The organism is Phenylobacterium zucineum HLK1, assembly GCF_000017265.1.
Lineage (GTDB): Bacteria > Pseudomonadota > Alphaproteobacteria > Caulobacterales > Caulobacteraceae > Phenylobacterium > Phenylobacterium zucineum.
The window spans coordinates 3,115,947-3,171,371 of the sequence record NC_011144.1; the positions used below are offsets into that span (position 1 = coordinate 3,115,947).

Consider the following 55,425-nt stretch of genomic DNA (forward strand, 5'->3'; position numbering starts at 1 on the left):
CGTAATAGACGCCGCCCGTCAGCATCGCGCCGCTCACGACCGGCGCATAGGCCTGCGCGAGGTAGGCGGAAGGAATACGGCCCTTCTGGCCGTTACGCGACAACATCTTCGACTCGCGTTGCTCGGCGCCCGTCGCCGGAACGCCGCCCCTGACCGACGACTTTTCCACAGGTGCCCTTAAGGATTTGCGACCGCGTCCGCTTGACCCCGCGGCGCCTTGCGGGGCCGCCGCCAGATGCTAGACGCTGGGCCGGAACAGTTGAGGGAGCGAAGAATGAACCCCGTGGAGATCAAGGACCTGCCCGGACTGGTCGGCCAGGAAGTGGGCGTGTCGGATTGGCTCGAGATCAGCCAGGAGCGCGTCAACCAGTTCGCCGAGGCCACCGGCGACCACCAGTGGATCCACGTGGACGTCGAGCGCGCCACGAAGGAGATCGGGGGCCCGATCGCCCACGGCTACCTGACGCTGTCGCTGATCCCCTTCCTCAGCCAGGGCCTGCTGCCGATCAAGGGCGTGACCCGCGGCATCAACTACGGCTCGGACAAGGTGCGCTTCACCAACATGGTCCGCGTCGGCTCGCGCGTGCGCCTGCGCCAGAAGCTGATCGGCGCCGAGCCCAAGTCCGGCGGCATGCAGCTGAAGAACGAGTGCACCATCGAGATCGAGGGCCAGGAGCGCCCAGCCTGCGTGGCCGAGACGATCAGCGTGGTCTACGGCTGACGGCCGAGATCCGAGAAGAACGGCGAAGGGCGCGGCGCGGCCGCGCCCTTTTTCGTGTCTAGCGCCTGGCCTGTTCCTCGGCCGAGGCGGCCTGGGCGCCGGCCACCGGCGCGGCGGCGACCACGACGGTGGAGGGCGCCAGCGGGTTCTGCAGCAGGCCGATGGTCTCGCGGACGTACTTGGCGTGGGTGACGATGCCGATCTCCAGCCGCTCGCTGTTCAGCTCGACCTGCTGGGTCAGGAGGCCGGCGATGAAGCCGGACGGCGCCTGGGCCGCGTCGGCCACCTGGGTCAGGCCGCCGGTCTGCACCGCGCGGCTCACGAACACCGGCCCGCCCGAGTTGCCGGGGAAGACGGCGAAGTCGAGCAGGAAGGTCGGGAAGATGTCGGCCGGCGCGATCGGATACGAGGCCACCTTGCCCGAGCGCAGGATCGGGAAGCCCGCCTGGTTGGCCGAGAGTCCGCGCGGGAAGCCCAGCGCCATCATCTCGTCGCCCGCCGTCACGCGGTAGTCCGCAAAGGTCTCGTCGGCGGCCAGGTAGTTCACCGGGATCGCCGCCCTGGCGAACTCGGGCGGCGCCTCGATCTCGAGCGCGGCGACGTCGCGGGTCGGATGGTGCGTCCACAGGCCCGCGCCCTTGCCGTCGCGGATCTTCAGCGGCTGGGGCGAATAGCGCCAGCTGCCGTCGGCGTTGGCGATCCGGTACCCGATGCGCGCATTGGCGGCCGGCATCTTCTCCAGCACGTGGTTGGCGGTGATCAGCACCGTGCGCGGCTTGCCGTCGGCGGTCGGCGCCGAGATGAGGAACCCGGTGCCGACGGTGCGCGTGCCGTCCCCCAACGGCTGTTCCAGCTGAACGGTCGCGTGGATCAGCTCCACCGCGAGATCCATGACCATGGCGGCCCCGACGTTGAAATACTTAAGCCCCGCCGCGTCTTCGCGCGGTCTCGATGTATTCGAAGTGAATCAGAGTCAGCGGTTCACAACAAGCGAACAACCGCGTGATGGCCCGCGCCAGAACGACGCGACTTGGCCTTGAGCCCGCCGCGGGTCCGACGCATTTACCCCGGCATGACCCTTCCCAAGCCGCCCGTCGCGCCGAAGCGCCCCGTCACGATCGAACAGCTCGGCCGCACGCGGACCGACGACTACGCCTGGATGAAGGACGAGAACTGGCAGCAGGTGCTGCGCGACCCCGCCGCGCTGCGGGCCGACATCCGCGAGCACCTGACGGCCGAGAACGCCTACACGAAGACCGTGCTGGCCGGGACCGAGGACCTGCAGGCGACGCTGTTCGCCGAGATGAAGGCGCGCATCAAGGAGGACGACAGCTCGGTCCCCGCGCCCGACGGGCCGTTCGAATACTACATCCGCTACGAGACGGGGGCGGAGCACCCCATCCATGCGCGCCGGCCGCGGGGCGGCGGCGAGGAACAGGTGCTGATCGACGAGACGGCTCTGGCGAAGGACAAAGCCTACTTCCACGTCGGCCACGCCGGCCACACGCCCGACCACGCCCTCTTCGCCTGGGCCGCCGACGAGCAGGGCAGCGAGTACTACAGGGTCCGGGTGAAGGACCTTGCGTCGGGTGAGGAGGTCGGCCCGCCCATCGAGAGCGCCTACGGCGACTTCGCCTTCTCCCCGTGCTCCGGGTGGCTGTTCTGGATCTGGCGCGACGAGAACGCCCGGCCGGCCAAGGTCTTCCGTCGGCCCGCCCGTCCCGGCGCGGACTGGAGCGGCGAGGACGTGCTGGTCTACGAGGAGCACGACGACGGCATGTTCCTGGGCGTCGGGACCGCGTCCGACGACAGCCACGTCCTGATCCACGTCGGTAACCAGGAGACCACCGAGCTGTGGCTGATCCCGGCCGCCGATCCCACGGCGAGGCCCGTCGTGGCCGAGCCGCGGCAGGTGGGCGTCAAGTACGGTCTCGACCACTGGGGCGACCGCTGGGTGATCCGCACGAACGCCGACGGGGCGGTGGACTTCAAGCTGTGCGTCTCGGACGCCGCGGTCCCGGCCAAGGCGACGTGGCGCGAGTTCGTCCCGCACCAGCCCGGCCGCTACATCACCGGCTTCGCGGCGTACGCCGGGCATCTGGTCCGCGCCGAGCGGGTGAACGCCCTCGATCGCCTCGTGGTCATGGACCGCGCCCCGATCGGCGAGACGGGCGGCGAGCACGTGGTGGCCTTCGACGAGGAGGCCTACGCCCTGAACCTCGAGACGGGCTTCGAGTACGACACCACGCTCACCCGTTTCGTCTACCAGTCGCCGACGACGCCGCGGCAGTGGTTCGACTACGACATGGCCAGCCGCGAGCGCACCCTGCGCAAGACCCAGGAGGTGCCGTCCGGCCACGACCCGAGCCGCTACGTGGCCCGCCGCCTGCACGCGCGGGCGTCGGACGGGGCCGAGGTGCCAATCACCCTGCTGATGCTGAAGGATGCGCCAAAGGACGGCTCGGCGCCGGTGCTGCTCTACGGCTACGGCAGCTACGGCCACGCCATGGAGCCCGCGTTCTCGATCCGCAACCTGTCCCTCGTGGACCGCGGCTGGATCTGGGCCACGGCGCACATCCGCGGCGGCTCGGACAAGGGCTGGGGCTGGTTCCTCGACGGTCGCAAGGAGAAGAAGACCAACACCTTCACCGACTTCATCGCCTGCGCCGAGCACCTGATCGCCGAGGGCTATGCGTCCAAGGGCCGGATCGCGGCCTACGGCGGCTCGGCCGGGGGCATGCTGATGGGCGCGGTGGCCAACCTGCGGCCCGACCTGTGGGGCGCGATCATCGCCGCCGTGCCGTTCGTGGACGTGCTGAACACCATGAGCGACACCTCCCTGCCGCTGACGCCGCCCGAGTGGCCCGAGTGGGGCAACCCCATCGAGGATCCGGAGGCCTACGACCGGATCGCCGGCTACAGCCCCTACGACCAGGTGGGGCCCCGCGCCTATCCGCCGGTCCTGGCCACCGGCGGCCTGTCGGACCCGCGCGTGACCTATTGGGAGCCCGCCAAATGGGTCGCCAGGCTGCGCGATTTCACGACAGGCGAGGCCCCCATCCTGCTCAGGATCAACATGGAGGCCGGCCACGGCGGCGCCTCCGGCCGTTTCGACTTCCTGAAGGAGATCGCCCTGGACTACGCTTTCGCGATCTGGGCCATCGAGGGGAGCTGGAAGGCCGATGCTGATCCGTCCCGCGCAGGCGGGTGACGCGGACGCCCTGGCGGCCATCTACGGCCATCACGTCCTCACCGGCTTCGGAACGTTCGAGGAGGTCCCGCCGACGCCCGCAGAGATGGAGCGCCGCCGCGCCGCCGTCGCCGATCGCGGCCTGCCGTACGTCGTGGCCGAACTGGGCCGCAAGGTGCTGGGCTTCGCCTATGCCGCGCCCTTCCGCCCACGGGCGGCCTACCGTTACACGGTCGAGGACAGCGTCTACGTCGCTCCCGACGCCATCGGCCGCGGCGTCGGCCGCGCCCTGCTGGTGCGCGTGCTGGACGAGTGCGCCGCCCTGGGCGTGCGCCAGGTGGTGGCGGTAATCGGAGATTCCGGCAACGCGGCCTCCATCGGCCTGCACACGGCGCTCGGCTTCGAACCTTCCGGCGTCGGCCGGAGCCTGGGGTTCAAGCACGGCCGCTGGGTCGACATCGTGTGGATGCAGAAGGCCCTGAACGGCGGTGACGCCACCGCTCCGGAGGGCCCCGGCGTCGCTCTCGACTAGGCGGACCCAGCCCCCATATCGGGCCCCATATGACGAATCTCAAAGGAACGACGGGACGGGCTCGTAGGTTGGCTCCGCGAGGTCCGCACCCATAGATCTTTTCGATGACCGGGGCTTTAGAAAATCAATTTTCCTAATGACCTCGGACCCTCTAGGACAGCAGCCGACGTCAACCGGGAGAACCCAATGTCTCTGATCAACACCGAGGTGAAGCCCTTCACCGCTCAAGCCTACAAGGACGGCAAGTTCCTGACCGTCAGCGACAGCGACCTGAAGGGCAAGTGGTCGGTCGTCTTCTTCTATCCTGCCGACTTCACCTTCGTCTGCCCGACCGAGCTCGAGGACCTGGCCGACAACTACGCCGAGTTCCAGAAGCTGGGCGTCGAGATCTATTCGGTGTCGACGGATACGCACTTCTCGCACAAGGCCTGGGCCGACACCTCGCCGGCCATCGGCAAGATCAAGTACGTGATGGTGGGCGACCCCTCGGGCGTCATCACCAACAACTTCGGCGTGATGCGTGAAGGCCAGGGCCTGGCCGACCGCGGCACCTTCCTGGTCGACCCCGACGGCGTCATCCAGTTCATGGAGATCACCGCCGAAGGCATCGGCCGCAACGCCGCCGAACTGCTGCGCAAGGTGAAGGCCGCCAAGTACGTGCGCGAGCACCCCGGCGAAGTCTGCCCGGCCAAGTGGGAAGAAGGCGAGAAGACCCTCGCTCCGTCCCTGGACCTGGTCGGCAAGATCTAAGCCCGACTTCGACGACCCGCCGGCGCCGCGCCTCCTTAGCGCGCGGCGCCGGCGCCATCGCCCTTCCTCCCCCCCCCCGAGACCCCGGAGTCCCATGCTGGACGACAATCTGAAGGCCCAGCTGCGGGCCTATCTGGAGAACATCCGCCAGCCGGTGGAGCTGGTGGCCTCGCTGGACGACGGCGCCAAGTCCAAGGAGCTGCTCGAGCTCCTGGAAGAGATCGCCGCCGCCTCGGACAAGGTGCGCGTGGTCACCGGCGGCGACGACGCCCGCAAGCCCTCGTTCGCCATCGTGCGGGCCGGGACCGACGTTTCCGTGCGCTTCGCGGGCCTCCCGCTCGGCCACGAGTTCACCTCGCTGGTGCTGACCCTGCTGTGGGTCGGCGGCCATCCGCCCAAGGTGGAGCCCGAGGTGATCGAACAGGTGAAGGCGCTCGACGGCGACTTCTCGTTCGAGACCTATTTCTCGCTCTCGTGCCAGAACTGCCCCGACGTGGTGCAGGCGCTGAACCTGATGAGCGTGCTGAACCCGAAGATCCGCCACGTCTCCATCGACGGGGCCCTGTTCCAGGACGAAGTCGAGAAGCGCCAGGTCATGGCGGTTCCCACCGTGCTGCTGAACGGCGAGCCGTTCGCGCAAGGGCGCATGGAGCTCGGCCAGATCCTCGCCAAGATCGACACCGGCGCCCAGGCCCGCGCGGCCGAGAAGATCAAGGGCAAGGACGCCTTCGACGTGCTGGTGGTGGGCGGCGGCCCGGCCGGCGCGGCCGCGGCCATCTACGCCGCCCGCAAGGGCATCCGCACGGGCCTCGCCGCCGAACGCTTCGGCGGTCAGGTGCTCGACACCCTGGCGATCGAGAACTTCATCTCGGTGCCGCACACCGAAGGGCCCAAGCTGGCGGCCGGCCTCGAGCAGCACGTCAAGGACTACGACGTCGACGTGATGAACCTGCAGAAGGCGACCAAGCTGGTCCCGGCCCGCGAGCCGGGCGGCCTGATCACCGTCGAGCTGGAGAACGGCGCCTCGCTGAAGTCGCGGACCGTCATCCTCGCCACCGGCGCCCGCTGGCGGCAGATGAACGTCCCCGGCGAGGACGCCTACCGCAACAAGGGCGTGGCCTACTGCCCGCACTGCGACGGCCCGCTGTTCAAGGGCAAGCGCGTGGCGGTGATCGGCGGCGGCAACTCCGGCGTCGAGGCGGCCATCGACCTGGCCGGCATCGTGGCCCACGTCACCCTGATCGAGTTCGACAGCCAGCTGCGCGCCGACGCCGTGCTGCAGCGCAAGCTGGCCAGCCTGCCGAACGTGCGCATCGTCACCTCGGCCCTGACCACCGAGGTCAAGGGCGACGGCCAGAAGGTGACCGGCCTCGTCTACAAGGACCGCAACTCGGACGAGGTGCACAACGTCGACCTGGAGGGGATCTTCGTCCAGATCGGCCTGGTGCCGAACACCGAGTGGCTGAAGGACTCGGTGGCGCTCTCGCCGCGCGGCGAGATCGAGACCGACTACCGCGGCCAGACCTCGATCCCGGGCGTGTTCGCGGCCGGCGATGCGACCACCACGCCCTACAAGCAGATCGTCATCGCCATGGGCGAGGGCTCGAAGGCGGCGCTGTCGGCCTTCGACTACCTGATCCGCCAGCCGGTCCCGGCGCAGTCGCAGGCCGCGGCCTGATCCGCCGTCTGCAGGCCGACGCCCTTCGCTAGGTCTCGGCCTCGCCCAGCCTCACCGGACGCACCCCGGTCCGCAGCGCCGCCCAGGCGCTGTGGACCAGGACCGCGAGACCGCCGGCCGCCATCGCCGCGTTCAGCGGCAGGGCCGCGGGCGAGGCGCTGCGCAGGACCGCGAAGTGGACCAGCGGCAGCAGGATCAGCGACAGGCCGAACGCGGTGCGCGCGCCGGCCGACCAGGCGGACTGCGGGGCGTCCGACAGCCTCGCTCCCGCCGCAGCGCCCGCGGCGATAAGCACGAGCAAGGCCCAGAACACGGCCACCGGGCTCCACCCGAACGCCAGGTGCGCCGCCGCCGCCGCCGGCAGGGCGGCCGGCATGCCCCAGACGAACACGGTCCAGACGCGGTGCAGCGCCGGGTGCGGCTTGCCCTTCTCGGCCGACTTCACCAGCCAGATGTCGAGGCCGGTGGCGCAGATGACGCACAGTCCGACGCCCAGCACGAAGTAGGCGAGCTTGACGGGAAGCCCGCCGAACGAGCCGAAGTGCAGCGGGTAGAGACTGGCGTAGGCCTGCTCCCCTACCGATCCCGAATCGAGGCCCTTGCGCGAGTGCAGCCGCCCTTCGGGATCGAAGCGGAAGATTTCCCCATAGGCCGTGCTCTGCGGCATGGCCGCGGTGATCTCCAGATGCTCGTCGGGCTGGCCGGCCTTGTGCAGCACGACCCAGTACGGCCGCGCCTCGGGCGCCTTGGCCTCCATCTCGGCCAGGGCGCGCACGACCGCGCCGTCGGCGACCGGGCGCCCGCCGGTGATCGCCTGGGTCTCTGCGCCGCCGCCGAAGATGGGCTCGAAGACCTTCTCGAAGTCGCCGCCCTCGAAGGTCAGGGCCAGCGCGAAGCCCACCACCTGGGCCAGGCCGATCGCGGCGCCGGTCAGGGCGATGACCAGGTGGAACGGCGCGGCCCAGACGCCCAGCCGGTTATGGACGTCGGTCAGCGCCAGGCGCCGGCCGCCGCGGGCCCGCACCAGGAAGGCGTCCTTCAGGATCCGCGGATGGGCCAGCAGCCCGCCCACGATCAGGGCCACCAGCCCCGCGCCCAGCAGCCCCACCAGCAGCAGGCCCAGCCCGCCGGGAAGGTGCAGCTGGTAGTGCAGCTCGACGAGGAAGTGAGTGATGGGATGGCCGGCGTCGCCCACCGCCCGCCCGGCGGCGTCGTAGGCCACCGTCGTCTCGCCCCAGGCGGCGGACAGGCGCGGGACCTCCGGCGTCGGCAGGATGACGAAGAGGTCCTCGAACAGCGGGTCGCGGCCGGTGTCCGCCAGCATGCGGGCGCGGCCGTCCTCGACGACCCTGGCGATGGTCTCCGGCTCAGGCTGCGTCATCTCGGGCAGCGCGGGTCTCTCCCAGCGCTCGAGCTCCTGGTAGAAGACGGCCGCCGTCCCCGAGACGCAGACCAGGTACATCAGCGCCGCAAGCCACAGGCCCAGCACCTTGTGGCCGGCGAGCTGATCCTTGACGAAAGCCGGGCTGATCTTCGGCCAGATGGGGCGTGCGTCGGACATGGGTCAGGCTCCGGTCAGGCGGACGGCGAACGCCACCCCCGCGCAGGCCAGCGCGGCGGCGGCGACGATGGCGGAGACCCGCCAGGGGCGGCGGGCGGCGAGGATCGCCACCAGCGCCGCGGCCAAGGCCAGGGGCGCGGCGAAAGCGGCCCCCAGCAGCTTGTCGGCCGGGCCGCCCGGGCCCGCCGCGCGCCAGGCCAGCGCCGCGGCAAGACCCAGCGCAGGGGCGGCGAGCAGCGAGCCGGCGGCGCGGGCCGCGGTGCGCGCGGCGAAGCCGGCCGGGCGGCCGGGCGGCTCGCGCGTTTCGATCCTTGGCGGCCGCGGCGCCCAGCCGGGGGCGAAGACCGGCGCCAGGACGATCGGCAGGACGAGGCCCATCACGACCAGCGCCGCGACCGACAGGCCCCAGACCGGCCGGCCCGCAGCCGCGAACAGCGCCAGGCCTGCGCCGACCAGCGCCCATCCGCCCGCGACGGCGTAACGGCCGGGGCCGCTGGCGACCGGCCCCTCCCGCCAGGCCCTGCGAAGCAGCAGGAGGCCCGCCAGCGCCGCACCTGTCCCGAGGAGAGGGATCGCCCATCCGCCCATGCCGCCACACACCCGATCTGCGAACGCTTGTGAGAATTATTAGCAACTGGCTACATCACACCGGTCCGCGATGCAAACGCCGGCGAGCCCTCGCGGAGACGAACGCGATCTCAGTGGCGGACGGCGCCGCCGCGGCGGATGCAGGTGTGGGAGGAAGTGGCTGGGGAACTAGGACTCGAACCTAGAATAACGGTACCAAAAACCGCTGTGTTACCATTACACCATTCCCCAGCAGGAACGGCGCTGAGGGCCCTGCCCTCGCGGAGGCGGTGAGATAGCGCAGCGGACTTCCGGATGCAACGCCTCTCACTGAGGCTTTTCCGCTTCTTGCGGCGACGAAAACGCTCCTCTATAAGGCGCCCTCCTCGAGATCGGAGTGTGGCTCAGTCTGGTAGAGCACCGCGTTCGGGACGCGGGGGTCGCAGGTTCAAATCCTGCCACTCCGACCATCTCCTCTCCCTGGACCAGACAGGGAAAATTCCTCGTGCAGACCGGGGCGACGCCCCCAACGAGCGTTCCGGCCGGTCGGCTCAATGCGTCAGGCGACGACGCCGGCCTCCAGAACGGTCAGCTTGCAGGCGCCCGCGTCCACCTGCGCGCGGACGCCGAGCGGCAACGTGAGCTGTTCGTCCGTGTGACCGATGGCCAAGCCGCTGAACACCGGGACGCCGAGATCGCCCAGTACATGATCGAACACTTCGTTCAGTCCATACGGAGTGACCTCCGAAGCCCCGTCTGAACGAGCGCAAGCGCCGGCCACGACGCCCGTGATTCCCTTGAACTTGCCCGCGTGCTTCAGCGTCAGGAGCATCCGGGCGATGGAATAGGGGGACTCGTCGACATCCTCGAAGAAGAAGATGGCGCCGCGGGTGTCGATCTCCCAGGGCGTGCCCATGCCGGCGAGAATCATCGCGAGATTGCCGCCGACCAGCGACCCCTCCGCGACCCCGGACGAGATGGTCCGCAGCGGATAGGTCGGCCGCAGTGGATTGGCCTCGCCCGGGTTCCGCAGCTCGCCCAGCGGCGCGGCGCTGCAAACGGCGCGGTGAAGGGCTTCGAGCGAGTAGGCCGGGAAGCGGCCAAGCGCGGGCATCCGGCCATGGAAGGTCACCAGTCCGGTCCGCCGTTGAATGGCCAGCTGGAGCAGAGTGAGGTCGCTGAAGCCCAGGAAGACCTTCGGGTGGCGGTCGATGAGATCGTAGTCGACGTGCGCCACGATCTCGCTGACGCCGTATCCGCCGCGCGCGCAGAATACGCCCTTGATAGACGGATCGGCGAATGCGCCGTGGAGCTCGTCCAGCCGGTGGCGCATCGAGCCCCGCAGGTCGCGGGGCCGGGCCAGGAAGTCATGCGCAACGACCGGGATGAGCCCCAGCCCCTTGATGACGGCCTCGGCTCGCTGCACGGCGGCTGGGTCGTGGACAGCGGTGCTGGGATTCACCAGAGCCACGCGATCGCCCGATCGCAGGACCGTCGGCTTCACGAGACGCCCGCGTGGCCGCGCCAGGCTGGGCGTCGCTTGGCTGGGCGTCGCCAGGCCCGCGGCGGCGGCGGCCATCAGAAACGCGCGTCTGTCCATGGCGAATCCCCCTGTCCCGGCCGCAGAGACAATTGGACTGCGGCGGTCGGAGCAAGAGCAATGGCCGGCGCGCGACGCCGCCGCTCCGGTCGGACGGTCGTCAGCGACGGCGGTGCGCGCACCCCCGCTAGGCGAGCGCTCAAATGTGTGCGACAGCCCGGCTGGCGATCCAGATTTCGCCGGAATTCGGTAGCGGCATGAAGCAGTTCCTGATCACGGCGGCGGGCGTGTTCGCCGGTCTGATGATCTTCCTCGTCGGCGTGCCCCTGATCCTCGTCTCGCTGGCGCTGGGGGCGACCACCACGCCCGTGCCCTCGCGCGCGGTGCTGGAGCTCGACCTCCGGAACAACCTGACGGACCAAGCGCCGCAGAGCCCCCTCGCCGGCTTCGGCCGCGGCTCGGTGGCGGTGATGACCATCGTCGAGACCCTGCGGCGCGCCGAGACCGACAGCCATGTGAAGGGCCTGCTGGTGCGCCTTCCCGAAGGCGGGATGGAGCCGGGCATGGCCGACGAGATCCGTCAGGCGCTGAAGCGCTTCCGGGCTAGCGGCAAGCCGGTGATCGCCCACAGCCAGGGCCTCTACCCCGGCGGCGTGGTGACCTCGACCTACATGGTGGGCGCCGCTTCGGGCGAGCTGTGGATGCAGCCGGGCGCCTCGCTGCAGGTGACCGGCCTGGCCACCGAGGACCTGTTCCTGAAGCGCTTCTTCGACAAGTACGGGGTCACGCCCCAGTACGAGCAGCGGCAGGAGTACAAGAACGCGGTCAACACCTTCCTCTACAGCGACTACACGCCCGAGCACCGCGAGGCGACGCTGTCGTGGATGACCTCGGTCTACGGCGCGGGCCTGGCCGCCGCGGCCGCCGATCGCAAGACCGACGCGGCCGCGCTGCAAAGGACTCTCGAGGCCGGCCCTTACGTCGCCGAGGACGCCCTGCGGCTGAAGCTCATCGACCGCGTGGGCCAGGTGCGGGAGGCCGAACAGGCCCTGCTCGCGAAGGCGGGCGACAACGCCGAGATGGTGGAGTTCCGCGACTATGCGGGCGGCCGCACCGAGCGCCGCGCGCGCGGTTCGGACTCCATCGCGCTGATCGAGGCCGAGGGCCCGATCCTGACCGGCCGCGACGAGGGCGCGAGCCCGTTCGTCAGCAACGCCGCCATCTACTCCGACGACCTGGCCGACGCCATCCAGCGGGCTACGCGCGCCAAGAGCGTCAAGGCCATCGTGCTGCGGGTGAATTCCCCGGGTGGCTCGGACACCGCCTCCGAACAGATCCTCGACGCGGTGCGGGCGGCCAAGGCCAAGGGCAAGCCGGTGGTGGTTTCGATGAGCTCCTACGCCGCCTCGGGCGGCTACTGGATCGCCTCGGAAGCCTCGGCGATCGTCGCCCAGCCCACGACCCTGACCGGCTCGATCGGCGTGTTCGGCGGCAAGTTCGCCCTGGGCGACGCCCTGGCCCGCTTCGGCGTCGACGTGCGACAGACCGACGTCGGCGGCCCCTACACGGGCGCCTTCAACCTGGCCGAGCCTTTCACGGCGCCCCAGCGCGCGGCCTTCTCGCGCTGGATGGACCGGATCTACGCCAACTTCCTCGAGCGGGTCGCCCGCGGCCGCAACCTGCCGCCCGAACGGGTCGCCGAGATCGCCCGGGGCCGGGTCTGGACCGGCGCCCAGGCGCGCGAGCTGGGGCTGGTGGACGAGCTGGGCGGCTTCTACCAGGCGGTCGAGCGGGCGAAGGCTCTGGCCGGCCTGGAGGGCGAGGTGCAGATCCGCCGCATGACCCCAATGGAGAGCCCGCTGGAGGCCCTGGAGCGCGCCATGGGCGTCTCGGCCGCCTCGGTGCGGACCCTGGCCGCGGCCGCCTGGGTGTTCGGCGATCCCCGCGCCGAGGGGCTCCTCGACCGGGCGGTCGAGGCCCGCCTGCGGTCCGAGGGCGCGACGGTGCTCGCGCCGACCCCGATCCGCTAGGACCGCGGCGATGGCGGGGGCCGGCGACCATCGGCAAGCCTACGACCTGCTCGCGCGGGGCGACGTCGAGGGGGCGCTGAGGCTCACCGCCGCCCTCCTCGCCCAACCTGTTCCAACCGCCGGGGCCTACGCCGCCCGCGCGGCCGTGCTCAAGGCCGCGGGACGGCCGCAGGAGGCGCTGAAGGTCAACCGCGAGGCGGTGGCGCGATACCCGCAGAGCGGCGCCACCTGGCACAACCTGGCCGCCACCCTGGGCGACCTCGGCCACGCCGACGAGGCGGCCCGGGCCGCCCGCCAGGCGATCGGGCTGGGCATCGCCGCGCCGGAGACGCGCCTGGTCCTGGCCCGGGCGCTGCAGGCCGAGCAGCAGTTCGACGAGGCCGAGCAGGCCTTCGCCGAGGCCCTGCGCCTGCGGCCCGACTACGTGGACGCCAACAACGAGCTCGCCCAGCTCATGTGGATGCGGACCGGCGACCGCGACACCGCCCTGAAGCCCCTGGAACGGGCCGTTGCGTCCGCGCCCGGCCACCCCGGACTCGCCTACGCCCTGGCCATGGCGCAGGAGTTCACCGGCCAGAAAGAGGCGGCGCGGGCCACGGCCGAGCAGGCCCTGGCCCGCTCGCCGCAGGACCGCCGGCTGCTGAGCCTCGCCGTCGAGCTCTCCTGCAAGCTGGGCGACGCCGCCGCCGCGGTGCGCTGGGCGGCCCAGGCGCAGGGCGAGGGTCCGGTCGCCAAGGCCCTGCAGGCCCAGGCCCAGCTCGCCGCTGGCGACGGGTTCGCGGCCGCCGCGGCGGCCGAGGCGGCGGTGCGCCAGCAGCCGACCGACCAGTACTCCATCGCCCTCCTGGCGACCGCATGGCGCATGACGGGCGATCCCCGCTATCGCGAGGTCTACGCCTACGACCGGCTCGTCGCCGCCTACGATATCGTCGATCCGGACACCGCGGATGGCGCGGCCTTCCTGGAGGCGCTGCGGGGGTCTCTGCGCAAGCTGCACCGCTACACCACCCATCCGTTCGGCCAGTCCGTGCGCCAGGGCAGCCAGGCGACCCTGCGCCTCGACGGCACGCATGAGCCGCCCATCGAGCGCCTGCTGGGGCTGCTGCGTGAGGCGGTGGACCGGCGTGCGCGCGAGGTGGGAAGCGGCCCCGGCATGTTCGAGCGTCGCAACACCGGCTCGGCGGAGTTCTCGGGCGCCTGGTCGATCCGGCTGATGGGCGCGCAGGGCCACCACGCCGACCATATCCACCCCATGGGCTGGATCTCGTCGGCCTTCTACGTCTCGGTCCCCGACGACGTGCGGGACGAGACGGCCAGACCCGGCTGGATCAAGTTCGGCGAGCCCGGGGTCGCCACGGCCCAGCCCATGGCGGCGGAGCGGTTCGTGCAGCCGAGGCCTGGGCGCCTCGTGCTGTTCCCGTCCTACATGTGGCACGGCACCGTGCCCTACGCGTCGGCCGCCGAGCGGATGACCGTCGCCTTCGACGCCCTGCCCCGGCCAGCCTGAGCCTTCGCGGCGCAGCGGCGGACGCCGCCGCCGCTCTTGACGATCACCCAAAGAAAAAGGGCGGCGACCGAAGTCGCCGCCCTCGTCCTTAGGCTTTTGCCCGGACCTTAGAAGTCCGCGCGGATACCCACGAACAGGTACCGGCCCAGAGCGTCGTAGGTCTGGGGATAGGTGTTCCCGTTACAGGGGCCGGAGGGGCAGTTCGACTGGCTGACCAGCGGCGGCTCGTTGTCGAACACGTTGTTCACGCCGAAGCGGAGCGTCATGTTCTCGCGGACCGCCCAGGTGCCGGCGATGTCGAAGTAGTTCTTGTCCGTCAGCTTGTCGTCGCGCCAGGTCTCGGTAGCCGCCTCGTCGAAGACGAAGCGGTCGGACTTGACGCTGGAGACGTAGCGCCAGGTCGTGGACAGCTCGAAGTCCCACGGCGTGCGCCAGGTGGCGCGCAGCTTGTGGCGCCATTCCGGCATCGGCGCCGAAGCCGGCGTGCCCGAGCTGGTGCAGGTGCCGCCGTAGTAGCCGGCGCAGTCGTAGGGCTCGTCGCCCGGCAGCGTGGTCACCGCGTACTTGTCGAGGTAGCTGCCCTGGAAGTTGAACGACAGGCCGCCGAACTGGTCGAGGCCGCTCGTCATGCCGAAGTCGCCGAAGTCGAAGCGGTAGTTGGCTTCGACGTCCACGCCTTCGACTTCCAGCTTACCGGTGTTGAAGGTGGTGTCGACGATGTAGCCGTTCTGCGACAGCCACAGCGAGCCGGTGCCCGGCGCGCGCTGGATCAGGCCGCAGTAGAAGGAGTCGCCGGTCTCGAGGCAGCGCTCGAGGGTGACGTCCTGGCCGATCTGACCGATCCGGTCCTTCAGCGAGATGTTGAACCAGTCGACCGACAGCGAGAAGCCCGGCATGAACGTCGGGGTCAGCACCACGCCCACCGAGTAGGTGTCCGAGGTTTCCGGATCGAGGTCCGGGTTACCGCCGGTCTGGCCGTTGTACTGCTCGGCCGAGTTGGCGGCGATGTTGCCGTACTGGGCCGCGGTGACGCCGGTGCGGGCGCACTGCTCGAACGTGGCGTCCGGGGTCGTGCCTTCGCAGGGGTCGATCGAGCCGTTCAGCACCACGTTCGCCGTCGAGAAGAGCTCGACGATGTTCGGGGCGCGGACGGCGCGGTTGTAGCTGGCGCGGAAGCGCAGGTCCGAGTTCGGCGACCAGTCACCCGCGATCTTGTAGGTGTCGGTCGAGAAGCCCAGCGAGTAGTCCGACCAGCGGTAGCCGAGTTCCATCGACAGGTTCTGGAAGAACGGCTGGTCCTGGACGAGCGGGATCCGGGCTTCGCCGAACAGCTCGTACAGGTCGTAGGCGCCTTCCGACGGCAGGGTCGCGCCGCCCTGGCCGGCGAGGTCGCCGGTCTGGTAGGCGATGTCCGTGTTCAGCTTCAGGCGCTCGCGGCGGTACTCGGTGCCGACCGCGATGCCGACGCCGTCAGCGGCCCACGGGGCCTTGACGCCGTACTGGCCGAGGTCGCCCGTGATCGAGCCCGACACCACGGTCTGCTCGTAGGTGCCGTTCTGGAAGCCGGGGGTCTGCAGGTAGTCGATGGACGCCTGCGAGGGACCGGCGATCGAGAAGATGTCGTACGGACGGCAGGCCGCGTCGACGTTGTTGCCGGCCAGCGACGGGACGGCAGAGCGGCAGGCCGGGAGGCCGGTCGCCGGGTCGACCACCACGTCCATCGCCTTGGCGGCGCGGGACAGCGAGAAGTCGTTGAAGTAGATGTTCTGGTACTCGACGACGCCGTACTGGGCGAACACGTCGTACATGAACCCGCTGCCGATCTCGCCGCGCATGCCGAGCACGCCGCGGTAGTCGGTGTGGCGCAGGTCGGAGACCCGGCCGCCGCCTTCGGCGTTACGACGCAGCACCGCCACCGAGGCCTGCTGGCCGGGGGTGATCGGGTCGGCGTCGGTGTTCACGCCGATGGTGTTCGGGAAGTTGGCGTCGTCGGGCAGCTGGTCGATGGTGGGGGCGCAGAACGCCTCGGCCATCGCCGCCGTCAGGAACGGGTTGCCTTCGCAGTTGATGTTCATGTTCTGGCCGAAGATGCCCGAGGGGGCGATCTGGGCGGCCGTGTGGTCGTCCATGAACATCAGCTGGGCGTAGAACTCAGCGTGCTCGTTGAACTCGTAGTTCGCGAACGCGCCCATGGTGTAGCGCGTGTCCGGACGCTGGTAGTAGTTGTACGGCGCGAAGTTGAACGCATCGCGCGAGCCGACGTAGTCGCGGAAGCCGCGGCCGCCGGGGGCCGCCGGATCGATCGTGACGTCGTTGTCGCCGCCGCCGCCGCCGCTGATGAAGCGGGCCGGCGAGGTCGTGCCCGAACCCGAGCAGGTGAAGCCCGACGGGTCGCTGGTCGAACGGGCCAGCGTACAGGCCGAGTAGTCACGGTTGTTCTGCGTGACGGCCTGGACGTTCCGGTAGCCGACGTAGGCGGTGATGTTGCCGCGGTCGTCGGGCGAGTTGATGCCGACCACCAGGTTCAGGTCGGTGACGCCGCCGTCCCAGACGTCCTTTTCCGGGATGGCGAAGGCCGCCGGGTTCAGGGCCGTCGAGCCGCGGCGGCGCAGCAGGTCCTGGATGCGGTCGTTCTCGTTGGTGTGCTGGTACCCCGAGTACTGCGCGTCGAGACGCACGCCCTCGAAGTTCTTCTGCATGATGAAGTTCACCACGCCGGCCACGGCGTCGGCGCCGTACACGGCCGAGGCGCCGCCGGTGACGACTTCCACGCGCTCGACGAGGGCGGCGGGAATGAAGTTCAGGTCAGGAGCGGTGTTGGTGGCGCCGGCGGCCGGGGTGCCCGGCTGGAGGCGGCGGCCGTCGATCAGCACCAGGGTGCGGTTGGCGCCGAGGGCGCGCAGGTCGACGGTGGCCGTGCCGGTGGCGCCGTTCGCGTAGGACGAGCCCTGCGCGGCGAACACCTGGGGCAGCTGGTTCACCAGGTCTTCGGTCCGGGTGATGCCGCGGGTCGCGATGTCGGCGGCGCCGACGACGGTGACCGGGCTGGCGCTGGTCAGGTTCGGCTGCGGAATACGCGAGCCGGTGACCACGACTTCCGAGACTTCCTGAGCCGAGGCTTGCGTGGCGGACAGCCCCAGGAGGGCGGCGCCGCAAATCATCGAAGACGCCAGAAGGCGCTCCCGCATGGACTTCATTTTCAAGGTCTGGATCCTCCAGCGGTCCGCCCCGGAAGGCAGCCGCTCCCCACAAAAGAGATCGGTCCCGAAAGCGGGTCCGCTTCCGGTTACGGCCGAGTTACGAGCGTCGGGGAGCAGTGGTCAACGATCAACAGCGTCCGGTAATGCAGCGGGCGCCAACCTGTCGCATTCTGGTCACAGATTGTGCGAGGCGCCCGCCAGCGCGCACAATTGTTGCCGGCCGAGGCCGTGAAAAGGCGCATTTGCGCCACATCCATCCTGGCGCTTGAATGCGGCCACCGCCCGAATCCCCTCCCGAATCCCCCTGCCTCGCGAGCCGTCCATGAGCCTCCTGCGCCCCGCCCTTGCCGCCGCCGTCCTCGCCGCCTGCGCCTCGAGCGCGGTCGCCCAGCCCAAGTCGGAGACGCGCGCAGCCCTGGTCCAGACGCTGTCCGACTGCCGCAAGGTCGCCGACGATTCGGCGCGGCTCGCCTGCTACGACGCCGCGGCCGCCGCCCTGGAGCAGGCCGAGGCCAAGGGCGACATCGTCGTGGTCGACCGCGATCAGGCGCGCTCGGTGCGCCGCCAGGCGTTCGGCTTCAGCCTGCCTTCCCTGTCGGTGTTCGAGCGCGGCGAGGAGAAGGAGGAGCTCGACACCATCGAGAGCCGCATCGCCCAGGTCGGTCGCGCCGGGACCGGCAAGTGGATCCTCAGGCTCGAGGAGGGCGGGACCTGGACCCAGGTCGACGCCCAGGAGCTGACGCTCTACCCCAAGACCGGCCAGAGCGTGAAGATCCGCAAGGCCACCCTCGGCAGCTTCCTCGCCAGCGTCGAGGGCCGCCGGGCCTTCCGCGTGCGCCGGACCGAGTAGCCGTCAGCCGGCGTAGAAGCGGTTGCGCGCGCTCATCAGCGCCGCGACCAAGTCGCGCTCGCCCGGCTCCAGGAACGGATTCCAGACGTCGAAGATCAGGATGACGCGGAGCTTGTCGGCGTCGTTCCAGGCCTCGTGTTCGATGGTGTCGTCGAACACCCAGGCCTCGCCCATCTTCCACTCCCGGATCTCATTGCCGACGCGGAAGCGGGCCGGCCCCGGCAGGATCAGCGGCAGGTGGGTCAGGAGCCGGGTGTTGGTCGAGCCGGTGTGCGGCGGAATCCGCGTGTGCGCGTCCAGGGCCGAGAACATCGCCGTCGGCGCGAACTGCGGCTGGTGGGCCATGGGCAGGCGCTCGAGCAGGGCCGCGGTCCTGGGGCAGCTCTCGCAGACCGCGTCCTGCCGCTCGCCGTCCTTCCAGAGGAACAGCGAGCTCCAGCGCGGCGAGTGGTTCAGCTCCTCGAACTGGTTCGCCGGCACGTCGGGCGGGAAGGCGATGTAGGGCGAAAAATCGCTCATCCGCCCCGCCAGCACGCCCTGCAGCTCCTCCAGGATCATCGGGGTCGCCGCCTCGAGCTCGGGCAGCCAGGGGAAGAGCTCGCGCGGATAGAACGGAACCGCGGGCAGGCGCGGATAGTGGAGCAGCAGGGGCTCGTGATTGTAGACCCGCTTGCGTCCCGCATAGATGCCGATGGCCTCGTCGAGGCGCGCCCGAGCCAGCTCGGACCCCGCTGATTCGACCGGACCCATGTTGGCCCGCAGGAAGGCCTCGAGCTCGGCCTGGACCCGTTCGACCACCTCGCGCGCCCGGGCCACGGGGGCGGCGAGCTGCGGCGCGAGCTTGTCGTCGGGCGGCGCGAGCTTCAGGGCGTTCTGATAGACCCGGGCCGCCAGCCGCTCGCCCGAGAGCTTTTCCACCAGCGCGCCCTTCGAGAGCAGGGCCAGGAAGTTGTAGGGATCGACCGCGAGGGCGGCGTCCAGCGCCTCGATGGCCGCCGGGTAGGCGCCGGACATCCGCAGGGCCAGCGCCCGCTGCATCTTGATGTTGGGATCGTGCGGGCTGGCCTGTTCGGCGAGGCCGATCGCCGCCAGGGCGCCGGCCGTGTCGCCGCGCCGCATCGCCGCCGCCGCGTCGGCCAGGTGCTGCTCGGGAGAAGTCTGCAAGGGAATCGCCATCGGCTGCTGCTGGAAGGGATGGCGTGGCGCGAACCGTCGCCCTTGGAATTGAAGCCGATCAAAGTCGGTCCGCCGACCGGCGGGGCGTTGCGAAACTTCCACCCGCCCCCGATGATGTCAACGAAGCCGCGAGCCCGCCCGCAACCCTCAACAGCGTAGAGCGCCATGACCGATTTCCGACGCGTCACCGACGACCTGTCCGTGAGCCCCCAGATCCGCGTCGAGGACGTGGAGGAGGCCGCCCGCCAGGGTTTCCGCACAATCATCAACAACCGCCCCGACGGAGAGACGCCGGACCAGCCGCCCAGCCGCGAGATCGAGGCCGCCGCCCAGGCAGCGGGACTGGCCTACTTCCACATCCCCGTCACGGGCGGACCGACGCCGCAGCAGGTGGAGACCACCGGCAAGGTCCTGGCCGACGCCGCCCGGCCGGTGCTGGCCTTCTGCCGGTCGGGCACGCGCTCGATCGTCACCTGGTCCCTCTGCCAGGCCGCCTCGGGCGCGCGGCCGCGGGACGAGCTGGTCGAACTGGGCCGGCAGGCCGGCTACGACCTGTCGGGCGTGCTGGGCGGATGATTCCCTACGTCCGGGAGATCGACGTCGAGTACGGGCGCTGCGACCAGGTCTCGCCGCTGATCCGCCGGGTGATCGCCAACAACCCGGGACCGTTCACCTACGTCGGCACAGGGACCTACATCGTCGGGCGCGGGGAGGTGGCGGTGATCGACCCGGGGCCCGACGATCCGGCGCACCTGGAGGCGATCCTGGCGGCGATCTCGGGCGAGCGGGTGGTCCAGATCCTGATCACCCACCACCATTCCGACCATTCCCCGCTGGCCCGGCCGCTGCAGGCGCGCACGGGCGCGCCCATCGTCGGCTGCGCCGTCGCCGCGCCGGACTCCGAGGACGACGGTCCGCGGATGGAGGCCGGCCACGACGCCGACTTCCGGCCCGACGTCAGCGTCTGCGGCGGCGGCGAGATCGCGGGGGCGGACTGGACGCTCGAGGCGATCCCCACCCCCGGCCACACCTCGAACCACATCTGCTATGCGCTGAAGGAGGAGAACTGCCTCTTCTCGGGCGACCACATCATGGGCTGGTCCACGACGGTGATCACCCCGCCGGACGGCGACATGACCGCCTATCTGCAGAGCCTCGACCGGATCCAGGCGCGCGGGTTCGCGACGCTGTGGCCCACCCACGGGCCGCCGATCCGTGAGGTCGGCCCGTTCATCGACGCCTACAGGGCCCACCGGCAGGAGCGCATCGACCAGATCCTGCAGGCGCTGGCCGCCGGCCCCGGCCGCATCGGCGAGTTGGTTCCCCGGCTCTACGCCGACGTGGATCCGAAGCTGTGGCCGGCCGCCTCGCGTTCGATGCTGGCGGCGATCATCCACCTGGAGCGCGAGGGGAAGGTGCGGAGCGAGGGGCCGGACGGCGTCTACCGCCTGGCCTGATCCCGCCCCGGCCTGGGCGTCAGGCGCTCACCGGCTGCTGCGCTGACGGCAGGACATAGTCCTTCATCTGCTCGCGGATGACCTTCTTGTCGATCTTGCCCGTGGCGCCCAGGGGGATCTCCTGGACGAACACCACGTCATCCGGCGTCCACCACTTGGCGATCTTGCCCTCGAGGAACTTCAGGAACTCCTCCTTGGTGGCCTGCTCGCCGTCCTTGAGCTTGACCAGCAGGACCGGGCGCTCGTCCCACTTCGGGTGCGCCGCGCCGATGACGGCGCAGATGGCCGCCTTGGGGTGGCCCATGGCGATGTTCTCGATCTCGATCGAGCTGATCCATTCGCCGCCCGACTTGATCACGTCCTTGGCGCGGTCGGTGATCTGCATGAAGCCGTGCTCGTCGATGGTCGAGACGTCGCCGGTGTCGAAGTAGCCGTCCTCGTCGAGGATCTGGCCGCCCTCGCCCTTGAAGTACTCGCCCACCACGAACGGCCCCTTCACCTTCAGGCGGCCGAAGGTGGTCCCGTCGTGCGGCAGCACCTTGCCGGCGTCGTCGGTCAGCTTCATCTCGATGCACAGCGGCGGCCGGCCCTGCTTGAGCTTGTAGCGGAGCTGCTCCTCCTCGCTCATGGCGGCGATCTTGGCGTTGGGCGTGCCTTGCGTGCCCAGCGGCGAGGTCTCGGTCATGCCCCAGGCGTGGGTCACGTCGACGCCGAACTCGTCGCGGAAACCGCGCACGATGGCCTCGGGCACCGCCGAGCCGCCGATCACCACGCGCTTGAGGGTGGTGAGCTTGCCCTTGGTGTCGCGCAGATGGGTCAGCAGCATCTGCCAGACCGTCGGCACCGCGGCCGAGAACGTCACGCCCTCGGTCTCCAGCAGCTCGTGGATCGAGGCGCCGTCCAGCTTCTGGCCCGGCATGACCAGCTTGCTGCCGACGGCCGGGCCCGAGAAGGCGATGCCCCAGGCGTTGGCGTGGAACATCGGCACCACCGGCAGCACCACGTCCTTGGCGCTGATGCCCAGCACGTCCGCGCCGAGGGTCACCAGGGTGTGCAGGAAGTTCGATCGGTGGGAGTAGAGCACCCCCTTCGGATTGCCCGTCGTGCCCGAGGTGTAGCAGAGGCCGGCGGCGGTGTTCTCGTCGAAGCCGCCCCATTCGCAGTCGGCCGAGTTCTGCTCGACCAGGTCCTCGAAGCAGAGCGCACCGGGGAAGTCGACGCCCTTCATGCCCTCGCGGTCGGTCATGACCACGAAGTGCTTCACCGTCGGCATCTTGTCGCGGTTCTGCAGGAGGATCGGCAGGAAGGTCAGGTCCGTGAAGAGGACCTTATCCTCGGCGTGATTGATGATGTAGCAGAGCTGGTCGGGGAACAGGCGCGGATTGAGGGTGTGGCAGACCGCCCCGATCCCCATGATGCCGTACCAGGCCTCCAGGTGGCGGGCGGTGTTCCAGGCCAGGGTCGCGACCCGGTCGCCCGGCTGTACGCCCAGCCCCTTCAGCGCGTTGGAGAGCCGCTTGGCGCGCGTGTGCGCCTCGGCGTAGGTCGTGCGCACGATCGGCCCCTCGACCGAGCGGCTCACGATCTCGCGGTCGCCGTGCCACGCCTTGGCGTGGTCGAGGATCTTGTCGACCGTCAGAGGCCAATTCTGCATCAGGCCCAGCATCTGCGCGCTTCTCCCAACTGAACGCTTGTTAGTTGGCTTTACGCTTAGAGAGCCGAGGCGGTTTAGGCAACGCGGCCCGTGAGGCGACGCGTCAGGAAGCCCCGGCTTTCCAGGCCCTTGCGGCGGCGTCGGGGGCGCCCGAGGCGTCGATGCGCCGCCAGCCGATATTGGGGTCGAGCCGCTCGAGCTGTCCGCGCAGGACCTCGACCGTGGCGTCGGAGGCGTCGCCCGTGCGGCCCGCCACCCGGGTCTCCAGCACCTGCGCGGGCGCGTCCAGCCAGATCCCCTCGAAGGGAACGCCGCACTCGACCGCGAGCCGCTCGGCCCTCGAGCGCAGCGCCGGGTCGATGAAGGTGGCGTCCAGCACCACCGCCCGGCCCGCCTTCAGCATGGCCCCGGCGTCGGCGATCATGGCGTCGTAGGTGCGGGCGTAGAACTCGGGCGTATAGGCTTCCGGCGGCATGGCCTGGGTCGGCGGGGCGCCCAGCAGCCGCTTGCGGATCTCATCGGTGCGCAGGATCACCGCGCCGGGCGAGGCGCCCAGCTGCGGCGCCGCGGCGCGGGCGAAGGTCGACTTGCCCGAGCCGGACAGCCCGCCCACCGCCATCAGGACCGGCGGCGGCGGCGAGAGGTGGGCGATCCCCGCCTCCACGTAGGCCCCCGCCTTGGCGTCGTCGCCGCTGTGCGCCTCGACGTGGGCGCGCACGGCGGCGCGGGTCGAGAGCATGAGCGGGAGCGCCGCCAGCCCGTCCCAGAGATCGGCCGGGAAGCTGCGCGCCGCCTCGTCCATGTAGGCCGACAGGACCCGCACGGCCGCGTCCCGCCGGCCGCGGAAGTCCAGGTCCATGAGCAGGAAGGCGACGTCGTAGAGGACGTCCAGGTCCGACAGGAGGTCGTTGAACTCGATGCAGTCGAACAGCACCGGACGGCCGTCCTCCAGCAGGATGTTCCCCAGGTGCAGGTCCCCATGGCAGCGCCGGGCGAAGCCGGTGGCCGCCCGATGGGCCAGCAGGCCCGCCTGCCGCTCCAGCTCGGCCTCGGTCAGCTCGATCAGCCGCTCGACCCGGGCGGGATCGAGGCCGGGGCAGGTCTCGCGCAGCAGCTGGGCGTTGGACCCGACGGTGAAGGCCAGGGCCGTCAGCCCGCCCTGCGGCCGCAGCGGCGCCCGGGCGTGGAAGCCGGCGATCGTCCGGCCGAGGGCCTCGGCCATCGGGCCGTCGACGACCTCGGGGCGCACCGAGAGCACCGCCGTCTCGTCGAACCGGCGCATCTCCAGGACGTGGTCCACCGTCTCGCCGGGCCCGTCGAGGGCGAAGCCGCCATCGGCGGCCCGCGTGATGCGGCGGACGGCGCGGTAGATGTGCGGCGCCGCCGGCCGGTTGAACTCCAGCTCGCGCTCCAGCGCCCACAGCCGGCGGTCGGCGGTGGAGAAGTCCACATAGCCGAGGTTCACGTGCCGCTTCAGCTTGAGCGCGACGTCGCCGGAGAGGAACACCCGGGCGCAGGCCGTCTCGATCGTCCGTTCGGAGCGGCCGGCGAGCCAGGCGGTCAGCTCGGCCTCGGGAACCTCGCTCAAGGAAACAGCCTGCGGGTCGTCCAGCCCTCCCCGGCGCGCTGGAACACCAGCCGCTCGTGCAGGCGGAACGGCCGGTCGCGCCAGAACTCGATCGCCTGCGGCTCGATCCGGAAGCCGGACCAGTGCGGCGGGCGCGGCACCTTGCCCAGGCCGAAGCGCAGGCCGACCTCGGCGATCCGCTTCTCGAGCGCCAGCCGGTCGGTCAGGGGCCGCGACTGGTCCGAGGCCCAGGCGCCCAGCTGGGCCGGCCGCGCGCGGGTGGCGAAATAGGCGTCGGCCTCTTCGTCGCTGACGCGTGTGACCTGCCCGCGAGCGCGCACCTGCCGGCGCAGCGACTTCCAGTGGAACAGCACCGCGGCCTGCGGATTGGCGGCGAGCTGCCGGCCCTTGGCGCTCTCCAGGTTGGTGTAGAAGACGAAGCCGCGCTCATCGACGTCCTTGAGAAGGACCATTCGCACGTCCGGCAGGCCGTCCGCGTCGGCGGTGGCCACCGCCATGGCGTTGGCGTCGTTCGGCTCCTTGGCGACCGCCTCGGCCAGCCATTCGCGGAACAGGGCGTAGGGATCGGCCTCGCTCAGCAGCGGCGGGGGCTCGGCGGCGGTCACCTGGCGGACATAATCGTCCTCCGACGGCGACGGCGGAATGAGGGTCTTGTCGGTCACGGAGGCCATATAGCGCGGCGGAGGCGGGGCCCGCGAGATTTAACCACGCCTTTAACCCTGATGCGCAACCGTGGAGGTCGATGGCACGCCCCCGGTCCGAGATGTCGCTGAAACTGGCGCGCGAGGTGCTGGGCGTCAGTTCGCTCTCGACCCCGGCCGAGGTCCGGCGCGCGTTCCGCGAGGCCGCCAAGCGCGCCCACCCGGACGGCGGCGGCGACGACGGGGCCTTCCGCCAGGTGGTCGAGGCCTACCGCCGCCTGCGCAATCCGGTGGACGACGGGCTGGCCCCGCCGCCCGTGAAGGCGTCCGCTCCGGCGCCCGACCCGCGCCTGACCATCGCGCCGATCACCGCCCTGCTGGGGGGCATCGCCGAGCACCGCCTGCCGGACGGCCGGCTGATCCGCATCACCCTGCCCGCCGGCCTCCGCTCGGGCGACAAGGTCCGCGCCGGCGAGGCGCGGCTGGAAGTCTATGTCCGCGCCGAGGGCGGGGTGCTGGTCCGCGGCCACGACCTGTGGATGACGGCGCACCTGCCGACCGCGACCCTGCGCAAGGGCGGGCGGATCACCCTCGACACCCCGCTCGGCAAGCGCATCGTCTGGATCACCCGCAAGGCGGCCGACCGCGGCCTCGTGCGCCTGGAGGGCCAGGGCCTGCCCGCCCGCGGCCGCCACCCCAAGGGCCACCTGTTCATCCGCCTGGCCCAGACCGCGGGCGCGGCCGACAGCGCCGCGCTGTCCCTGCTTCGCCGCTTCGCCGCCGCCTGGGCTGCGTAGAGTGGGCCGCGTGAGCGGGCCGTTTGTGGCGCTTCCGGGGTTCGGCTAAGGAAGCCCGGCCATGTCGCACAACACCTTCGGCCACCTATTCCGCGTCACCACCTGGGGCGAGAGCCACGGGCCGGCGCTGGGCTGCGTGGTCGACGGCTGCCCGCCGGGCGTCCCGCTGACCGAGGCCGACATCCAGCCCTGGCTCGACCGTCGCCGGCCCGGCCAGGGCAAGTTCGTCACCCAGCGCCAGGAGCCGGACGCGGTCCGCATCCTCTCCGGCGTGTTCCAGGACGAACGGACGACCGCGAAGTTCGGGGGCCAGGTGACCACCGGCACGCCCATCTCGCTGATCATCGAGAACACCGACCAGCGCAGCCGCGACTATTCCGAGATCGCCACCAGCTTCCGACCCGGGCACGCCGACTATCCCTACTTCGCCAAGTACGGGGTCCGCGACTACCGGGGCGGCGGCCGATCCTCGGCCCGCGAGACCGCCGCGCGCGTCGCCGCCGGAGCGATCGCCCGCAAGCTGCTGCCCGGCGTCACCATCCGGGGCGCCGTCGTCCAGATCGGGCCGCATGCGGTGGATCCCGGACGGATCGACTTCTCGGTCACCGGCGACAATCCGTTCTGGGCGCCCGACCCCGAGATCGTCCCGGTCTGGGAGAGGCACCTGGAGCAGGTCCGCAAGGCGGGATCCTCGACCGGCGCCGTGGTCGCCGTGGAGGCAACGGGCGTACCGGCCGGCTGGGGCGCGCCGCTCTACGGCAAGCTGGACGCCGAGCTGGCCGCCGCGCTCATGTCGATCAACGCGGCCAAGGGGGTCGAGATCGGCGCGGGCTTCGCCGCCGCCGCGCTGTCGGGCGAAGAGAACGCCGACGAGATGCGGATGGGGAACGAGGGCCCGCTCTTCCTCTCCAACAAAGCCGGCGGCGTGCTGGGCGGGATCTCCACCGGCCAGCCGGTGACCGCCCGCGTCGCGTTCAAGCCGACCTCCTCCATCCTCACCCCGCGCCGCAGCCTCGACGAGGCGGGCCGCGAGATCGAGCTGCGCACCAAGGGCCGCCACGACCCGTGCGTCGGCATCCGCGCCGTGCCGGTGGTCGAGGCGATGGTCGCCTGCGTCCTCGCCGACGCCTTGTTGCGTCATCGCGCGCAGACCGGCGGCGGCGCCCACGTCTTGGGCGAAAACCCAAAGTCGTGAACCCGACGTTGCAGACAGTTTCTACGCAACGATAGGTCACTGGACTCAACGGTTTAAAGGATAACCTGTTACAGCAACGCCATTGACCGGCGATTACGGCATTCCTATTCAGGCGCGCTCCGCCTTCACCGTTGAAGGCGGGTGGCTGAAGAGGGGCGCCGGTCCACCGTTGCGGTACGACCTGCTCAAGATCCTGCTCGTCGACGACAACCACCACATGCGGGTGCTGTTGGCCGAGATCCTGCGCGCGCTCGGCGTGAAGGACATCTACGAGGCGAACGACGGGGCCGAGGGCCTGCAGATGATGCGCAACCACGCCATCGACATCGTCATGACCGACCTGTCGATGCAGCCGCTGGACGGCATCGACTTCGTGCGGCTGCTGCGCAATTCGCCCGACAGCCCGAACCAGCTCTGCCCGGTCATCATGATCACCGGCCACTCCACCTTCGCCCGGGTGAACGAGGCGCGCGACGCCGGCGTGAACGAGTTCCTGGCCAAGCCGCTGACCGCCCGGGGCGTGGTCGAGCGCATCCACCAGGTGGTGGAGAACGCCCGCCCCTTCGTGCGCACGGCGGACTACTTCGGCCCCGACCGCCGCCGCCGGGCCGATCCCGAGTTCAGGGGCCCCTGGCGCCGCGCCACCGACCCGCAGCGATAGGTCGCGCCCGCCCGCCGCCTTTCCGCCCCGCCGATCGGGCATGATGGCGGAAACGTCGGGGATTCCAGATGATCGTCCAAGCCCTCGCGCGCGCCGGCGCGCTGACCGCCGCCGCGGCCCTGCTCAGCGGCTGCCTGGCGGTCGCCGCCACCAAGACGGCCGTAGGCGTCACCGGCGCCGTCGTCGGCACGGGCGTGAAGGCCACCGGAGCCGTGGTGGGGGCCGTCATCCCGGACGGCGAGAAGGACGACTAGGCCGACACCTGCATCGCGCAGCTCTCGCCGATCGTGGGGCGCGAGACCACGACTCGGGAGAGTCCCGGGAACCTCGGCCTCAGCCGCTCGGCGAAATAGAGGCACAGGTGCTCGAGCGTGGGGCGCTCCAGCCCCGGCTTCTCGTTGAGCAGGCCATGGTCAAGCTCGCCCGCGACGGCCTTCAGCGCCTCGTCCAGGTCGGCCAGGTCGGCGACCCAGCCCACCGGCTCCTGCGGCTGCCCGCGCACGGTGGCCTCCACCTTGAACGAATGGCCGTGCAGGTTCGTGTAGGGGCGGTGCGCCGGCCCCTCGGCGAGGTAATGGGCCGCGTCGAAGGTCGCGGCCTTGGTGATCTCGAAAACGGGTTGGCTCATGGATCAGGGGTCCGGCCGCCGGGCGGTGAGGCCTCAGGCGATGCCGAGGTACTTGTGGGTCTGCACGCTTAAACGCCAGCGCGGATGGGCAAGGCAATAGGCGATCGCCGCCCGGGTGTTCGCCGCGCGGTCCGGGCCGTCCATCGGCTGCAGCAGGAAGCGCTCGAAATCCAGATGCTCGAACCGCTCGGGCAGGGCCTTCTCCTGCGGAAACACCAGCTTCAGCTCCTGGCCACGCGTCTGGACGACTGGCGCATCGGCCTTGGGGCTGACGCAGATCCAGTCGATTCCCGGCGGGACCGGCAGGGTGCCGTTGGTTTCCAGGGCGATCGAAAAGCCGCGGGCGTGCAGCGCCTCGATCAGGGCTTCGTCCACCTGGAGAAGCGGCTCGCCGCCGGTCAGCACGACCAGCCGGTCGTTGGGCCCGCCCGCCCACTGCGCCTCGATCGCCGCGGCGAGCGCCGCAGCGTCCGCGAAACGTCCGCCTCCCGGCCCGTCCATTCCCACGAAGTCGGTGTCGCAGAAGGTGCAGACAGCTTTCTCGCGGTCCTCCTCGCGGCCGGACCACAGGTTGCAGCCGGCGAAGCGGCAGAACACCGCCGGCCGGCCCGCCTGGCCGCCCTCGCCCTGCAGGGTGAGGAAGATCTCCTTGACCGCGTAGCTCATGCGGCGAGTTCGGGGCGGCCTCCCGCCACCCATTCCTCCCAGCCGCGGGCCCGCAGCTCGCACGCCGGACAGTCGCCGCAGCCGTGGCCCCAGGCGTGCAGCTCGCCCCGCTCGCCCCGGTAGCAGGTGTGGCTCTCGCGCACGATCAGGTCCACGAGAGGCTCGCCCCCGAGGCGGCTGGCCAGGCCCCAGGTCTGCGCCTTGGTGAGCCGCATCAGGGGGGTCTCGATGCGGAAGTCCTGCGCCATGCCGAGGTTGAGCGCGCGCTCCATGGCGTCGATCGCGTCCCGGCGGCAGTCGGGGTATCCCGAGTAGTCCGTCTCGCACATGCCGCCGACCAGCACCGGAATCCCCCGCCGGTCGGCCAGGGCCGCCGCATAGGTCAGGAACGCGAGGTTGCGGCCGGGCACGTAGGTGGACGGCAGCCCCTTCTCGGTGATCTCGAACGCCCGCTCCTGCGTCATCGCCGTGCCGCCGATCGCGCCGAAGCCGCGCATCTCGATGAAATGGTCCTCGCCCAGTCGTCCGGCCCAGCGCGGGAACCCGGCCGCAAGCCGCGACCGCACGGCCTGCCGCGCCTGAAGCTCCACGGCGTGGCGCTGGCCATAGTCGAAGCCGACCGTCTCGACCCGGTCGTACCGGTCGAGCGCCCAGGCCAGGCAGACGGAGGAGTCCTGCCCGCCCGAGAAGAGTACGAGGGCCGCGTCGGTCATCGGCCCCATATGGGCCGGAAGCCGCCGAAGGGGAAGCGACGTTACGGAAGGCACGTTGTCTCCGGCGCCACAGTGCATCGCCAACGGCCCCCCTTCCCGGGCGTCACGCAACTGCGTTCGTTGACAGCGGCGTCATCGAGAGCGAGCCTCACCATAGTTGTCGGGGGGACACGCCGCTCTCCCCGCAGCGCGCCTTTCGCGGCGTAACGGCGAACACGGGCCGACAAGAGCCCGGCGCCACTGGGAGGAACATTGATGTTGAAGACTGCGACCCTTCGCGGCTGGCTGGCTGCTGGCGTGTCCATTGGGGCGCTCGCTGCGTTCGCGACCCCGGCCTCGGCCCAGGCCCCCGGCGGGAACGTCATCGAGGAACTGGTCGTCACCGCGCAGCGCCAAGCCGAGGCGCTGCAGGACGTTCCGATCGCGGTCTCCGCGTTCGACCAGAACGCGCTCGAGAAGTCCAAGATCGACGGCGGCCCGAACCTCGTGCTGGCCGTGCCGAACGTGAACTTCTCCAAGAGCAACTTCACCGGCTACAACTTCCAGATTCGCGGCATCGGCACGAAGCTGACGGCGGCGTCCGGCGACGCCGGCACGGGCATCCACCTCAACAACGCCCCGCTGATCGCCAACAACCTGTTCGAGACCGAGTTCTACGACATGGAGCGCGTCGAGGTGCTCCGCGGTCCGCAGGGCACGCTCTACGGGCGCAACGCCACCGGCGGCGTCGTCAACCTGATCACCGCCAAGCCGGTCGACACCTTCCAGGCCAACGCGCGCGCCGAGTACGGCAACTACAACTCCATCAAGCTGCGCGGCATGGTGAACATGCCGCTGGGCGACACCTTCGCCGTCCGCCTGGCCGGCAACTACCTGAAGCGCGACGGCTACGGCGAGAACCTCGCCACCGGCAACGACGCCGACGACCGCGACCTGTGGGCCGCCCGGGCGACGATCTCGTTCACGCCCAGCGACCGCTTCCGCAGCTGGCTGCTGCTCGACCACTTCGAGGAGCACGACAACCGCTCGCGGATCGGCAAGCAGTTCTGCACCAAGGATCCGGGCCCGGCGAGCATCGGCGGGATGGCCTACTCGGCCGACCCGAACCGCGCGCAGATCCAGCGCGGCTTCTTCAGCCAGGGCTGCCTCGAGAGCTCGCTCTACGACCCCAGCGCCCTCGGCACGGTCAACTCCCAGGGCACCCTGGGCGGCCTCTTCGGCTCGCTGGCCGGCTTCCAGACCGGCGATGCGTACGCCGGGAAGGTGCAGACGTCCGACGTGCGGGACATCGAGTCGCTGTTCGACCCGATCTACAAGTCCAAGACCGACATCTACGAGTTCAACGCCGAGTTCGACGTCACCGACAACGTGACCATGAACTGGATGTCGGCCTACACCTTCTACAAGCTGTACACGCGGCAGGACTACAACCGGTACCTGCCGTCGACGACCTTCAACGCCACGCCCAATCCCTGCAACTTCTTCACGGCGCCCTGCCGCACGCCCACCGGGCCGGACGTTCCTGCACCGCTGTACGCCGGCATCTACGGGCTGCTGTTCCCGGGCGGGGTGGTCGGCGATCCGCAGAACGGGCCGCAGAACCGCTTCACGACCAGCGACATCTCGTCGGCCTACACCGAGCAGTGGAGCCACGAGGTGCGGTTCCAGTCGAACTTCGACGGGCCGTTCAACTTCAACGTCGGCGGCCTGCTCACGAAGTACACGTCCACGGGCGACTACTTCGTGATGTTCAACACCGGCACCGGCTTCTACCAGATGCAGAACGCGCTGACCGCCGGCAATCCCGCCGCCGCGAACTGCACGTCTGGGGCCGGATGCGTGGCGATCGACCCCAGCGCCGACCCCACCCGCCTCGGCCACAACTACTACGACAACTACGGGCCCTATAAGCTCGTGTCGTACGCCGCCTTCGGCGAGCTGTACTGGCAGATGAGCGACACGTTCAAATGGACGCTCGGCCTCCGCTACACCGTCGACGACAAGGAGGTTCAGGCCCACGAGACGTCGCTCGGAGAACCGGGCGCCGGTCCGATCCCGATCGGCCTGCGCAAGGTGAAGTTCAAGGAGCCGACCGGACGCTTCGGCTTCGACTGGAAGCCGGAACTCGGCTTCACCGACGACACCCTGATCTATGCGTTCTACGCGCGGGGTTACAAGGCGGGCGGGATCAACCCCTCGTTCAGCCCGGGCGTGGGCATCGTGCCGGTCTCGCCGACCTTCGAGCCCGAGTTCATCGACTCGTTCGAGATCGGCACCAAGAACACGCTGCTCGACGGCACCCTGCAGGTGAACGCGACCGGCTTCATGTATGACTACAAGGGCTACCAGGTCTCCAAGATCGTGAACCGCACGTCGGTGAACGAGAACGTCGACGCCGAGGTGAAGGGCGTGGAGTTCGAGGCCATCTGGCAGCCGCTGCAGGGGCTGCGGTTCAACACCTCGATCGGCTGGCTCGACACCGAGCTGAAGAACGCCCGGTCGATCGACACCTTCGATCGCACCGCCGGCAATCCCAACCTGATCGTCGTGAAGTCGGACGTGGCGTCGAACTGCGTGGTGCCGCTCGCCAACGCCCAGACGGCCCTGGGCGCGTCCAACGCGCTGGGCAGCCCCTTCGTGCTGCTGGGGCTGTGCACGCCGGTGTCCAACGCCGGCGCCGGGACCAACATCCTGGGCTCGGGCGCGATCGCCGCCGGTACGAACGCCTTCGGCGGTCTCGTCTCGGAAGGCGTGGAGCAGGACCTGTCGGGCAACAAGCTGCCGAACTCGCCCGAATGGACCGTCTCGCTGGGCGCCCAGTACACCTGGGTCTTCGGCGACTGGGACGCCACCCTGCGGGGCGACTACTACCATCAGTCCAAGACGTTCGCCCGGATCTACAACTCCGATGCGGACCGGATCCGGTCTTGGGAGAACGTCAACGTCACCCTGTCGGTGAACAATCCCGACATGGGCCTGGAGCTGGGGGCGTTCATCAAGAACGCCACCGACGAGACGGCGATCACCGACTTCTACCTGACCGACGACTCCTCGGGCCTGTTCCGGAACGTCTTCTACACCGAGCCGCGCACCTACGGGGTGTGGATCTCGAAGAGCTTCTAAGCCAGACCTGAAGCCGGGCGACCGGCGGGGGCGGCGGAGCGATCCGCCGCCCTTTTTCTATGCTCGTGCAGAGGGTGTTTTGAGTCGCAGGTATGCCCGTCGGATTTTCGGCAAGACCGCCAATCCCGAGGGCAAGGGGCTTCGCTGACCCGCGTTCAGTTTTGTGCATCGAATTTGAAAGTGCGGTACTTCGGCAACATCGCCGAAAAAGCAGCGCTTGAAACGCCCAGGTTATCGCTGGTGAGTTGACGCTGGCCCGGCCTCCCCCCGAGGGTCCCCGCCCCGGGCGCCTCCCCGCGCCCGCCCACGAGAATCGCAAACGAAGAGGCCGGCGGCGCGACCGTCCGAGCCCGGGAGGACATTCATGTCGCAATCGATCGCCCCGCGGGGCGTGCTCGCCGCCGGCGTCTCCGCCCTGGCGCTCGCCGCGCTGGCCCAGCCCGCGCTCGCCCAGGACGCCGCGCCGCCCGCGGCCCAAGGCGCCCTGCTGGAAGAGCTGGTCATCACCGCCGAGAAGCGCGAGCAGTCGCTGCAGGACGTGCCGGTGGCCGTCTCGGCCTTCACCTCGGAGAAGCGCGACGTCGCCGGCATCACCGGCATCCAGGACTTCGTGAACTTCACGCCCGGCATGAACTACTCGGGCACCGACCGGGTCAGCCTGCGCGGCGCCGGCCGCAACACCTTCTACATCGGCAACGACCCGGGCGTGGCGTCCTACTCGGACGGCTTCTACTCGGCCTCCTCGTCCGAGCTGTTCAAGACCCCGCTGTTCATCGAGCGCACCGAGATCCTGCGCGGTCCGCAGGGCACCCTGTACGGCCGCAACGCCATCGGCGGCGCCATCAACCAGGTCTCCAAGCGCCCGTCGCAGGACTTCGGCGGCGAGATCCGCGCCGGCTACGGCAACTACGACCGCTACCGCATCGAGGGCGTGGTCTCCCTGCCCGTGGCCGACAACCTGCGCTTCAAGATCGGCGCGAGCCACGAGGACCAGAGCAAGGGCTTCATCAAGAACATCGGCCCGGCCAACGACGGCGCCACCATCAAGCGCAGCTACTACGAGGCGCAGATGGAGTACGAGCCGACCGACCGGCTCGAGATCTACGTCCGCTACAACCGCTCGGTCTGGGACGACACCACCGGCGTGGGCGACCGCCTCGCCAACCTGACGACGCCCTACGACACCACCCGCGTGTTCGGCCCGATCGGCCAGCTTCAGGTCAATCCGCAGTTCGGCTACGCGACCCCGAACCCGGGCGTCGCCGATCCGTACGTGATGAACACCAACACGGACGGCTACGGCCAGCTGCGCGGCAACCACGTCGCCACGACCACCATCACCTACGACCTGGGTTTCGCCGACCTGAAGTACATCGGCGGCTTCCAGAAGTATAATTACCAGACGGGCGGGGACTACGATAACACCAGCCGGACCGCGCCGATCACCGGCATCCTGGCGGTCCCGTACTTCCCGACCCAGACCACCGACTTCGACGAGCACAAGTGGTACTACTCGAACGAGGTGAACCTGACCTCGAACGGGGACGGGCCATTCCGCTGGATTCTCGGCGCCTACCAGTACCATGAGAAGTACCGTCAGCGGGTCCAGCTGGCCAACCCGAACCAGGCCCAGCTCGCCCAGCCGTTCACCCTCGCGGGGACGCTGGCCGCGCCGAACCCGAACCGCAACTTCGTCGACAGCCAGGCGGCGCTGAAGTCGAAGGCCTGGGCCGTGTTCGGCCAGGGCACCTACGAGATCAACGACCAGTTCGCCGTGACGGCGGGCCTGCGCTACACCAAGGACAAGAAGTCCGGGAACGAGTTCCAGCGGCTGGTCATCCAGTCGCCGACCATCCTGGGCGGCGCGGTCGCGGTGGACGTCTCCAGCGACATGGATCCGACCACCCCCGGCGTGCAGAACTACCGCACCCTGTCCGACAGCTGGGACGCGGTGACCGGCGTCCTGAACCTGGACTGGACGCCTGACGCTGACACCCTCGGCTACGCCAAGTACAGCCGCGGCTACAAGTCGGGCGGCTTCCTGCTGGGCACCCTGGCGCCCGATCCGGAAGCCGACCAGGAGCAGGTCGACGCCTTCGAAGTCGGCCTGAAGAAGACCTTCGCCGGCCGGCTGCAGGTGAACGCCGCAGCGTTCTACAACGACTACAAGGACCTGCAGCTGAACCTGTCGCAGCTCAACGCGGCGGGCACCTCGGCCTCCAACAACTTCGTCAACGTCGACGCCGAGGCCTACGGTCTGGAGCTGGAGGCGATCTGGCGGCCGATCGAGAACCTCGACCTGTCGGCGAGCTACGGCTACCTGCACACCGAGATCACGAGCGGCTGCTGCTTCTACGACCCGGCGGATCCGGGCGCCCTGGACCCGCGGGCGACGCCGGCGGGCGGCACGGCCAACTCCAACGGCGCGCCGCTGGTGTTCCAGACGCTGGAAGGCTCGCGCATCTACCAGTCGCCGAAGCACAAGTTCGCCGGCAACGCGAACTACACCTTCGATTTCGACGCGGGCAGCCTGATCGTGTCGGCCACCTACACCTGGACCGACAAGACCTACTACCAGCCGTTCAAGAGCGAGGCGAACCGGGTCAAGGCGTACGACGTCACCGACCTGCGCGTGCTGTGGAACGACATCGACGACCGTTACACCGTCATCGGCTTCGTGAAGAACGTCTTCGACAACACGGGCTTCACGTCGAACGGCTCGACGACGCCCACAGCGATCTACGACAGCCCGCCGAACCCGCAGGCCGGTCTCCTGACGCAGACGCGCACGGCGATCACCCGCGGCCTCATCCAGCCCCGCACCTACGGCGTGGAGCTGCAGTACCGCTTCTAGAGTTGGCGCGTTTCCTCCCATAAGCGCCTATTCGGGCGGCGGGCCTCGTCCCGCCGCCCTTTTTTTTGGCCCGGCGCTCCGGACGAGCCGGGGCCATGACGTGCGTTGGGGGCGGACGATCACCCCCAGGTTGCGCGGCTTAACCTCTGCGCAAGCGCTGGCCCACAGAATGGCGCCGCCATCCTAGTTCCCCCGAAGCGTACGGCGTCATGTCCCTGCCCGAATTCTTCTTCGAGCGCGTCACCGCGGACATCCGCCAGCAGATGGACGGGGTGCGCGCGCTGGCCGAACGGCTCTGCGACCGGCGCCTGCCGCCGGAGGACCTGGCCTGCGTGGAAGGCATCGCCGAGGCCGCCGCGGGCGTGCGCCGCCTGCTCGACAGCGCCCTCGACCTGAAGGCGATCCAGGCCCAGGGCCTGGCGCTCTCGCTCGCCCCGGTCCGCTTGCGCGAGCTGGCCGACGAGGTGCAGGCCCGCTGGCAGGCGCGGGCCGCCACCGGCGGGGTGACCCTGCTCGTGTCGTACGACGGCCCGCCGGAAGGCGCGGCCATGGCCGACCGGGCCCGCCTGCTGCAGGTGTTCGACGGCTTCATCGGCGAGGCGGTCGGCGCCCGCAGCCGCGGCGCCGTGGAGGTGACGCTGCGCGCCGCCCCCGACGCCGAGGGAATCGCCCTGGAGGCGGCGGTGCGCGGCGCCCGCGACGGCGCCTGGGAGAGCCAGGCCCTGGAGGCCCGTATCCGCGCCATCGAGGCGCGCCTGGGCCTGGAGGCGGCGATCGGCGCCCTCCTGTCGCGCAGCGTGCTCGAGGCCATGGGCGGCGAGTTGCGCCGCGAAACCACCGCCGGCGCCTCCGAGGCCCTCACGTTCTCGCTGCGGCTGGCCGCGGTCGCCGAGCCGCAGGCCGAGGCCCAGCCCACCGCGCCGCGCGCGGCCCACGTCCTCGTCGTGGACGACAACGCCACCAACCGGATGGTCGCCCAGTCGCTGGTCGAGATGTTCGACTGCACCTGCGAGGCGGCCGAGGATGGCGCCCAGGCCGTCGAGATGGCCCGCACCGGCCGCTTCGACCTGATCCTGATGGACATCAAGATGCCTCGCATGGACGGGGTGGAGGCCACGCGCGCCATCCGCCGCCTGCCCGCCCCCGCCGGCGCCGCGCCGATCATCGCCCTGACCGCCAACGCCGACCCCGAGGACGCCGCCGGCTACCTCGCCGCCGGGATGAACGGGGTGGTCGAGAAGCCGATGAAGCCCGAGCACCTGCTGGCCGCCCTCACCCGCGCGCTGGGCGACGCCGCCGCCTCGGCGGCCTGATTTCGCCCCCGGGCTACATCGATGGCCGCCGCCGCTTCGCCAGGATGAGTGGTAGAGGAACGGACCGGGGGCGGCATCCGCGCCGCCCGCGCCGAGGAGTCCCGCGCATGACCGCCAAACCCGATGGCTATGACCCCGGCCACGAGCCCGAGGATGGAGGCGGATTCGACGTCGACGATTGGGGGCGCCTCGCCGCGTTCACCGGGGCGGTGGCGAGCCTGGACGACGTGCAGGCCAGGCGCGCGGTGTTCGCCCTGGCCGATACCGAGGACGCCCGGCCGCTGGACATGGACCTGCCGCAGCCGGTGATCTGGTGGGATGAGGACGGCGAGCAGGCGGCCGTGGCCGTGCAGGCCGAGGTCCACACGGGCGACAACGGTGAGCCGATGGAGGTGCTGGGCCTGATCCTGCCGGACGGCGGATCGGCCGTGGCCCTGCTGGAGGACGTGGACCTGGTGGACGACACCGACCCCGCCTGGCGGGCGCTGGTCGAGGCCGCGGTGGACGGCGCCGACGACGGGGACGAGGACTAGCGCCGGTCAGGCCGGGCCGAGCGCCTCGCGCCGAGCGCCGGCGCGCCGGTCGTAGTCGGCCGCCAGGGCGTCGAGCGCGGCCGCGCCGTCGCCGCGAAAGGCGGGTCCGTGCATCAGGGCCAGGGTGCACGGCGCAAGTTCGGCCAGCCCCCGGATGGTGGCGCCCATGCCGGGGTTCAGGGCCGAGTAGCCGATGATGTCCTCCGAGGCGATGGCCGGGCCGACCACGTCGTCCTCCACCAGCGGCGGGCCGTCGCCGTGCTGGGTGAAGAGATCGCCGCAGAAGAGCGTGCCGGTGGATTCCTCGTAGATCACGCCGGCGTCCCAGCCGTGCGGCGTATGCGGCGTGTCCAGGTAGCGGACCCGCTTGCCGGCTCCGAGGTCGAGAACCTCGCCGTGCCTCAGCGCGCGCGGCGGGCGGTCGGCCATGTCGTTCAGCGAGACGTTGCAGCCGATCTCGCCGTGCGCCACCTGCGCCCGGGGCGCGAGCGCGAGCCATTCGTTCATGGCGCCGCATTCGTCGGCCTCGTAATGACCGAAGCTGATCCAGCGCAGGCGCTCGGGCGCGATCACCCGGGCGACCGCCTCGCGCACCAGCGGGAACATGCGGCGAAGGCCGGTGTGGAAGAGCAAGGGCTCGTCTCCCAGCACCAGGAACTGGTTGAACGTCAGGCCCTTGGGGGCGTCGATCTGGGGGACGAAGGTGGACAGGCGGTAGACGCCGTCGGCGATCTCGGCGACGCGGGTTTCCATGGGGGCGCTCCTGCTGGACCGGGCGAGATTTTCACACTACATAACCGTGTAATGAAAAACCGCGGCGAGGTCAATTTCGCTGCACAGTCCAGTACGGCGAAACAGGCGTGGCCCGGAACTACACCCTGAAACGGCGCGCGGAGCAGCAGGCGCAGACCCGGCGCCGGCTCGTCGAGGCCGCGGTGGACCTGCACGGCGAGCTTGGGCCGGCGCGGACCAGCCTGAGCATGGTGGCCGAACGGGCGGGCGTTCAGCGCAACACGCTCTACGCCCACTTCCCAGACGAGCGCAGCCTGCTGGTGGCCTGTTCGGCCCTGTCGCTGGAGCGCGACCCGCCCCCCGACGCCTCGGGCTGGAGCGACATCGCCGACGCCGGCGAGCGGCTGCGGCAGGGGCTGGGCGAGGTCTACGGCTGGTACGGCCGCACCGCCCAGTTGATCGGCTGCGTGCTGCGCGACGCCGAGCACCACGATCTGACGCGGGAGATCACCGAACTGCGCCTGGGGCCGGTGATCGCCGGTTGGCGCGAGGTGCTGGGGGCCGATCTGGCGGGACCCCGGAGGGCCGTGCTCGAGCTGGCGCTGAGCTTCCATGGCTGGCGCGCGCTCGCCCGCGAGGGCGGGTTGGACGACCCCGCCGCGGCCGCCGCGGCCATGGCGCGGGCGATCGAGGCGCAGCCCGCAGGCTAGGAAGGCGGCCGCCGCGGCCGGTTTCACCTGCAACTTTTTTGCGGCGGAACGCCCTATTGCGCCGCCATCCGCAATGACTTAGGTCGCCATCTCCGGTTCCGGGGGAGAAAATGGCCGAGGCCAAGCCCACCCAGGCCGCGCCGTCGCTGGAGGCGGTGCGCCAGCGCATCGACGCCATCGACGCCGAGCTGCTGCGGCTGCTCGACGAGCGGGCGGGGCTGGCCCATGCGGTGGCCGCCGCCAAGGCCGCAGCAGGGGACGCGGGCAAGTTCGGCCTGCGCCCGGGACGCGAGGCCCAGATCGTCCGCAAGCTGCTGGCCGCCCCTCGCAAGGCCGCGACGCCGGCGCTGGTCGTGCGGGTCTGGCGCGAGCTGATGGCCGAGAGCCTCGCGCTGCAGGGACCGTTCCGCCTCGCCGTCTGGGGCGGCAAGGACCCGGGCCGGGCGGCCGAGCTGGCCCGCCTGCGGTTCGGCGCCGCGCCGCCGCTGGGCCAGGTCGCCAAGCCCGAGGAGGCGCTGGCCGAGGCGAAGGTGACCGGCGGGGTCGCCGTCCTGGCCCTGACCCGCGACAGCGCCTGGTGGGGCCGGCTGCTGGCCGAGCCGCGCCTGAAGGTGTTCGCGGCCCTGCCGTGCCTGGCCGCGTGGGGGCCCATGGCCGCCCTGGCCGTGGCCGAGGTGGAGGTCGAGCCCACAGGCGACGACGTGACGTTCTGGGTGACCGACGCGGCGGGCTCCGCCGCGGCCGTCGAGGACGCCCTCTCGCGCGACGGCGTGGCGGCCAGCCTCATCGTGGAGAGCGGCGGGCTGAAGCTGTTCTCCCTGGCCGGCTACTACCAGCCGCAGGACGAGCGCCTGGCCCGGGCGCCGGGCCGGCTCACGGGCGTGATCGGGGCTGCGCCGGGGCCGCTGGACGTGTAAAGCGGCCGCCATGGCCGACTCCAACGAACTCCCGACCGCCCCGCAGACCGACCGTTCCCGCGCGACCCGCCCCCTCCCCAAGCCGGGGATCATGGACATCCACGCCTATGTGCCAGGCAAGGCCAAGGCCGAGGGCGTCGCCGACCCCGTCAAGCTGTCGGCCAACGAGAACATCCTGGGCTGCAGCGAGCAGGCGCGCGAGGCCTACGCGGGCGCAGCCGGCCAGCTGCACATGTATCCCGACAGCCGCACCAGCCTGCTGCGCGCCGCCGTCGCCGAGCGGTTCCGGCTGGAGCCCGAGCGGCTGATCTTCGGCCAGGGCTCGGACGAGGTGTTCCAGCTGCTGAACCAGGCCTTCCTGGAGCCCGGCGACAACATCGTGCAGGGCGAGTACGGCTTCGCCGCCTACGCCATCGGCGCCTATGCCTGCCAGGCGCAGGTGCGGCGCGCGAAGGAGCCCAACTACACGATCGACGTGGACGAGATCCTGAAGTGCGTGGACGAGCGCACGCGGATCGTCTTCATCGCCAATCCCGCCAATCCCACCGGCACCTGGGTCCCGTTCGCCGAGATCGAGCGCCTGCATCGGGCCCTGCCGGCCTCGGTCGTGCTGGTGCTGGACGGCGCCTACAGCGAGTTCTGCAACGACCCGGCGTTCGACGACGGCATGGACCTGGCGCGGACGGCGCAGAACGTCGTCGTCACCCGCACCTTCTCCAAGCTGCACGGCCTGGCCGCCCTGCGGGTGGGCTGGGGGTATGCGCCGGCCGAGATCGCGGCGGCGGTGGACCGCATCCGCCTGCCGTTCAACATCTCGATCCCCGGCCAGCTCGCCGCCGTCGCCGCCCTGGCGGACGAGGACTTCCAGCGCCGCTCGGTCGAGCACGTGGACCGCTGGCGCCCCTGGCTGGCCCAGCAGCTGGGCGGCCTGGGGCTCGAGGTCGTGCTGCCCTCGGCGGCCAACTTCCTGCTGGTGGGCTTCCCCAAGACCCCGGGCAGGACGGCGGTGGAGGCCGAGGCGTTCCTGGCCGGCAAGGGCCTGCTGGTCCGCGGCGTCGGCAACTACGGCCTGCCGCACCACGTGCGCATCACCATCGGCCTGGAAGAGCACAACCGCGCCGTCACCGAGGCGCTGGCCGAGTTCCTGAAGGCCTAGGCGCCCTCCGCCCGCACCTGCTCCAGGAGGCTCTTGGCCTCGTCGACGAAGGCGGCGACGACCTTGGGGGCGTAGGGGTTCTGGGTCTGGATGGCCTTGAAGAGCTCGAAGGTGTCGGCGCCAATCAGGCCGCAGAGCTCGAGCAGGTGCTGGTACGACTGGGTCGCCAGCCGCTCGTCCGGGATGCCGAGATTGACGAGGCTGCGGCCGATCAGGTGCGTCAGCGCCTGGACGTAGGCCATCTCCTCGTCGTGCTCCTCGGGCGTGGTGATCGTGACCGAAAGGCCCAGCTCGCGGCCGAGCGCGGCGACCCGCTCGTAGCGGTCGCCCCGGATCGGGCAGACCACGAACCGCAGGCCCGGCAGGCCGTCGCGCGCCACCGACTGGGGGCCGAACAGCGGGTGGGTGGCCACGAGGTCGGCGTGCGCCGGCAGCAGCTCGGCCATCCAGCGGGCGGGCAGCACCTTCACCGACCCCACGTCCACCACCAGCGCGCCGGGCTTCACGTGCGGGGCGATGGCGGCGAACACCTCGCGCATGGCGGCCACCGGCACGGCCACCACCACGACGTCGCAGGCCGCCGCCGCTTCCAGCGAGCCGAAGCCCACGCCCAGCGCCCGGGCCGCGTCCTCGGCCCCCGGCGCCGGATCCGACGCCAGGACCTGGAAGCGGTCCTTCAGGATCCCCGCCGCCAGGCGGCCGAACTGTCCCAATCCGATGAGGCCGAGGGTCTTCATGGGCGGCTCGATAGCCGGGACGGCGGCGCGCGGCAAACGCCCGACGCCTTGACGCCGGGCACGATATTCACCCCAATGGTTGAATGAACGGTCTGGACGAGACGCTGCAGGCGCTGGCCGACCCGACCCGACGGGCGATCCTGGCCCGGCTGGCGGCGGGCGAGGCGCGGGTCACCGAGCTGGCTGCGCCTTTCCCGATCAGCCTGAACTCGGTCTCCAAGCACATCCGCACGCTGGAGCGGGCCGGGCTGGTGCGGCGCCGGGTGCGGGGGCGCGAGCACCTCCTGGCCCTGGACCCGCGGCCGCTGGACGAGGCCGCCCGCTGGATCGAGGACCACCGCAAGCTCTGGGCCTGGCGCCTGGAGGAACTGGAGAAGGCGCTGAAGGATGGCTGAACTGACGGTGACGCACCGCTACCCGTTCCCTGCCGAGCGGGTGTTCGACGCCTGGCTGGACCCGAGGATCGCCCGCCGGTTCCTGTTCACCAGCCCAGAGAGCGAGATCGTCCGCTGCGACATCGACGCCCGGGTGGGCGGCCGCTTCGCCATCGCCGACCACCGCGACGGGGCCGAGGACATCCTGCACGTCGGCGAGTACCTGGAGATCGACCGGCCCCGGCGACTGGTCTTCACCTTCGGCGTGCCGCAATTCGACCCGACGATGACGAGGGTGACGGTCGAGATCGCCGCCGACGGCGATGGCTGCCTGCTGACCCTGACGCACGAGGATGTGCCGCCGCAGTGGGTGGAGCAGGACCGCGAGGGCTGGACGATGATCCTGGCCGGGCTGGAGCGGGCGCTGGCCTAGGAACCTGGCTCCGCCGACCACCATCCGGGGCGGCCGGCCGCACACGCGGCGACGTCGTCGATGATCTGCGGATAGCCGTCGCCGTCCTCGAAGCCGGCGTCCGCGATCACCTCGCCGTCGACATGGACCTGCAGCGAACGGGTGCTGCGCAGCAGGCCGACCTGCGCCTCGGTCAACCCGCCGTCCGCCATCAGGTAGTTCGGCGCCGGGTAGTCCGGCGTGAAGGGGAAGCGGCCTTCGTCCGTGGCGATCTCGCCGCGGCTTCCGCGCGCGAGCTCCTGACCGTCTGGGACGCCGACGCCGACATAATACCTGTCCGCGTGGATGAGCTGGAGCATCCGGCCGTCGTAGAGCTGGGCCTGGGCGAGGCACATCTCCTCGTCGACATACATCCACCAGACGCCCCCGGCGTGGAGGGTCGGCGTGGACGACTCCTCGGCGTGGGCCGTGGCGGCCGCGCCCATCAGCACGGCCGCAGCCAGGACCATACGCAGCATCCGTCGCCTCCCCAGGTTGTTCTCGCGCCAGCTTAACTTCCAAGCGGCGGCGGCGTAAAGAACGGATCGCGAACCTAGCCCGGTTCGCCGTCCGCAACGCTCAGGAAGCCCGCCACCTGCTCGATGGCCTCCACCAGCGTCACGCGCTGCAGCTCGACACCCTCCGGAAGGCCCGAGAACAGGCGCGTCGGGGCGGCCGCGTCCAGCATGACGAAGACGCCGCGATCGTCGGCCCGCCGGATCAGGCGACCGAAGGCCTGGGCGATGCGGCCCCGCGCGATGGCGTCGTCGTAGCCCTTGTTCCCGAACCGCGCTCGCCGGGCCTTGTGCAGGATGTCGGGCCGTGGCCACGGCACGCGGTCGAACACGAGGAGGCGCAGCGACCGGCCCGGCACGTCCACGCCGTCGCGGACCGCATCGGTGCCCAGCAGGCAGGCGTCCTGTTCGGCCCGGAAGATGTCCACCAGCGCCCCGACCTCCAGCGGATCGACGTGCTGGGCGTAGAGGGCCAGCCCCTTGTCGGCGAGCGGGCCGGCGATGCGCTCGTGCACCGCCTTCAGCCGGCGGATGGCGGTGAAGAGACCCAGGCCCCCGCCCCCGGCGGCCAGGAACAGCTCGCGCATGGCGGCGGCCACCTGGCGCGCATCGTCCCGGCCGACGTCGGTGACCACCAGGGCGCGGGCGTTCCGGGCGTAATCGAACGGCGAGGCCAGCTTCAGGGTCTTGGGCCGGTCGGGCAGGCGCGCCGCGCCCGTCCGCATCTCGGCCAGGGCGAAGGGGTCGTCCAGCGTGGGGTCGGCCAGGGTCGCGCTGGTCACCAGCACCCCGTGGGCCGGGGCGATCACCGCGTTGGTCAGCGGCTCGGTCGGGTCCACCCAGTGGCGGCGGCAGGCGGCGTCCACCACCCGCCCGTAGAGAAAGGTGGCGTCGAACCAGTCCACGAAGTCGGGGTCGTCCTCGGCGTCCTCGTCGATGGCCCGCAGCATCGAGCGCCAGGCCGGCAGGGTCATCCGCGCGCGGCGGTCCAGGCCGCGCAGCGCCCCCTCGATCCGCGCCCGCTCCGAGCCGCCCAGGGTGGCGCTCTCCTCGTCCAGCAGGTCCTCCAGCGCGCGGGCCAGCGCCAGCAGCGGCGCCTCGATCCGCGAAAGGGCGGCAGCGGCCTCTCGAGCGGTCTCGCGCACCAGGTCGAGGGCCGGGCGGGCGGCGCACTCCATGCCGATGTCGGACGAGGTCGCCCGCGCCCGCAGTTGCTCCAGCACCGCCACCAGGAAGCCCTCGATGGGGCCGATGGGGTTCACCTCGCCGTTGGGCGGCGCGATGCGGCCGGACCAGCCCTCGCCCGGCAGGGCGGCGGCGGCGTGGAGCGCGGCGGCGAGTGTCTCGCGCGCGTCGTCGCGATCGCCCAGGATGTCGGACAGGCGGTTCTCGAGCCCCCGCCCGCGCCGACCGCGCCCCTCGGGCCCGCGGATCCAGCGGCGCATCTCGGCGGCCTCGGCGCCCGACAGGGCGGCCGAGAACGCGGAATCGGCCGCGTCGAACAGGTGGTGGCCCTCGTCGAAGACGATGCGCTTCAGCAGGGTGGTCTCGGCGTCGGCCTTGGAGCCGCGCGCGGCCCGGGCGCCGTCGAACGCCGCCTGCGTCATGACGAGGGCGTGGTTGGCGATGACGATGTCGGCCCGGCGCGAGCCGCGGATCGCTTTCTCCACGAAGCAGGCGCGGTAGTGCTGGCAGCCGGCGTGGACGCACTCGCCGCGCCGGTCCACCAGGTTCTGCGGGCTGGCCTGGCCCGCCGGCGAGACCGCGAACAGGCCGTGCAGCCAGGCGGGGAAGTCGCCGCCCGTCATGTCGCCGTCGCGGGTCGCCCTCGCCCACCGCGCGGCCAGGGCCATGCCGGTCAGGTCGGCCCCGCCCAGCTGGGCGGCGTTCGCCTGCTCCTGGAAGTTCAGCAGGCACAGGTAGTTCTCGCGCCCCTTGCGGACGACCACCTTCTTCGCCCGCGCCTTCTCCTCCTCGAAGATGCTGCGGCTCTCGCGCTCGATCTGGCGCTGGAGGGCGCGGGTGTAGGTGGAGACCCAGACGGCCGGGCCGTTCGCCTCGGCCCACAGCGAGGCGGGGGCCAGGTAGGCCAGGGTCTTGCCGACCCCGGTGCCGGCCTCGGCCAGCATCATCCGCGGCTCGCCCTCGCGCTCGCGCGGCTGGAAGACGAAGGCGGCCTCGGCGGCGAGCTCGGCCTGGGCCGGCCGCGCCTCGTCGAGCCCGGAACGGCCCAGCAGGGTCTTCAGCCGCTCGGCGGCCGCCCCGCCCTCGACGGGCTTGGAGCCAGGCTCGCCGGGCGGCGCCTCGGCCTCCCATTCGGCAAGCCGCATCCAGACGTCGAGGCCGGACGAGCGGAACTGGTTGCCGGCCGGCGCCGAACGCAGCGCCCCGACCACCGCCGGACCCCAGGGCCAGCCGCCGCGCGCCAGGGTCTCGGCGATCGCCAGCGCCTCCTCGCGGGAGGGTTCGGGGGCCGCGGCCAGCTCGGCCAGCAGGGCCTGGCAGACCTCGCGCAGGGCCCGCGCCTGGGCCTCGGCGCCCTTCGGCTCGGGCATGCCCATCGCCAGCGCCAGACCCGCCGCCGACGGCGCGGCGAACCGGGCCGGCCGTACGAAGGCGAACAGCTCCAGGGCGTCGAAGATCCGCGGCGACCTGGGCGGCGCGTTCAGCGCCAGCCGCCGCGCCGTCATCGCCGCATGGGCGACCAGCACGGGGGCGGATTCGAAGAGGTCGCGCGCGTCGGGCGCCCGAAGGCCCTGCGTCCGCGCGGCGTCCGCCACCGCCGCCCGAGGTCCGGGCAGCACCACCAGGGCCGGGGCGAGATCGAGCGCGGCAGGGGGAAGAGTCACCCGCAGAAGTTACCGCGCGGCGGCGGTGAACGGAAGGGGAACTGTCCCCCACGCTCATAAACCACAGGCGGGCGCGGAGGGTCCGCCAACCCTCCACGCGCGTCCCGAGGGGCGCCGGTCGAGCGGACAACCGCCGCTATGTCGGGTACCGGCTGTTGCGAACAAGCTCTGCAATCGTAGGGTGCGGCAAAGACGCGCATGTGGGCGCGTCACAGTCGTCCGCGCTGCGGGCGTCGAGCAGCAACGGGAGAGCGCAGCATGACCGTCCTCGTCTCCGGTAACACCCCCATCAACGTGAACACGCCCGAGATCGGGGCGCTGGCCTGGGGGGACACGCTGACCGCCAACTCCAGCTTCATCTCGCTGCGGTTCGAGCAGTGGATCGACGAGTTCACCGGCAGCTTCCAGTACGACGTCTTCGGCGAGCTGGCGGGCGGCGTGATCACCGGCTGGAAACAGACCTACAATGGCCAGTTGGTCTTCGAGGTGACGGGGGCGGAAGTCTCGGTCGGCCAATTCCTGATCTGGGTCGCGAACGACGACAACGCGACCGCCGTGCAGACCATCTTCGCCGGCGCCGACAGCATGACCGGATCGCAGTTCCTGGACATCCTGTCCGGTTACGCCGGAGCGGACTCGCTGTTCGGCATGGGCGGCGACGACACGCTGGAGGGCGGCGCGGGCGAGGACTACGTGCGCGGCGGTGACGGGGCGGACAGCCTGGCCGGCGGGGCGGACTTCGACGATCTGCACGGCAATCTCGGCAACGACGTCGTGGACGGGGGCCTGGGGACCGACTGGGTGGTCGGCGGCCAGGGGAACGACCTGCTGCGCGGCGGCGACGATAGCTCCTACGACGTGGTCTACGGCAACCTCGGGAACGACACCTGCTACGGCGGGGACGGCGGGGACTGGGTGCGCGGCGGCCAGGGCGACGACAGCCTGTCGGCCGGCGGCGGCGCAGACTGGATCTGGGGCGACCGGGGCAACGACACCATCGAGGGCGGCGCCGGGGCCGACATCTTCTTCGTGTTCGGCGAGGCCGGGACCGACCGGGTGCTGGACTTCAACGCCGCCGAAGGCGACGTGGTGCGGGTCGAGGCCGGCTACACCTACAGCGCCGCCCAGGTCGGCGCGGATGTGGTTGTCAGCGTCGGTGGCGGGGCACAGGTGGTCCTGGCCGGGCGCACCCTGGCGGCGCTCGGCGACGGCTGGCTGGTCGGCGGCTGAGGCGCCGGCGCATTCCCGGCCCGCCTCCCCCAACTGGGGGATGCGGCGGGCCTGCGCCCCCCCGAGGATGACGGCCATCGTTTGGCTTTAAGTCTCGGGAGGCCGCATCATGGCCACGCTTGTCGCCGGTCCGTCGGGGATCGACTTCGATAACCTCCTCATCAGCGATCTCCTGCTCGGAGACACGATCGAGGCCACCTCCACCCGCTTCGTCCTGAAGGACGGGGCGTGGCTGGAGGAGTTCACAGGGACCTTCACCTACGCGAACGACGAGCTGAGCGGCGGGACCGTCACCGGCTGGCGCGAGACCGAGGCCGGCGAGCTGAAGTTCGACGTCCAGGGCTTCTCGGTCCCGGTGGCCACCTTCGTCGGCTGGGCCGAGACCAACGACAACGAGGGCGCGCGCAGCGGCATCCTCGCCGGCGCCGATCAGATCACCGGCTCGGCCTTCGCCGACCGGATGTGGGGCTACGCGGGCAACGACACCCTGGAAGGCGGCGGGGGCCAGGACTTCCTGCGCGGCAACGACGGCGACGACAGCCTTTCGGGCGGGGCCGAGTTCGACGACCTTCACGGCAACATCGGCAACGACACCGTGGACGGGGGCCTTGGCACCGACTGGGTGGTCGGCGGCCAGGGGAACGACCTGCTGCGCGGCGGCGAGGACGACTCGTACGACGTGGTCTACGGCAACCTCGGGAACGACACCTGCTACGGCGGCGACGGAGCCGACTGGGTGCGCGGCGGCCAGGGGGACGACAGCCTGTCGGCCGGCGGCGGCGCCGACTGGATCTGGGGCGACCGGGGCAACGACACCATCGAAGGCGGCGCCGGGGCCGACATCTTCTTCGTGTTCGGCGAGGCCGGGACCGACCGGGTGCTCGACTTCAACGCCGCCGAGGGCGACGTGGTGCGGGTCGAGGCCGGCTACACCTACAGCGCCGCCCAGGTCGGCGCGGATGTGGTGGTCAGCGTCGGCGGCGGGGCCCAGGTCGTACTGGTCGGACGCACGCTGGCGGCCCTCGGCGACGGCTGGCTGGTCGGCGGCTAAAGCCGCCTCAGCAGGCGGGCGAGGCGGCCCCGTAGCGGGCGTGGACGGCCTTGGCCGGCGCGCCCGGCTCGCCCAGGACGAGGATCGTCATCCGGTCGTAGTCGCAGTCGCCCAGCGGCTCGGGGTCCGGATCGCCCAGGGCGCGGGCGATGTCGGGGACGGTGTTGCTGTGCCCCACGACGAGGACCACGGCGTCCTCCGGCGCCTCGCGCGCGGCGGCGGCCACGCGGGCCGCATGGGCCGCCGCCCCGCCCGCCAGCGACACCGAGGTGGGGGTCAGGCCGGTCGCGAGCGCGGCGGGAAAGCCGGTCTGCACGGTGCGCTTCAGCGGGGTGGTGAGGACGCGGGAGAGCCGGGCGCCCGCCAGCGCCCCGGCCAGCGCCTCGGCCCGGGCCAGGCCGGCAGGCGACAGGTCGGGGTCCTTGGAGTCGTCGGCCTTCTCGGCGTGACGGACGAGGATCACGGTTTGGGCCGCGGCCACGGCCGGGCCGGCCATGAGGGCCACGGACAGGAGCGGAGCCAGGAAGAGGCGCGGGAGCATGCGGCGAGCTTGGCTGCGTCGCGGCCGCCTGTGAAGCCTAGGCCGCGGCCTGGGCCGCCGCCAGCTCGGCGGCGCGACGGCGGGCCCTGGCCTCGGCGCTGTTGACGAGCGCCCAGCGCAGGGTGCGGCCCAGCGCCCGGACGCCCAGGCGGGCGGCGGCCCGGCGCGGCGCGGAAAGGCGGAAGCCGTGCAGGCGGGCCGCCCAATCGGGCAGCAGGTCCTTGGCCGCGTCGAAGGCCAGCGTCATGGCCGGGCCGGCGGCGGGGGTCGGCGCCTGCTGGCTCAGCAGCGCGCGGGCGACCTCCTTCGTGCGGTGGTCGTAGCGCAGCTGCGGGCGCACGGCGCGGAAGTAGGCCTCCACCTCGGCGCGGCTCTCGGGCACGTCCGTCGCGCCGAGCCGCCGGGCGATCTCGGCCGTCTCGCGGTAGTAGCGGTCCTGTTCCGACGGCGGGAAGTCCGGGTCCTTGTAGCGCAGGTACGCGGCCAGGAACGACGAGACCTCGGCCACGTGAACCCAGGTGAGCAGGTCGGGATCGTCGGCCGAATAGGGGGTCCCGTCGGGCAGCGTCCCCTTCACGCGGCCGTGGATCGTCCGGACGTGGTCGATGTAGCCCTGCGCCTCGCGGCGGTCCCCGTAGGTGGTGCCGGCGATGAAGCGGGCGGTGCGCTTCAGCCGCCCCTGCATGTCCTGCCGGAAGTTGGAGTGGTCCCACACGCCGGCCAAGGCGCCCGGATGCAGCATCTGGACGAGCAAGGCGGTGATCCCGCCCACCATCATGCTGGCGAAGTCGCCGTGCACCTTCCAGCAGGCGCTGTCGGGGCCGAAGAAGCCGGTGTCGGCGCGGTTGCGCTCGACCGTGTCGTCGCCCGTGCCGCCGACGAGCTGGCGGACCTGCAGGACGATGGCGTGGCGCAGCGGAGGCATGCGGCCAAGATAGTCCGGGACGCGCCCACGGGAAGATGCGGACGCCTGCGGCGGTTTCGCCTTGCGCCCGCCGCAATGGCGGAGTCTGCTGGCGGCATGAACACCACCCTGCTCGCCGCTCTCGTCAGCGCCGTCGCCATGGCCGGGGCCGCCGGCGCAGCCGAGGCGCCCGACGGACCGATGGCGACAGCGGGGGCCAGCGGCTCGCCGCCCACGCCCGCAGCGGCGGACGCGGCTCCGGCCCGCGCCGACGCGCCCTCCGCGCCGCCGATGCGGCCAATGACCACCGCCCAGCAGATCGACGACTTCCTGGCGAGCTCGCCCGCGGCCCGCATCGAGGCCGACGAGCTGGCGGAGGCGGGATTCGCCCCCGGAATCCCTCCCGAGCGGCGCGTCCGCGGCGAGGTGTCGGTCGGCGTCGGCAGCCACGGCTACCGCAGCGTCCACGCCCGCGTCGCAGGTCCCGTTGGCAAGAACGCCTGGGTCAGCGTCCAGGCGGGCCAGACCGAAGGCCGCGGCCTCTATCCCGGCTGCTACGGCCCGGGGCGCATGGGACCGTGGGACGGCCCCGGCTGCGGGCCGGTCTTCGGCTACTGAAACATCACCGGCCGGGGCCTCAGGGCGTCGGCGCTTCGCAGACCTGGATGTCCTCGGGCTTCGGGCGGGCGGCCGGCGCCGGCGGCTCGAACACCGCGAGATAGCCCACCCCGCCCTGCAGCCGGCGGAAGTCCACCATCCGATAGCCCACGGCCTCGAACTCGCACTCCAGCAGCGCCGGACTGACGCCGTGGTTCTGGGTTGGCCGGTCCACGTCGATCACCCCCACCCGGCCGCCGGCCTTCAGGGCGGGGGCGAGGTTCCACAGCAGGGCGTAGGGGTTCTCGATCTCGTGGTACATGTGGACCAGGATCGCCCGGTCCACCGAGCCGGCCGGCAGCTTGGGATCGTCGGGCTCGCCGACGATGATCCGCACATTCTTCAGGCCCCGGCGCTCGGCCTCGCGGCGCAGGCCCGAGACGTAGTGCTCGACGATGTCCTCGGCGTAGACCACCCCCGTCGGCCCGACGGCCGGCGACAGGCGCAGGGTATGGTAGCCCGAGCCCGCGCCGATGTCGGCCACGGCCATGCCCGGCCGGATTTCGAGGCCCCGGATCAGCTGGCCGGACTCGTCGGCCGCGTCGCGGTCGGGCCCGGACGAGAAGGTGTCGGTCACCACGCTGGCCACCGGCCGGTCGGGCGTGGGGAAGCCGTTCGGGCCGCGCGCCGGCTGGGCGGCTGCCCCGCTGCGGGGGCCGTCCGAGCATCCGGCGGCGAGGACCAGGGTCAGGATAAGGGCGGGGACGATACGCATCGGAGCCAGTTCTAGCCTCAAGAACTTAGGATCGCGCGCGCCTTTTGCCACGCTCATCGACGGGGCTGCCGAAACGAACCGCGAACATGCTATAGGGCCCGCGATGGCCGACGCCGCCGACCCCGCCCTGCCCTCGGGCCTGCTGCCGCCAAGGTTCCAGGCCTGGTTCGAGGCGCGCGGCTGGCGCCCCCGACCCCACCAGCTCGAGATGGTGGAGAAGGGCCGGCAGGGCCGCCACGCGCTGCTGATCGCCCCCACCGGCGGCGGCAAGACCCTGGCCGGGTTCCTCCCCAGCCTGATCGAGCTCGCCGAGCGGCCGCCGGCGAACACCCCGCGCGGCCTGCACACCCTCTACATCTCGCCGCTGAAGGCCCTGGCGGTGGACGTGGAGCGGAACCTCAACGCCCCGATCCTGCAGATGGGTCTGCCGGTCGTCGCCGAGAGCCGGACGGGCGACACCGGGGTCGCGCGCCGCCAGCGCCAGCGCGTCAAGCCGCCCGACATCCTGCTGACCACGCCGGAGCAGCTGGCCCTGCTCTGCGCCTGGGAGGGCGCGCGACTGTTCTTCGAGGACCTGCGCTGCGTGATCCTCGACGAGATCCACACCCTGCATTCGTCCAAGCGCGGCGACCTCCTGGCCCTGGACCTCGCCCGCCTGCAGCAGCTCGCCCCGAACATGCGCCGCGTGGGGCTGAGCGCGACGGTGGACGATCCGGAGGTGATCAAGGCGTGGATGGGGGTGCATGCGGCGGACGTCGTCAGTCCTCCTCCCGTTGCTACAGAGAGGGGCGTCGACCTCGTGCTCGGTCCGGCGGGAGCCGAGCCGGTGGTGGACATCCTGCTGTCCGAGGGGCGGGTCCCGTGGGCCGGCCACACGGCCCAGCACGCCATGGCCGAGGTCTACGACGCCATCCGCAAGGCGCGCACGGCGCTGGTGTTCGTCAACACCCGCTTCCAGGCGGAGTTCGCGTTCCAGGAGCTGTGGCGGCTGAACGACGACGCCCTGCCGATCGCCCTGCACCACGGGAGCCTGGCGGCCGAGCAGCGGCGCAAGGTCGAGGCGGCGATGGCGCGCGGCGAACTGCGGGCCGTGGTCTGCACCTCCACCCTCGACCTCGGCATCGACTGGGGGGACGTCGACCTCGTCATCCAGCTCGCCAGCCCCAAGGGCGCCTCGCGGATGGTCCAGCGGATCGGCCGGGCCAACCACCGGCTGGACGAGCCCTCGCGGGCGCTGTTCGTGCCCGCGAACCGGTTCGAGATGCTGGAGTGCCAGGCCGCCCGCGAGGCGATCGCAGAGAACCGGCTGGACGGCGACCCGCCGCGGGTCGGCGCGCTGGACGTGCTGGCCCAGCACGTCATGGGCTGCGCCTGTTCCGAGCCGTTCGACATGCTGGCGCTCTACGACGAGGTGCGCACGGCCGGCCCCTACCGGGACCTGTCCTGGGAGGACTTCGAGCAGGTCGTGGATTTCGTCTCCACCGGCGGCTACGCCCTGAAGACCTACGACCGCTTCCGGCGGATCGTGCAGGGGCCGGACGGCCGCTGGCGGGTCCGCAACGCCCAGATCGCCCAGCGGCACCGGCTGAACGTCGGGGCGATCGTCTCGCCGGCCATGCTGTCGGTGCGCATCGCCGGGCGGGGCGGCCGTGGCGGGCGCAAGATCGGCGAGATCGAGGAAGGCATGCTCGAGATGCTGGACCCGGGCGACACCTTCGTGTTCGCCGGCCAGGTCTGGGCGCTGGAGGCGGTGACCAACCTCGACGTCCTGGTGCGCCCGGCGGGCGACAAGGACCCGAAGATGCCCTCGTGGGGCGGCTCGAAGTTCGCGCTGTCGACCTACCTCGCCAAGCGCGTGCGCCAGCTGATGTTCGACGAGAGCCACTGGGGCGTCCTGCCGCTCGACACCCGTGAGTGGCTGGAGGCCCAGCGCGACCGCTCGATGATCGTCGGCGAGGACGAGATGCTGCTCGAGACCTTCCCGCACGGGAAGCGGCATTTCCTCGTCTGCTACCCCTTCGACGGTCGCCTGGCGCACACCACCCTGGCCATGCTGCTGACGCGGCGCCTGGAGCGGGCCGGCGTCGGGCCCCTGGGCTTCGTCTGCAACGACTATGCGATGGCGGTCTGGGCGCTGAACCCGATGGACGGTCTCGACTTCGACGAGCTGTTCGCGCAGGACATGCTGGGCGACGACCTGGAGGCGTGGCTCGCCGAGAGCTTCATGATGAAGCGCGCCTTCAAGGGCTGTGCGATCATCGCGGGCCTGATCGAGCGGCGCTTCCCCGGCGAGCAGCAGAAGACCGGGCGGCAGATCACCTTCTCCACCGACCTGATCTACGACGTGCTCAGGCGCCACGAGCCGGATCACCTGCTGCTGCGCTGCGCCCGAGCGGATGCGGCGACCGGCCTCATCGACGTGGCGCGGCTGGCGCAGATGCTGGCGCGCATCCGCGGCCGCATCCGGCACGCGCCTCTCGACCACCTCTCGCCCTTCTCGGTCCCCATCCTGCTGGAGATCGGCAAGGAGCGCTCGCCGGGCGGAGCCTCGGACCTGATGCTGGCGGAAGCCGAAGCCGAACTGATATCGGAAGCCCTGTCGTGAACGCCCTTGCGCCCCTCTTCGCCTACGCCTTCGCCGCCAGCGGCTGCGGGGGCCTGCGGACCCATGTGGCGGGGACCGAAGTCGTGATGCGCGCCTCGGGCGCCCTGTGGATCGGAGCCGAGCGGTCGCTGGTGGCGGCCGACCTCCACCTGGAGAAGGGCTCGAGCTACGCCGTGCGTGGCCAGATGCTGCCGCCCTACGACACCCGCGAGACCCTGAGCCGGCTGGAGGCCGAGGTGGCGGCGACCGCGCCGGCGGCTCTCATCCTGCTCGGCGACACCTTCCATGACCGCCGCGCCGAGCAGCGGCTGGCCGCCGACGACGCCGAGCGGCTGCGGGCGCTGGCCAGGGGCCGGCGGCTGATCTGGGTGGTGGGCAACCACGACGCGGACGGGCCGCAGGCGCTGCCGGGCGAGACCGCCGACGAGCTCTCGCTCGCGGGCCTCGTCCTTCGCCACGAGCCGCAGGGCGGGCTGCAGCCCGGAGAGGTGGCCGGCCACCTGCACCCGGCGGCCAAGGTGCGGGCCCCGCGCGGGACCGTGCGGCGCCGCTGTTTCGTCACCGACGCCGAGCGGGCCATCCTGCCGGCCTTCGGCGCCTACGCCGGCGGGCTGAACGTGCGGGACGCCGCGTTCGCCGGGATGTTCGCCCGCCCGCCGCTGGCCGGCGCCCTCGCCTCGTCCCGCGTACGCGCCATCGGCTGGCGCCAGCTCGCCGACGATTAGCCGCCTCTCCGGCCGCAAGTTGCGCGGCGCCCGCCGTTCGGGCCAAGGTCTCGCCAGGTTGGAGGGACTTTCCATGCATCGACGCGAACTGCTGGCGGGCGCCGGCGCGCTTGGGCTTCTGGCGACGGCGGCGCCGACCGCAATGGCGCAGGGGCGCGCCGCCAAGACCTATCCGGTGCGGGAGTTCTTCGAGACCACCAACTACCGGATGGCGGCGCCGGCGGGCTACGGCTTCTCGCCCGACGGCCAGCGGATCCTGATCTCCAGCGACGCGACGGGCGTGTTCAACGTCTACGCCCTGCCCGCGGCGGGCGGCGCGCCCCAGCCGCTGACCAACTCCAAGACCGACGCCACCTTCGCGGCCAGCTGGTTTCCCAGCGACGAGCGGATCCTCTTCACCGCCGACCAGGGCGGCAACGAGCTGAACCACCTCTATGTCCGCGAGCCGGACGGCAAGGTGCGGGATCTGACGCCCGGGGAGAAGCTGAAGGCCCAGTTTCTCGGCTGGAACGCGGCGGGCGACACCTTCTACGTCGGGTCGAACGAGCGCGACCCGCAGACGTTCGACGTCTACGCCTATTCCGCCAAGGACTACGCCCGCCGGCTGGTGTTCCGGAACTCGGGCTACACGGTCGGCGCGATTTCGCGCGACGGCCGCCGGGCGGCGCTGGTCAAGGCGCGCTCCAGCGCCGACAACGACCTCTACCTGGCGGACCTGGAAGGCGGCGGCGAGCCCAAGCTGATCACGCCGCACCAGGGGAACATCGAGCACACCGTCTACGGCTTCACGCCGGACTCCCAGGCTCTCGTCTACGGAACGGACGAACACGGCGAGTTCACCCAGGCCTGGCGCTACGACCTGGCCGGCGGGGCCAAGACGCCGCTGATCCAGGCCGACTGGGACGTGATGTACGTGATCCACGGCTGGAGCGGCCGCTACCGCGTGCACGCGGTGAACGCCGACGCCTCCACCGCCGTGACGATCACCGATGCGGCCGGGCGGCCGGTGACGCTATCGGGCGCGCCGGCGGGCGACCTGGGGAGCGTGCGTTTCAGCGGCGACGAGCGGCGGATCGCCTTCACCGTCGCCTCGGACACCTCGCCGGCCGACGTCTTCGTGGCCGACCTGGCCGACGGCCGGGCCCGGCGGCTGACCACGGCGCTCAATCCGGCGATCGACGAGGCGGACCTGGTGGAGGCGACCATCGCCCGCTTCGCCAGCTACGACGGCCTGCAGATTCCGGGGGTGCTCTACCGGCCGAAGGGCGCGAGCGCGGCCAGGCCCGTCCCGGCGCTGGTGTGGGTGCACGGCGGCCCGGGCGGCCAGAGCCGGCGCGGCTACATCGCCGAGGTGCAGAACCTCGTGAACAAGGGCTACGCCGTCTACATGATCAACAACCGGGGCTCGTCCGGCTACGGCAAGACCTTCTA

49 protein-coding genes and 2 tRNA genes (2 of these 51 running past the window's edge) are annotated in these 55,425 nt (G+C 71.1%); 30 read left to right on the forward strand and 21 right to left on the reverse strand.

The window, feature by feature from the left end:
* Positions 1–106: the beginning of an ATP-binding protein gene (locus tag PHZ_RS15065; protein ID WP_012523266.1), read on the reverse strand. The gene continues 1,661 nt to the left of window position 1, outside the view; 106 of the gene's 1,767 nt are visible here — the first part of the coding sequence; its start codon is at positions 104–106; its stop codon lies beyond the left edge, outside the window.
* 168 nt (positions 107–274) lie between these two features.
* Between PHZ_RS15065 and PHZ_RS15070 the strand changes: the two genes are divergently transcribed.
* Positions 275–721 carry a MaoC family dehydratase gene (locus PHZ_RS15070; protein WP_012523267.1) on the forward strand — a complete coding sequence of 149 codons (447 nt, stop codon included), beginning with the start codon at positions 275–277 and terminating at the stop codon, positions 719–721.
* Positions 722–779: 58 nt separating this feature from the next.
* On the opposite strand, the gene PHZ_RS15075 is transcribed toward PHZ_RS15070, so the two are convergent.
* Complete coding sequence (locus PHZ_RS15075; RefSeq protein ID WP_012523268.1) at positions 780–1,619, reverse strand: S1 family peptidase; 840 nt, start codon at positions 1,617–1,619, stop codon at positions 780–782.
* Between the two features lie 174 nt (positions 1,620–1,793).
* On the opposite strand from PHZ_RS15075, the gene PHZ_RS15080 reads away from it, so the two are divergent.
* The 4 genes from PHZ_RS15080 (at position 1,794) to ahpF (ending at position 6,871) form a co-directional block, all read left to right on the forward strand.
* The gene (locus PHZ_RS15080; RefSeq protein ID WP_041373592.1) at positions 1,794–3,932 is read left to right on the forward strand and encodes a S9 family peptidase; all 2,139 of its coding nucleotides are present in this window, start codon (positions 1,794–1,796) and stop codon (positions 3,930–3,932) included.
* The gene (locus PHZ_RS15085; RefSeq protein WP_012523270.1) at positions 3,904–4,443 is read left to right on the forward strand and encodes a GNAT family N-acetyltransferase; all 540 of its coding nucleotides are present in this window, start codon (positions 3,904–3,906) and stop codon (positions 4,441–4,443) included. The genes PHZ_RS15080 and PHZ_RS15085 overlap by 29 nt, the downstream gene beginning before the upstream one ends.
* Before the next feature lie 186 nt (positions 4,444–4,629).
* Positions 4,630–5,193 carry an alkyl hydroperoxide reductase subunit C gene (ahpC, locus tag PHZ_RS15090; protein ID WP_012523271.1) on the forward strand — a complete coding sequence of 188 codons (564 nt, stop codon included), beginning with the start codon at positions 4,630–4,632 and terminating at the stop codon, positions 5,191–5,193.
* A gap of 94 nt (positions 5,194–5,287) precedes the next feature.
* Positions 5,288–6,871: an alkyl hydroperoxide reductase subunit F gene (gene ahpF / locus PHZ_RS15095; RefSeq protein ID WP_012523272.1), complete on the forward strand. Its 1,584-nt coding sequence runs from the start codon at positions 5,288–5,290 to the stop codon at positions 6,869–6,871.
* Positions 6,872–6,899: 28 nt separating this feature from the next.
* On the opposite strand, the gene PHZ_RS15100 is transcribed toward ahpF, so the two are convergent.
* The 3 genes from PHZ_RS15100 to PHZ_RS15110 all read right to left on the reverse strand — a co-directional run bounded on the left by PHZ_RS15100 (position 6,900) and on the right by PHZ_RS15110 (position 9,251).
* Positions 6,900–8,432, reverse strand: a complete 1,533-nt coding sequence (locus PHZ_RS15100) for a PepSY-associated TM helix domain-containing protein (RefSeq protein WP_012523273.1) — start codon at positions 8,430–8,432, stop codon at positions 6,900–6,902.
* 3 nt (positions 8,433–8,435) lie between these two features.
* Positions 8,436–9,020, reverse strand: coding sequence for a hypothetical protein (locus PHZ_RS15105; protein ID WP_012523274.1), 585 nt, complete (start codon positions 9,018–9,020; stop codon positions 8,436–8,438).
* Positions 9,021–9,177: 157 nt separating this feature from the next.
* Positions 9,178–9,251: transfer RNA gene (locus PHZ_RS15110), tRNA-Gln, on the reverse strand.
* A 141-nt stretch (positions 9,252–9,392) separates the two neighbouring features.
* Between PHZ_RS15110 and PHZ_RS15115 the strand changes: the two genes are divergently transcribed.
* Positions 9,393–9,469 (forward strand) — tRNA-Pro (locus tag PHZ_RS15115).
* 89 nt (positions 9,470–9,558) lie between these two features.
* Here the strand turns inward: PHZ_RS15115 and PHZ_RS15120 are convergent.
* Positions 9,559–10,599: a S66 peptidase family protein gene (locus tag PHZ_RS15120; protein WP_201765256.1), complete on the reverse strand. Its 1,041-nt coding sequence runs from the start codon at positions 10,597–10,599 to the stop codon at positions 9,559–9,561.
* 197 nt (positions 10,600–10,796) lie between these two features.
* On the opposite strand from PHZ_RS15120, the gene sppA reads away from it, so the two are divergent.
* Both sppA and PHZ_RS15130 read left to right on the forward strand, forming a co-directional pair.
* Positions 10,797–12,569 (forward strand): signal peptide peptidase SppA, encoded by a 1,773-nt coding sequence (gene sppA / locus PHZ_RS15125; RefSeq protein ID WP_012523276.1) that lies wholly within the window; start codon positions 10,797–10,799, stop codon positions 12,567–12,569.
* Positions 12,570–12,579: 10 nt separating this feature from the next.
* Entirely contained in the window at positions 12,580–14,076 is a 1,497-nt protein-coding gene (locus PHZ_RS15130) for a putative 2OG-Fe(II) oxygenase (protein WP_012523277.1), read from the forward strand.
* A gap of 107 nt (positions 14,077–14,183) precedes the next feature.
* Here PHZ_RS15130 and PHZ_RS15135 read toward each other — a convergent pair whose 3' ends face one another.
* Positions 14,184–17,264: a TonB-dependent receptor plug domain-containing protein gene (locus PHZ_RS15135; RefSeq protein WP_201765258.1), complete on the reverse strand. Its 3,081-nt coding sequence runs from the start codon at positions 17,262–17,264 to the stop codon at positions 14,184–14,186.
* A 334-nt stretch (positions 17,265–17,598) separates the two neighbouring features.
* On the opposite strand from PHZ_RS15135, the gene PHZ_RS15140 reads away from it, so the two are divergent.
* Positions 17,599–18,126, forward strand: coding sequence for a hypothetical protein (locus tag PHZ_RS15140; protein ID WP_041373593.1), 528 nt, complete (start codon positions 17,599–17,601; stop codon positions 18,124–18,126).
* A gap of 3 nt (positions 18,127–18,129) precedes the next feature.
* Here PHZ_RS15140 and PHZ_RS15145 read toward each other — a convergent pair whose 3' ends face one another.
* Complete coding sequence (locus PHZ_RS15145) at positions 18,130–19,302, reverse strand: aspartyl/asparaginyl beta-hydroxylase domain-containing protein (protein ID WP_012523280.1); 1,173 nt, start codon at positions 19,300–19,302, stop codon at positions 18,130–18,132.
* 165 nt (positions 19,303–19,467) lie between these two features.
* On the opposite strand from PHZ_RS15145, the gene PHZ_RS15150 reads away from it, so the two are divergent.
* Together PHZ_RS15150 and PHZ_RS15155 are read left to right on the forward strand one after the other, a co-directional pair.
* On the forward strand, positions 19,468–19,878 hold the full coding sequence (locus PHZ_RS15150; protein WP_012523281.1) for a TIGR01244 family sulfur transferase: 411 nt from the start codon (positions 19,468–19,470) through the stop codon (positions 19,876–19,878).
* Complete coding sequence (locus tag PHZ_RS15155; protein ID WP_012523282.1) at positions 19,875–20,759, forward strand: MBL fold metallo-hydrolase; 885 nt, start codon at positions 19,875–19,877, stop codon at positions 20,757–20,759. The genes PHZ_RS15150 and PHZ_RS15155 overlap by 4 nt, the downstream gene beginning before the upstream one ends.
* 19 nt (positions 20,760–20,778) lie before the next feature.
* On the opposite strand, the gene PHZ_RS15160 is transcribed toward PHZ_RS15155, so the two are convergent.
* The 3 genes from PHZ_RS15160 to pdxH form a co-directional block, all read right to left on the reverse strand.
* Positions 20,779–22,425, reverse strand: a complete 1,647-nt coding sequence (locus PHZ_RS15160; protein ID WP_012523283.1) for a long-chain-fatty-acid--CoA ligase — start codon at positions 22,423–22,425, stop codon at positions 20,779–20,781.
* Between the two features lie 91 nt (positions 22,426–22,516).
* A complete protein-coding gene (locus PHZ_RS15165; RefSeq protein WP_012523284.1) occupies positions 22,517–24,001 on the reverse strand; it encodes a bifunctional aminoglycoside phosphotransferase/ATP-binding protein in 1,485 nt (494 codons plus the stop codon).
* Complete coding sequence (gene pdxH, locus PHZ_RS15170; protein ID WP_012523285.1) at positions 23,998–24,672, reverse strand: pyridoxamine 5'-phosphate oxidase; 675 nt, start codon at positions 24,670–24,672, stop codon at positions 23,998–24,000. Before pdxH ends, PHZ_RS15165 begins: the two co-directional genes overlap by 4 nt.
* Before the next feature lie 71 nt (positions 24,673–24,743).
* Between pdxH and PHZ_RS15175 the strand changes: the two genes are divergently transcribed.
* The 4 genes from PHZ_RS15175 to PHZ_RS15190 all read left to right on the forward strand — a co-directional run bounded on the left by PHZ_RS15175 (position 24,744) and on the right by PHZ_RS15190 (position 27,549).
* Positions 24,744–25,439: a J domain-containing protein gene (locus tag PHZ_RS15175; RefSeq protein ID WP_012523286.1), complete on the forward strand. Its 696-nt coding sequence runs from the start codon at positions 24,744–24,746 to the stop codon at positions 25,437–25,439.
* Between the two features lie 61 nt (positions 25,440–25,500).
* Positions 25,501–26,634, forward strand: a complete 1,134-nt coding sequence (gene aroC / locus PHZ_RS15180; protein WP_012523287.1) for a chorismate synthase — start codon at positions 25,501–25,503, stop codon at positions 26,632–26,634.
* A 169-nt stretch (positions 26,635–26,803) separates the two neighbouring features.
* Positions 26,804–27,295, forward strand: coding sequence for a response regulator (locus tag PHZ_RS15185; RefSeq protein WP_012523288.1), 492 nt, complete (start codon positions 26,804–26,806; stop codon positions 27,293–27,295).
* Positions 27,296–27,363: 68 nt separating this feature from the next.
* Positions 27,364–27,549, forward strand: a complete 186-nt coding sequence (locus PHZ_RS15190) for an NF038104 family lipoprotein (protein ID WP_041373594.1) — start codon at positions 27,364–27,366, stop codon at positions 27,547–27,549.
* Here the strand turns inward: PHZ_RS15190 and PHZ_RS15195 are convergent.
* From PHZ_RS15195 to queC, 3 genes are read right to left on the reverse strand one after another with little or no spacing between them, the layout of a single operon-like run.
* Positions 27,546–27,923: a 6-pyruvoyl trahydropterin synthase family protein gene (locus PHZ_RS15195; protein WP_012523289.1), complete on the reverse strand. Its 378-nt coding sequence runs from the start codon at positions 27,921–27,923 to the stop codon at positions 27,546–27,548. The two genes, PHZ_RS15190 and PHZ_RS15195, sit on opposite strands and share 4 nt — an antisense overlap.
* Before the next feature lie 33 nt (positions 27,924–27,956).
* A complete protein-coding gene (gene queE, locus PHZ_RS15200; RefSeq protein WP_041373595.1) occupies positions 27,957–28,589 on the reverse strand; it encodes a 7-carboxy-7-deazaguanine synthase in 633 nt (210 codons plus the stop codon).
* Positions 28,586–29,311: a 7-cyano-7-deazaguanine synthase QueC gene (gene queC / locus PHZ_RS15205; protein WP_012523291.1), complete on the reverse strand. Its 726-nt coding sequence runs from the start codon at positions 29,309–29,311 to the stop codon at positions 28,586–28,588. Before queC ends, queE begins: the two co-directional genes overlap by 4 nt.
* Positions 29,312–29,557: 246 nt before the next feature.
* Between queC and PHZ_RS15210 the strand changes: the two genes are divergently transcribed.
* The 4 genes from PHZ_RS15210 (at position 29,558) to PHZ_RS15225 (ending at position 37,125) form a co-directional block, all read left to right on the forward strand.
* Positions 29,558–32,425 carry a TonB-dependent receptor gene (locus tag PHZ_RS15210; protein WP_012523292.1) on the forward strand — a complete coding sequence of 956 codons (2,868 nt, stop codon included), beginning with the start codon at positions 29,558–29,560 and terminating at the stop codon, positions 32,423–32,425.
* A gap of 364 nt (positions 32,426–32,789) precedes the next feature.
* Positions 32,790–35,279, forward strand: a complete 2,490-nt coding sequence (locus PHZ_RS15215) for a TonB-dependent receptor (RefSeq protein ID WP_012523293.1) — start codon at positions 32,790–32,792, stop codon at positions 35,277–35,279.
* Positions 35,280–35,488: 209 nt separating this feature from the next.
* Complete coding sequence (locus PHZ_RS15220) at positions 35,489–36,592, forward strand: response regulator (protein ID WP_012523294.1); 1,104 nt, start codon at positions 35,489–35,491, stop codon at positions 36,590–36,592.
* Positions 36,593–36,699: 107 nt separating this feature from the next.
* Positions 36,700–37,125, forward strand: a complete 426-nt coding sequence (locus PHZ_RS15225; RefSeq protein ID WP_041373596.1) for a hypothetical protein — start codon at positions 36,700–36,702, stop codon at positions 37,123–37,125.
* Between the two features lie 6 nt (positions 37,126–37,131).
* On the opposite strand, the gene PHZ_RS15230 is transcribed toward PHZ_RS15225, so the two are convergent.
* Positions 37,132–37,878 (reverse strand): oxygen-binding di-iron domain-containing protein, encoded by a 747-nt coding sequence (locus PHZ_RS15230; protein WP_012523295.1) that lies wholly within the window; start codon positions 37,876–37,878, stop codon positions 37,132–37,134.
* A 107-nt stretch (positions 37,879–37,985) separates the two neighbouring features.
* Here PHZ_RS15230 and PHZ_RS15235 point away from each other — a divergent pair, with 107 nt between their 5' ends.
* The 3 genes from PHZ_RS15235 (at position 37,986) to hisC (ending at position 40,640) form a co-directional block, all read left to right on the forward strand.
* Entirely contained in the window at positions 37,986–38,567 is a 582-nt protein-coding gene (locus PHZ_RS15235) for a TetR/AcrR family transcriptional regulator (RefSeq protein ID WP_012523296.1), read from the forward strand.
* Positions 38,568–38,677: 110 nt separating this feature from the next.
* Positions 38,678–39,484 (forward strand): chorismate mutase, encoded by an 807-nt coding sequence (locus PHZ_RS15240; RefSeq protein ID WP_012523297.1) that lies wholly within the window; start codon positions 38,678–38,680, stop codon positions 39,482–39,484.
* Positions 39,485–39,575: 91 nt separating this feature from the next.
* Positions 39,576–40,640 carry a histidinol-phosphate transaminase gene (hisC, locus tag PHZ_RS15245; RefSeq protein ID WP_012523298.1) on the forward strand — a complete coding sequence of 355 codons (1,065 nt, stop codon included), beginning with the start codon at positions 39,576–39,578 and terminating at the stop codon, positions 40,638–40,640.
* Here the strand turns inward: hisC and PHZ_RS15250 are convergent.
* A complete protein-coding gene (locus PHZ_RS15250) occupies positions 40,637–41,413 on the reverse strand; it encodes a prephenate dehydrogenase (protein ID WP_269079161.1) in 777 nt (258 codons plus the stop codon). The genes hisC and PHZ_RS15250 overlap by 4 nt on opposite strands.
* 47 nt (positions 41,414–41,460) lie before the next feature.
* Here PHZ_RS15250 and PHZ_RS15255 point away from each other — a divergent pair, with 47 nt between their 5' ends.
* Complete coding sequence (locus tag PHZ_RS15255) at positions 41,461–41,772, forward strand: ArsR/SmtB family transcription factor (RefSeq protein ID WP_012523300.1); 312 nt, start codon at positions 41,461–41,463, stop codon at positions 41,770–41,772.
* Positions 41,765–42,184 (forward strand): SRPBCC family protein, encoded by a 420-nt coding sequence (locus PHZ_RS15260; protein ID WP_012523301.1) that lies wholly within the window; start codon positions 41,765–41,767, stop codon positions 42,182–42,184. Before PHZ_RS15255 ends, PHZ_RS15260 begins: the two co-directional genes overlap by 8 nt.
* Here PHZ_RS15260 and PHZ_RS15265 read toward each other — a convergent pair.
* Both PHZ_RS15265 and PHZ_RS15270 read right to left on the reverse strand, forming a co-directional pair.
* Positions 42,181–42,681 (reverse strand): hypothetical protein, encoded by a 501-nt coding sequence (locus PHZ_RS15265; RefSeq protein WP_148216882.1) that lies wholly within the window; start codon positions 42,679–42,681, stop codon positions 42,181–42,183. The two genes, PHZ_RS15260 and PHZ_RS15265, sit on opposite strands and share 4 nt — an antisense overlap.
* 74 nt (positions 42,682–42,755) lie before the next feature.
* A complete protein-coding gene (locus PHZ_RS15270) occupies positions 42,756–45,566 on the reverse strand; it encodes an ATP-dependent DNA helicase (protein WP_012523302.1) in 2,811 nt (936 codons plus the stop codon).
* A 258-nt stretch (positions 45,567–45,824) separates the two neighbouring features.
* Between PHZ_RS15270 and PHZ_RS21835 the strand changes: the two genes are divergently transcribed.
* Together PHZ_RS21835 and PHZ_RS21840 are read left to right on the forward strand one after the other, a co-directional pair.
* Positions 45,825–46,796, forward strand: coding sequence for a calcium-binding protein (locus PHZ_RS21835; protein ID WP_012523303.1), 972 nt, complete (start codon positions 45,825–45,827; stop codon positions 46,794–46,796).
* 109 nt (positions 46,797–46,905) lie between these two features.
* The gene (locus PHZ_RS21840; RefSeq protein WP_012523304.1) at positions 46,906–47,847 is read left to right on the forward strand and encodes a calcium-binding protein; all 942 of its coding nucleotides are present in this window, start codon (positions 46,906–46,908) and stop codon (positions 47,845–47,847) included.
* Positions 47,848–47,854: 7 nt separating this feature from the next.
* On the opposite strand, the gene PHZ_RS15285 is transcribed toward PHZ_RS21840, so the two are convergent.
* Together PHZ_RS15285 and PHZ_RS15290 are read right to left on the reverse strand one after the other, a co-directional pair.
* Complete coding sequence (locus PHZ_RS15285; protein ID WP_012523305.1) at positions 47,855–48,388, reverse strand: histidine phosphatase family protein; 534 nt, start codon at positions 48,386–48,388, stop codon at positions 47,855–47,857.
* 37 nt (positions 48,389–48,425) lie between these two features.
* The gene (locus PHZ_RS15290; RefSeq protein WP_012523306.1) at positions 48,426–49,313 is read right to left on the reverse strand and encodes an oxygenase MpaB family protein; all 888 of its coding nucleotides are present in this window, start codon (positions 49,311–49,313) and stop codon (positions 48,426–48,428) included.
* A gap of 75 nt (positions 49,314–49,388) precedes the next feature.
* Between PHZ_RS15290 and PHZ_RS15295 the strand changes: the two genes are divergently transcribed.
* Positions 49,389–49,910 (forward strand): hypothetical protein, encoded by a 522-nt coding sequence (locus tag PHZ_RS15295; RefSeq protein ID WP_148216883.1) that lies wholly within the window; start codon positions 49,389–49,391, stop codon positions 49,908–49,910.
* 19 nt (positions 49,911–49,929) lie between these two features.
* Here PHZ_RS15295 and PHZ_RS15300 read toward each other — a convergent pair whose 3' ends face one another.
* Positions 49,930–50,664, reverse strand: coding sequence for a class I SAM-dependent methyltransferase (locus tag PHZ_RS15300; protein WP_012523307.1), 735 nt, complete (start codon positions 50,662–50,664; stop codon positions 49,930–49,932).
* 103 nt (positions 50,665–50,767) lie between these two features.
* On the opposite strand from PHZ_RS15300, the gene PHZ_RS15305 reads away from it, so the two are divergent.
* From PHZ_RS15305 to PHZ_RS15315, 3 genes are all read left to right on the forward strand, one after another.
* On the forward strand, positions 50,768–53,269 hold the full coding sequence (locus PHZ_RS15305) for a ligase-associated DNA damage response DEXH box helicase (protein ID WP_012523308.1): 2,502 nt from the start codon (positions 50,768–50,770) through the stop codon (positions 53,267–53,269).
* On the forward strand, positions 53,266–53,994 hold the full coding sequence (pdeM, locus tag PHZ_RS15310; RefSeq protein WP_236611844.1) for a ligase-associated DNA damage response endonuclease PdeM: 729 nt from the start codon (positions 53,266–53,268) through the stop codon (positions 53,992–53,994). Before PHZ_RS15305 ends, pdeM begins: the two co-directional genes overlap by 4 nt.
* Positions 53,995–54,067: 73 nt before the next feature.
* On the forward strand, positions 54,068–55,425 hold the 5' portion of the coding sequence (locus PHZ_RS15315) for a S9 family peptidase (protein WP_049758283.1). 553 nt of this gene lie beyond the right edge of the window; 1,358 of the gene's 1,911 nt are visible here — the first part of the coding sequence; the start codon lies at positions 54,068–54,070; the stop codon falls past the right edge of the window.

Bases quoted from the DNA above. Each gene is read 5' to 3' on its own strand.
- PHZ_RS15070 (WP_012523267.1), top strand. From the start codon at position 275: ATGAACCCCGTGGAGATCAAGGACCTGCCCGGACTGGTCGGCCAGGAA.
- PHZ_RS21835 (WP_012523303.1), top strand. From the start codon at position 45,825: ATGACCGTCCTCGTCTCCGGTAACACCCCCATCAACGTGAACACGCCC.
- PHZ_RS15135 (WP_201765258.1), bottom strand. From the start codon at position 17,264: ATGCGGGAGCGCCTTCTGGCGTCTTCGATGATTTGCGGCGCCGCCCTC.
- PHZ_RS15175 (WP_012523286.1), top strand. From the start codon at position 24,744: ATGGCACGCCCCCGGTCCGAGATGTCGCTGAAACTGGCGCGCGAGGTG.
- PHZ_RS15085 (WP_012523270.1), top strand. From the start codon at position 3,904: ATGCTGATCCGTCCCGCGCAGGCGGGTGACGCGGACGCCCTGGCGGCC.
- PHZ_RS15150 (WP_012523281.1), top strand. From the start codon at position 19,468: ATGACCGATTTCCGACGCGTCACCGACGACCTGTCCGTGAGCCCCCAG.
- PHZ_RS15290 (WP_012523306.1), bottom strand. From the start codon at position 49,313: ATGCCTCCGCTGCGCCACGCCATCGTCCTGCAGGTCCGCCAGCTCGTC.
- PHZ_RS15100 (WP_012523273.1), bottom strand. From the start codon at position 8,432: ATGTCCGACGCACGCCCCATCTGGCCGAAGATCAGCCCGGCTTTCGTC.
- PHZ_RS15195 (WP_012523289.1), bottom strand. From the start codon at position 27,923: ATGAGCCAACCCGTTTTCGAGATCACCAAGGCCGCGACCTTCGACGCG.
- pdxH (WP_012523285.1), bottom strand. From the start codon at position 24,672: ATGGCCTCCGTGACCGACAAGACCCTCATTCCGCCGTCGCCGTCGGAG.
- queC (WP_012523291.1), bottom strand. From the start codon at position 29,311: ATGGGGCCGATGACCGACGCGGCCCTCGTACTCTTCTCGGGCGGGCAG.
- PHZ_RS15230 (WP_012523295.1), bottom strand. From the start codon at position 37,878: ATGGAAACCCGCGTCGCCGAGATCGCCGACGGCGTCTACCGCCTGTCC.
- PHZ_RS15295 (WP_148216883.1), top strand. From the start codon at position 49,389: ATGGCGGAGTCTGCTGGCGGCATGAACACCACCCTGCTCGCCGCTCTC.
- PHZ_RS21840 (WP_012523304.1), top strand. From the start codon at position 46,906: ATGGCCACGCTTGTCGCCGGTCCGTCGGGGATCGACTTCGATAACCTC.
- PHZ_RS15260 (WP_012523301.1), top strand. From the start codon at position 41,765: ATGGCTGAACTGACGGTGACGCACCGCTACCCGTTCCCTGCCGAGCGG.
- PHZ_RS15140 (WP_041373593.1), top strand. From the start codon at position 17,599: ATGAGCCTCCTGCGCCCCGCCCTTGCCGCCGCCGTCCTCGCCGCCTGC.
- hisC (WP_012523298.1), top strand. From the start codon at position 39,576: ATGGACATCCACGCCTATGTGCCAGGCAAGGCCAAGGCCGAGGGCGTC.
- PHZ_RS15105 (WP_012523274.1), bottom strand. From the start codon at position 9,020: ATGGGCGGATGGGCGATCCCTCTCCTCGGGACAGGTGCGGCGCTGGCG.
- PHZ_RS15160 (WP_012523283.1), bottom strand. From the start codon at position 22,425: ATGCTGGGCCTGATGCAGAATTGGCCTCTGACGGTCGACAAGATCCTC.
- PHZ_RS15075 (WP_012523268.1), bottom strand. From the start codon at position 1,619: ATGGTCATGGATCTCGCGGTGGAGCTGATCCACGCGACCGTTCAGCTG.
- PHZ_RS15120 (WP_201765256.1), bottom strand. From the start codon at position 10,599: ATGGACAGACGCGCGTTTCTGATGGCCGCCGCCGCCGCGGGCCTGGCG.
- PHZ_RS15265 (WP_148216882.1), bottom strand. From the start codon at position 42,681: ATGCTGCGTATGGTCCTGGCTGCGGCCGTGCTGATGGGCGCGGCCGCC.
- PHZ_RS15240 (WP_012523297.1), top strand. From the start codon at position 38,678: ATGGCCGAGGCCAAGCCCACCCAGGCCGCGCCGTCGCTGGAGGCGGTG.
- ahpF (WP_012523272.1), top strand. From the start codon at position 5,288: ATGCTGGACGACAATCTGAAGGCCCAGCTGCGGGCCTATCTGGAGAAC.
- PHZ_RS15255 (WP_012523300.1), top strand. From the start codon at position 41,461: ATGAACGGTCTGGACGAGACGCTGCAGGCGCTGGCCGACCCGACCCGA.
- sppA (WP_012523276.1), top strand. From the start codon at position 10,797: ATGAAGCAGTTCCTGATCACGGCGGCGGGCGTGTTCGCCGGTCTGATG.
- queE (WP_041373595.1), bottom strand. From the start codon at position 28,589: ATGAGCTACGCGGTCAAGGAGATCTTCCTCACCCTGCAGGGCGAGGGC.
- PHZ_RS15220 (WP_012523294.1), top strand. From the start codon at position 35,489: ATGTCCCTGCCCGAATTCTTCTTCGAGCGCGTCACCGCGGACATCCGC.
- PHZ_RS15300 (WP_012523307.1), bottom strand. From the start codon at position 50,664: ATGCGTATCGTCCCCGCCCTTATCCTGACCCTGGTCCTCGCCGCCGGA.
- PHZ_RS15225 (WP_041373596.1), top strand. From the start codon at position 36,700: ATGACCGCCAAACCCGATGGCTATGACCCCGGCCACGAGCCCGAGGAT.
- PHZ_RS15190 (WP_041373594.1), top strand. From the start codon at position 27,364: ATGATCGTCCAAGCCCTCGCGCGCGCCGGCGCGCTGACCGCCGCCGCG.
- PHZ_RS15285 (WP_012523305.1), bottom strand. From the start codon at position 48,388: ATGCTCCCGCGCCTCTTCCTGGCTCCGCTCCTGTCCGTGGCCCTCATG.
- PHZ_RS15080 (WP_041373592.1), top strand. From the start codon at position 1,794: ATGACCCTTCCCAAGCCGCCCGTCGCGCCGAAGCGCCCCGTCACGATC.
- PHZ_RS15155 (WP_012523282.1), top strand. From the start codon at position 19,875: ATGATTCCCTACGTCCGGGAGATCGACGTCGAGTACGGGCGCTGCGAC.
- PHZ_RS15210 (WP_012523292.1), top strand. From the start codon at position 29,558: ATGTTGAAGACTGCGACCCTTCGCGGCTGGCTGGCTGCTGGCGTGTCC.
- aroC (WP_012523287.1), top strand. From the start codon at position 25,501: ATGTCGCACAACACCTTCGGCCACCTATTCCGCGTCACCACCTGGGGC.
- PHZ_RS15215 (WP_012523293.1), top strand. From the start codon at position 32,790: ATGTCGCAATCGATCGCCCCGCGGGGCGTGCTCGCCGCCGGCGTCTCC.
- PHZ_RS15145 (WP_012523280.1), bottom strand. From the start codon at position 19,302: ATGGCGATTCCCTTGCAGACTTCTCCCGAGCAGCACCTGGCCGACGCG.
- PHZ_RS15305 (WP_012523308.1), top strand. From the start codon at position 50,768: ATGGCCGACGCCGCCGACCCCGCCCTGCCCTCGGGCCTGCTGCCGCCA.
- PHZ_RS15130 (WP_012523277.1), top strand. From the start codon at position 12,580: ATGGCGGGGGCCGGCGACCATCGGCAAGCCTACGACCTGCTCGCGCGG.
- ahpC (WP_012523271.1), top strand. From the start codon at position 4,630: ATGTCTCTGATCAACACCGAGGTGAAGCCCTTCACCGCTCAAGCCTAC.